Origin of the sequence: Nonomuraea glycinis, assembly GCF_014646515.1 — a bacterium.
In the GTDB taxonomy this organism is placed as follows: domain Bacteria; phylum Actinomycetota; class Actinomycetes; order Streptosporangiales; family Streptosporangiaceae; genus Nonomuraea; species Nonomuraea glycinis.
Window position 1 is genome coordinate 113,854 of record NZ_BMNK01000003.1, and the last position, 57,671, is coordinate 171,524.

Here is a 57,671-nt window from a genome sequence, read left to right on the forward strand (position 1 = left end):
TTGTAGTTGATGTTCTCCGCCGCCCAGCGGTGCACCTCGGGGTCGAGGATGTAGTTGATGAAGGCGTGTGCGGCTTCCTTGTTCTTGGAGGACTTCAGGATGACCATGGTGTCCACCCAGAGGTCGCTGCCCTCCTTCGGCACCGCGAACTTGATGTTCTGCTTGGCGTCGGTGGTCGGGCACCAGCCGTCCCACGCCTCCACCATGAGCGCCTCGCCCTTGATCAGCCGGTCGCCGAACGTCGTGTCGTCGAAGGCGAGCAGGTGCGGCTTGGCGGCCAGCAGCAGCTCCTTGGCCTTGGCGATCTCGTCGTCCTTGGCGGTGTTGACCGAGTAGCCGAGGGACTTGAGCGCGGGCAGGGCCAGCCAGCGCTCGGTGGTCATCAGCGTGACCTTCTTCTCGGCCCAGGCCGGCGGCTTCAAAAGATCGTTCCAGCTCGTCGGCGGGGTCTTCACCAGGTCGCTGCGGTAGCAAATGCCGGTGGTGCCCCACGTGTAGGGCACGGAGTACTTGTTGCCCTTGTCGTAGGAGAGCTGGGTGGCCTCGGGGTAGAGGTTCGACAGGTTGGGGATCAGCTCGGCGTGGATGGGCTCCAGCAGATTCTGCTCGTTGAGCGCCTGGGCGTACTGACCGGACACGAACGCCACGTCGATGCCGCTGTCACCACCGGTGGTGAGCTTGGTCATCGCGGTCTCGTTGGTGTCGTGGATGGTGATGTCGAGCTTGGAGATCTTCAGCTCTTTCTTCACCATGTCCTGGAGCTCTTTGGGCGTGTAGCCGTCCCAGACCGTCACCATGAGTGACTGCTTCGCCAGATCGGCGTTGGGGTTCAGCTGAGCGGCTGTCGCCTGCGGTGCTGTCTCTGCGCTGTTGGTCGACCCACCGCCGCACGCCGCGACGGCGAGCGCGAGGCCGGCCGCCGCTGCAGCGGCCGGAAGACGACGGGTGACCCGGGTACGGAACACAGCCGCTACTCCTTATGGATTTCAGGGTACGAGAGGGGGTCGCGCGACCAACCGGACACGGGAGACCAGAGCAGGAGTGTTGCAGCAGAAATCAACATGAGCAAGACTTTGCTGGACATTGCTAGCTGGAAGTTTGGTCTAAGTGTTGAATACGGATTCAATTTGGAACCGGCTGATCTCTCTCGGTGAGGATCATGCCTCGTGCCGAGATCGCGGTCTCACAACCGCTCTGCTCACCGTGTTGGATAAACCCGTGCCGGCCGCGTTCGCCGTCCGCCGATTCCTCCCGCTTCCCACCATCTCGCACAGCGTGGGGGCCCCGGACACCGGGGGCCCGGCCGAGCGCGATTTCGGGCCACACGTAGATCAGACAAACTACTCTGTGGTGGTGAATGATCGGGTCGTCGTGAAATGGCTCACACCTCCCGTTCCGCTCCCGCGCACGCCTGAGGTGCTCGCTCACCTCGTTGATGTCGGCTTCAAAGACACCGCGCCGCCCTATGCCGCGCTCACCCGGGTGGACGGGCCGCAGGAGGTCCTGCTCGCGCTGGTGACGGGCTATCTTCCGGAGGCCACGGACGGCTGGGAATGGTGCGCCGACGAGGCCGAGGCGGGCCGCACCGACTTCGCCCCCACCCTCGGCCGCCTCGCCGCCGACCTGCACCTGGCCCTGTCGACCTTCCCCACGTCGACCTTCCCCGCATCGGCCTCCCCCGCACCGGCCTCCCCCACGTCAGCCTCCCCCACGTCAGCCTCCCCCGCGTCGGCCTCCCCCGCCGAGCCGACGCCGCCCGGCCCCGAACGGAACGCGGTCAGGGCCGAGGCCGCCCTGCGCGAAGCCCTGGAGCTCACCGACGGCGACGACGGCGACTGGCTGGCCGGCCACGCTGGGCAACTGCGCCAGGAGCTGGGCCCGCTGGCCGAACCCGTCACCTCGCCCAGGATCCTCATCCACGGCGACCTGCACGTGGGCCAGATCCTGCGCTGGCGCGACGGCTACGCGGTGATCGACTTCGACGGCAACCCCACCGTCACCGGCGCCGACCCGCTGCAGCCCGCCGCCCGGGACGTCGCCCAGCTGACCACGAGCCTCCAGCACGTGGCCCAGGTGGCGATCAAGCGCCGCGGCACCTCGCCGGACGACGCCGCCCGCTGGGCCGCCGAGGCCAGGACGCGCATGCTCGCCGCCTACCGCGACCGCCTGGCCGGGCGCGGCGCGGCCGACCTGCTGGACGAGTCCCTGATCCGCCCGTTCGAAATCGAGCAGGAGTGCCGTGAGCTGATTTACTCGGCCCGTCACCTGCCCCGATGGCGCTACGCGCCGATGGGCGTGCTGCGCGACCGGTATCCCGAGGAGAGTCGATGAACCCCGAGCTGTATCTGTCCGACCTGGAGGCCAAGCCCGCCGCCCTGGCCACCCTGGCCGGGACGCTGGAGGCCGCCGACCCCTTCGCGGCGCTGCCCGCCGGGGTCGAGCGCGTGCTGTTCCTGGGGATGGGCAGCTCCCGCTACGCCGCCGGCGTCGCCGCCCTGCGCCTGCGGGCGGCGGGAGTGGACGCCTACGCCGAGTACGCCTCCGCCGCCGCGTCCTTCCCGCGCGATGCCCGTACGCTGGTCGTACCGATCTCCGCGACCGGGAGCAGCCGCGAGACGCTGGACGCGGTGGCCCGCCACGGCGGTGGCGCCTCCCCCGTGGCGGCGCTCACCAACACCGCGGACTCCGCGCTCGCGCGGGCGGCGGACCTGGTGATCCCCATGCACGCGGGCGTGGAGCGGGGCGGCGTGTCGTGCCGCACCTTCCAGCACACCCTGGCCCTGCTGCTCGCCCTGGAGTCCCGTCTCACCGGGTCGGGCCGGGACGTGGCGGCTCTGGTGCGGCGCGCCGCCGAGGCCACGGCCGACCTGCTGGAGCGCAGGGACGAGTGGCTGCCGCTGGTGCTGGAGCTGCTCGACGGCCCGCACGGGGTCTACACGATCGGCCCGGTGGAGCGCCTGTCGTCGGCCGAGCAGTCGGCGCTGATGCTCAGGGAGGGCCCGCGCCGCCCGGCGGACGCCTGCGAGACGGGCGACTGGGCGCACGTGGACGTCTACCTGACCAAGACCCTCGACTACCGCGCGCTGCTGTTCCCGGGCTCGCGCTACGACGAGCAGGCCATGGACTGGGTACGGCAGCGCGGCTCCACGGTCGTCACCGTCGGCGGTGAGGTCAAGGACGCCACCGCGGCCGTCCGGTACGTCCACGACGACGACGCGGACGTGGCGCTGCTGACCGAGACGCTGGTCGCCGAGCTGGTGGCCGCCTACTGGTGGGCGGCCCAGTGATCAGCGGAGCGAGCGCGCGGTCAGCGCGTGCTCCACGAGGGTGATCAGCGTGGACTTGACCGCCTCCCGGCTGCGGGCGTCGGTGCGCACGAGGGGGATGTGCGGGGAGAGCGTGAGCGCCTCGCGGACCTCGTTCTCCACGTGCGGGAAAGCCCCGTTCCAGCCGTTGACGCCCACCACGAAGGGCAGCTTGGCCTCTTCGAAGTAGTCGATGGCGGGGAAGCTGTCGGCCAGCCGGCGGGTGTCGACCAGCACCACGGCACCGATGGCGCCCCGTACGAGGTCGTCCCACATGAACCAGAACCGGTGCTGACCCGGCGTCCCGAACAGATACAGGATCAGGTCATGGTCCAGCGACACCCGGCCGAAGTCCATCGCCACCGTGGTCGTCGACTTGTTCGGGGTGAGCGAGACGTCGTCGACCCCGGCCGAGGCGTCGGTCATCACCGCTTCCGTGGTCAGCGGCGTGATCTCCGACACCGCCTTCACGAACGTCGTCTTGCCCACGCCGAAGCCCCCGGCCACCACGATCTTCGTCGAGGTGAGCCCGGGACTAGAGCCTGCGTAGTCCACTGAGCACCCTTTCGAGCAGGCTCGCGTCAGGCTTGCCCGCGTCCAGCTGCGGCTGATACACCCTGACCAGGCCTTCCGCCTCCATGTCAGCGACCAGCACTCTGGCCACGCCGAGCGGGATGGCCAGCAGCGCGGAGATCTCCGCCACGGACCTGATCTGCCGGCACAGCTCGCTGATCTGCCGGAACTCCCGGGCGTACACCGGTCCCAGCTGCATCGACGTCGCCGAGGAGACGAGCGCCTCCATGGCGAGCGCCGTGCGCGGCGCGGTCCGTCCGCCGGTTACGGCGTACATCCTCACCAGCGAGCTGCGCTCGGGCTCCGGCTCCCCGCCATGCCACGATGCCACCGTCTACTCCCATCACCAGGGGCGTGCGCTTGAGAGTTCCGCGCGCACGTCAGGCGTGAGCACCTGCCCCGCACGTTCGACCAGGATCGTCATTTGGTAGGCCACCAGGCCCATGTCACAGTCCGGTGCCGCCAGCACCGCCAGGCACGACCCGTCGCTGATCGACATCACCAGCATCAGGCCGAGCTCCATCTCGACGAGGGTCTGCACGACCTCGCCGCCCTCGAACACCCGCGCCGATCCCGCGGTGAGGCTGACCAGCCCGGCCGCGATGGCGGCGAGCTGGTCGGCGCGGTCCTTGGGGAACCCGCGGGAGAAGGCCATCGGCAGCCCGTCAGCGGAGACCACCACCGCGTGCGCCACGCCGGGCACCTCTTCGACGAAGCCGCTGACGAGCCAGTTCACATCCTTGGCCGCCTGGCTCAAATTACTCATCAGTCCTCCTCAAGCTCGGTACGACCCTTGCGGACGCCCTGCTGATAACTGGAGAGCCTGCTGCGGAGCCGATCGGGGGACACCGGGGGCGCGGGCATGGGCGACGGCGCGGGCGCCGCGGACCCGGGCACCAGATTCGCCTTCGGCGTCCGCTTCGGCAGTCCGGCGCTCGTCGTGCCGCCGCGCGCCGGCTCGCGTACCGCCCCGGCCGCCTGCCAGCCGCTGTCGCCCGACGACGACCAGGCGGGGTCGGGCTCGGACTCCCGCCGGTCCGGCGTGAACGACGGCTTGGTGAACCAGCTCGACTCGACGGAGGCGAAGATCGGCAGGAAGTCGCCCTGCGTGGACTCCCGTACGGGTTCCTGCGCGGGGAACGGCGCCGGCGGCAGCTCCACGGAGTTCGTGAACTGCGAGCTGAACCACGAGGAAGGCTCCGGCGTGGGGGTCATGTCCAGAGACGGATGACCGGGGCCGGGCATGGAGGGCGTCGGCGGCAGCGGCGGCATGGAGGGCATGCTCGGCATCGGGCCCTGCTGGTACGGCATCATCTCCGGCGCGGACACCGCCGTGCGGGAGAACGACGCGTCGGGCACCGCGCCGGGCACCACGGTGAGCAGCGTCTCCGGCAGCAGGACCATGGCGGTCAGCCCGCCGACGTCCTGACGCCGGAGCTGCACCCTGATGTTGTGCCGCAGGGCCAGCCGGCCGACCACGAACAGGCCCATCCGGCGCGACACCGACACGTCCACCACCGGCGGGTTCGCCAGCCGCCAGTTGGCCTCGGCCAGCTCTTCCGCGGTCATCGAGATGCCGTTGTCGGTGACCGAGAGCATCAGCCCGCCGCCGTCGATGCGGCTGCTGGAGATGATCACCTTGGTGTCGCGGGCGGAGAACGAGACGGCGTTCTCGATCAGCTCGGCCAGCAGGTGGACCACGTCGTTGACGGCCTGACCCGCGATGGCCGACTCCGACTGGACCTGGATGCTGACCCGGTCGTAGCTCTCCACCTCGCCGAGCGCGGCCCGTACCACGTCCATGAGCTCGACCGGCTGGCTCCACTTGCGCACGGCCTCCTGACCCGCCAGGACCAGCAGGTTCTCGCTGTTGCGGCGCATGCGGGTGGCCAGGTGGTCCAGCTTGAACAGGTCGCCGAGCCTGGCGTCGTCGCGTTCGCCGCGCTCCAGCCGCTCGATCAGGGAGAGCTGCCGCTCCACCAGCGTCTGGCTGCGCCGCGACAGGTTGACGAACATCGCGTTGACGTTGGCGCGCAGCCTGGCCTCGTCACCGGCCAGGCGCACGGCCTCGCGGTGCACCTCGTCGAAGGCCCGCGCGACCTCACCGACCTCGTCCCTGGAGAAGACGTTGATGGGCGGCACCTCGGCGTCGACCACGCCGTCGCGGGACTCGCGCAGGTGCTGCACGAAGTCGGGCAGCCGCTTGCCGGCGATCTCCAGGGCCTCGGCGCGCAGCCGGCGCAGCGGGCGTACCAGGGACCTGGCGACGCCGGTCGTGATCAGCAGGATGGCCACGAGCAGCGCGATCACCGCGCCCGCGATCACGTACGCGCGCTGCCGCTCGTCGGCGCTGAGCGCCTCGCTCCGGGCCACGATGCCCGCGGCCTGGCGCTGCTCGACCATGCGCATGGAGTCGACGACCACGTTGGACGCCGCGAACCACTGCCCGGCGTCGTCGCGGTTGCCCTGGTCGAGGCCGCGTACGGTCTGCCCGGCGGTCGCCCTGATGAGCACCAGCTCGCGCAGGAACAGCATGGTGTCGGCGGAGCGGCCGTTGACGTTCTCGTCGAAGATCCGGCGTTCCGCGGCCGTGGCCTCGTCGGCGAAGGCCTTGCGCTCGTTCTCCTCGCGCGACAGCTCGCCGAGGAAGCGCTTGAGCTGGTCCTGGCTGAACGCGCCCTCGCTCAGGACGGTGGTCAGCAGGGCCTGCTGGTGCGAGACGCTCTCCTTGGCGCGGGCGAGTGAGTCGAGCATGCGGGACTGGCGGAACAGCTCGTCGTCCTGGCTGCCCTTGATGAGCTCGTTGTGGACCGAGAGCAGGTCGTTGATCACGGTGGAGTACAGCTCGACGGAGGCGGCGGGCAGCAGGTCGGCGTCGAGCGCCTGCTCACGCAGTCCGACGAGGTCGTCCAGGCGGTTGAGCATGTTCTGGATCTGGTCGGCCGTCCGGCCGGTGACGCTGAGCAGGAGATCGTCGGCGCTGATCCGGACCTGGCCGATGACGCCGTCCACCTGGTCCATCTGCTCGCGCACCGACGGCAGGCCGCTGGCCGGGCGGTTCCTGGCGATGAACCAGGACATCCTCGCGCGCTCTCCGGAGACCACATGGGTGAGCTCGCCGATCTGCGCGGAGAGCTGGGCGAGCTGATTCGTGCGCGCGAAGTCGGCCGCCGCGCCTGTCGAGGCGAACACCTGAAAGCCACCGAGCAGCACGGCCGCGGCCGTCGGAACGAGAATGAGCGCGACAAGTCGCGCCCGCACACGCCAGTTACGCAACCGCCAGTTGCCTTCCTCTGGCGGCCGCTGTCCTAACTCAGTACTCACCGAACGCAACCTCTCGCCCGAATCGGCGCAATATGAAGATCCCCGTGACGGATGTGAAAATCCAGCAAGCCTGGGCAATTGGAACACATATCTACCAGCTCGGCCAAGCGCAACATAACGCTACATAAGTTGAGTAGTGTGACGCACGAGCAAGAACCTGGAGCTCCATCTACCCACCTTCCGGGATGTGGAATGCTCCCTTAAATAGGTAAATGTCCCTATATGGGGTATTTGTGGGGTCCCTGACCGTAACACCCCAGGACCTTCGAGGTCTCCAGAAGGTCACAGCGTTGAGATTCCCGTTATTCACCACATATGTTTGCTCCCTCAACTGAGGAGGCGAGTGGTGCGGGAATCTCCCGACAGTGGGGCCATCGGTGTTGAAGGGCTGTGGAAGATCTTCGGTCCCCGGGCCGAAAGGGTGCTGGACAGCGACGACAGGTTTCTGGAACCTGGGGCGCTAAGAGAGAAGACCGGCTGCACCCCCGCTGTGAGGGACGTGAGTTTCGAAGTAAGCCCCGGCGAAGTCTTCGTGGTGATGGGTCTGTCGGGCAGCGGCAAATCCACTCTCGTCCGTTGTTTGACCCGGCTCATCGAGCCGACCGCCGGCCGGATCACGATCGGCGGCGAGGACGTCCGGGCCGCTTCTCCCGCCCGCCTGCGCGAACTGCGCCGCCATCACGTCAGCATGGTCTTCCAGCACTTCGGCCTGCTGCCGCACCGCCGGGTGATCGACAACGTCGCCTACGGGCTGGAGATCCAGGGCACCGGCAAGGCCGCCAGGCACGCGCGGGCGGCGGACATCCTGTCGCTGGTCGGCCTCGACGGCCACGCCGACTCCTATCCCGACCAGCTCTCCGGCGGCATGCAGCAGCGCGTCGGGCTGGCCCGCGCGCTCGCGGTCGAGCCCCAGGTGATGCTGTTCGACGAGCCGTTCAGCGCGCTCGACCCGCTGATCCGCCGGGACATGCAGGCCGAGGTGGTCCGCCTGCACCGGGAAGTCGGCAAGACCATGGTGTTCATCACGCACGACCTGTCGGAGGCGCTCAAGCTGGGCGAGCGCATCGCGATCATGCGAGCCGGCGCGATCGTGCAGATCGGCACGCCGGAGGAGCTCGTGGGCGCGCCCGCCGACGACTACGTGGCGGACTTCGTCCGCGACGTCCCCAGGAGCCACGTCCTCACCCTGCGCTGGATCGCCCGGCCGCCCGAGGAGGGCGAGCCGCTGGACGGCCCCGCGCTCCCGGCCGTCACGCTGATCAAGGACGCCATCGGCGCCGCCTCGTCCTCCTCCCGCCCGATCAGGGTGGTCGACGGTGACGAGCTGGTCGGTGTGGTGGACCGGGTCGATCTGCTGAGCTTCCTCGCGGGCCAGGACGTCTCGGGATTGGACGTCTCAGGATCGGATGCCTCAGGATCGGATGCGGTGGCGACCGCATGAGCAGTACGGCCGTCAGCACACCCTCCAGGTTCCGGGTGCCCGGCTGGGTCGCGCCCACGGGGATCGCGCTGCTGTTCGTGGTGGCGTACCTGATCTTCCAGGGCACCGGCACGCTGCCGCACAACAGCGAGGCGCCGCAGTTCGCGGCGGTCACCGAGCTGCGCGAGTGGATCGATGACCACCGCAACGACAACCCGGTCTTCCTCTACTTCCTGAACTACATCCGGATCTTCGTCGAGGCGCTCTTCAGCCTCTTACAGACCACCCTGTACGCGCTGGGCTGGCCCGGCTTGATCGGGGTCATGGGCGCGCTGGCCTGGCTGGCGGGCGGCTGGCGGGTCGCGCTGGGCGCCGTCGCCGGGTTCTGCTCCTTCGGCGTCTTCGGGCTCTGGCAGGCCAGCGTCGACACCCTCGCCCTGGTCGCGTCGGCGGTGCTGCTGTCGCTGGTGATCGGCATCCCGCTGGGCGTCTGGGCGGGGCTGTCCGTACGGGTGCGCAAGCTGTTCACGCCGGTCCTGGACGTCATGCAGATCATGCCGCACTTCGCCTATCTGGCGCCGCTGGCGCTGTTCTTCCACATCGGCGCGCCGGCGGGCGTCATCGCGACCATGATCTACTCGATCCCGCCGGCCATCCGGATCACCGCGCTGGCCATCCAGCGGGTCTCCCCCACCGCGGTCGAGGCCTCGGCCTCCCTCGGCGCCACCCGGGCGCAGACCCTGCTCAAGGTGCACCTGCCGCTGGCCAGGTCCACGATGGCGCTGGCCATCAACCAGACCATCATGATGGCGCTGTCCATGGTGGTCATCGCGAACCTGATCTCCGCGCCCGGCCTCGGCTCCGACATCATCCGCGGCCTGTCGCGCGCGCAGGTCGGCATCATGCTCCCGGCCGGCCTCGCGATCGTGGTCATGGCGGTGGTGCTGGACCGGATGATGGTCTCGGTGGCCAAGCGCGACCCGCGTAACAAGATCGGCAGGAGCAGCCTGGTCGTCGCGGCGGTCCTGGCGGGCGCGGGCCTGATCGCGGCCCCGTTGCTGCCGCGCGAGTGGCCCGCGAACCTGACGATCAACCTCGTCTCCGAGATCAACGACGTCGTCCTCTGGGCGGAGACGAGCTGGTTCGGCGTCACCTCCTTCATCAAGGACACGTTCTCGAACCTGGTGCTGAACCCGCTGGAGCACCTGTTCACCTCGGCGCCGTGGTGGCTGGTCGCCGCCGCGGTGCTGGTCGTGGCGTGGCGGATCAGCGGGGTACGACCGGCGCTCACGGCCCTGGCCTGTCTGCTGGCGATCGCCCTGCTCGGCACCTGGGAGCACTCGATGCGGACGCTGACCACGGTCGCCGTCGCGGTCGTCGTCACCCTCGTCATCGGCCTGCTGCTGGGCGTGGCCGCCGCCCGGTGGGACACCTACTCCGCCTTCCAGCGGCCGCTGCTCGACGCGGCGCAGACGATGCCCTCGTTCGTCTACCTGTTGCCGGCGCTCGCCCTGTTCGGCACCACCCGGTTCACCGCGATCTTCGCCTCGATCATCTTCGCCGTGCCGCCGGTCGTGCGGCTCGTCGAGGACGGCATCAGGACCGTGCCCGCCACCGTGGTCGAGGCGGCCACCTCCGCCGGATCGACCTCGGGACAGCTCCTGTGGAAGGTGCAACTCCCGATGGCCAGGCGAGCCATCCTGCTCGCCGCCAACCAGGGCATCGTCATGACGCTCGCCATGGTGGTCGTCGGCGCGCTGGTCGGAGCCGGAGCCCTCGGCTACGACGTGGTCCTCGGCTTCTCCCAGCGGACGGACTTCGGGATGGGATTCGTGGCCGGTGTCGCGATGGTCCTGCTCGGAGTCATGCTCGACCGCATCACGCAAGGTGCCGACAGGCGCCCATCCCCCACAAAAGGAATGTAAAGACAATGAAGATTCGCCTGCTCGCAGGCCTACTGGCCCTGGGGCTCGCCGCGGGGTGCGGCGGGGCCACGGTGGATACCGCGCCCAGTTCCACCGCTTCGGCGGGCACCGCCACCACGTCCGGCGCGGCCGGGACCGTGAAGATCGCGATCAACCCCTGGGTGGGCTACGAGGCCAGCGCCAACGTCGTGGCGTACCTGCTCAAGAACGAGCTGGGCTACCAGGTGGAGCTGCCCGAGATCAAGGAGCAGCTGGCCTGGGAGGGCTTCGAGACGGGTGACGTCGACGTCATCATCGAGAACTGGGGGCACCCGGACCTCAAGAAGCAGTTCATCGAGGAGAAGAAGACGGCCGTCGAGGCGGGCTCGACCGGCAACAAGGGCGTCATCGGCTGGTACATCCCCAAGTGGATGGCGGACGAGCACCCCGACATCACCGACTACAAGAACCTGAACAAGTACGCCAAGCTCTTCAAGACCTCCGAGTCGGGCGACAAGGGCCAGCTGCTGTTCGGTGACCCGTCGTACGTCAGCAACGAGGCCGCGCTGATCAAGAACCTCAAGCTGGACTTCAAGATCGTCACGGGTGGCAGCGAGGCCGCGCTGATCAAGGGCGCCCAGCAGGCTCAGGCGCAGAAGAAGCCGCTGCTGTTCTACTTCTGGGACCCGCACTGGCTGTTCAGCAAGACCGAGCTCGTCCGAGTCAACCTGCCCCCGTACGCCGAGGGCTGCGACGCCGACCCGAAGAAGGTCGCCTGCGACTATGCCGAGATGGACCTCGACAAGATCGTGAGCAAGAAGTTCGCCGACACCGGCGGCAAGGCGTACGACCTGGTCAAGAACTTCAGCTGGACCAACGAGGACCAGAACGCCGTCGCCGACGACATGACCAACAACGGCATGTCCGGCGAAGAGGCGGCCAAGAAGTGGGTCGAGGCCAACAAGGCCAAGTGGCAGGCCTGGATCCCCGCGTAACACCCCCTGATCCCCTTCACCCGTGACCCCGCCGCAGGGCGGGGTCACGGTCGCGGAGACTCTCATGCGAACCAAGACACTCGCCGGGCCGCTGCTGCTGGCCCTGCTCCTGACCGCCTGCACCGATGCGGCCCCCACCTCGGCCGGTCGGGCGAACCGTACCGTCAATATGGACATTCACGCGTGGGCCGGATATGAGGCCCAGGCCGCCGTGCTGGCGTACCTGCTCGAACGGGAGCTCGGTTACAAGGTCGTGAAGCGGGAGATCAAGGAGGACGAATCCTGGCGCGACTTCGAAAGCGGCGAGGTCGACGTCATCGTGGAGAACTGGGGCCACAACGATCTCAAAGAGGAGTACATCGAGCAGAAGAAGGTCGCACTCTCCGCCGGGCTCACCGGTAACAAAGGGGTGATCGGCTGGTACGTCCCCGAGTGGATGGCCAAGAAATATCCGGATATCACCAACTGGCGGAACCTGAACAAGTACGCGAGTCTTTTCCGGACCACGAGATCCGGCGACCTCGGCCAAGTGCTGGACGGCGATCCCACCTTCGTCACCAACGACGAAGCGATCGTCAAGAACCTCGGCCTCAATTACAAGGTCGTCTACTCCGGCAGCGAAGCCGCGCTCATCAAGGCGGCCCAGGCGGCGACCAAGAACAACACACCGCTGCTGATGTACTTCTACGAACCGCAATGGCTGTTCACCAAGGTGAAACTGGTGAAGATCAACCTTCCGGCGTACGCGATAGGCTGCGACAAGGCCGCCGCCAAGGTGGCCTGCGACTATCCCCCCTACCTGCTCGACAAGATCGTCAGCAAGAAGTTCGCCGAGACCGGCGGCAAGGCCTACGAGTTGGTCCGTAACTTCAGCTGGAGCAACGACGACCAGAACGCCGTCGCCAGCGACATGATCAACCGCAAGCTCAACGCCGACCAGGCCGCCAAGCGGTGGGTCGAGGAGAACGAGATCGTGTGGAAGGACTGGATCCCCCGTTGATCTACGACTACGTCATCGTGGGAGGCGGCTCCGCGGGCTGCGCCCTGGCCAACCGGCTCAGCGCCGACCCGTCGGTGTCGGTCCTGGTCCTTGAGGCGGGCCGGCCCGACTACCGGTGGGACGTGTTCGTGCACATGCCCGCCGCGCTGATGTTCCCCATCGGCAACCGCTTCTACGACTGGAAGTACGAGTCGGAGCCCGAGCCGCACATGAACGACCGTCGTGTCTACCACGCGCGCGGCAAGGTCCTCGGCGGCTCCAGCAGCATCAACGGCATGATCTTTCAGCGCGGCAACCCGCTCGACTACGAGCGCTGGGCGGCCGATCCCGGCATGAAGAGCTGGGACTACGCGCACTGCCTGCCTTACTTCAAGAAGATGGAGAACTGCCTGGCCGACCCCGGCACCGAGTTCCGGGGCGGCGAAGGCCCGCTCAAGCTGGAGCGCGGCCCCGCGAAGGGCCCCCTGTTCGACGCGTTCTTCGAGGCCGTCCAGCAGGCCGGTCACCCGCTCACCGACGATGTGAACGGCTACCGGCAGGAAGGCTTCGCCGCCTTCGACCGCAACCTGCACCGCGGCCGCCGGCTGAGCGCCGCCCGCGCCTACCTCCATCCGGTACGGCACCGCCGCAACCTCACGGTGAAGACCCGCGCCTTCGTCGAGAAGATCGTCTTCGAGGGCACCCGAGCGGTCGGCGTGATCTGCGACGGCGAGCGCATCGGCGCGGGCGAGGTCATCGTCAGCGGCGGCGCCATCAACTCCCCCCAGCTCCTGCAACTGTCCGGCGTCGGCCCCGCCGACCTGCTGGAGCCCCTCGGCATCGAGATGGTGCACGACCTGCCCGGCGTGGGCGCCAACCTGCAGGACCACCTTGAGGTGTACGTCCAGCACGCCTGCACGCAGCCGGTGTCGCAGCAGCCGTCGCTGGCGATGTGGCGAAGGCCGTTCATCGGCGCGCAGTGGCTCTTCCTGCGCGGCGGGCCCGGCGCCACCAACCACTTCGAGGCGGGCGGCTTCATCCGCTCCAACGACGATGTCCCGTACCCGAACCTGATGTTCCACTTCCTGCCGATCGCCGTCCGCTACGACGGCAGCGCCCCGGCGGGCGGGCACGGCTACCAGGTGCACATCGGCCCGATGTACTCAGACGCCCGCGGCTCGGTGCGCATCACCTCGGCGGACCCCCGCGTCAAGCCCGCGCTGCGCTTCAACTACCTGTCCACCGAGCAGGACCGCCGCGAGTGGGTGGAGGCCATCAGGCGCACCCGCGAGATCCTCTCCCAGCCGGCCTGGGCCGCCCTCGACGGCGGCGAGATCTCCCCCGGCCCCTCGGTGGAGACCGACGAGGAGATCCTCGCCTGGGTGGCCAAGGACGGCGAGACCGCCCTGCACCCGTCGTGCACCTGCAAGATGGGCGTGGACGAGATGTCCGTGGTGCACCCGGACACGTTACGCGTGCACGGCCTGGAGGGTCTGCGCGTGGTGGACGCCTCGGCCATGCCGTACGTCACCAACGGCAACATCTACGCCCCGGTCATGATGCTGGCGGAGAAGTCCGCCGACCTCATCCTCGGCAACACCCCGCTCCCTCCGGAGCCCGCCGAGTTCTACCGCCACTGAACGCCGATCCCCATGGCATTTTTGGTGCAAATCCGAATAAATCGGACTTTGTATGCATCTGGCTGCACTGAGGACCTTACACACGGTTGACTATCGTGACTAAACGGGAATACTGGTTTCCCTGTTGGCCGTCGTTCGAGTGAGACTGAGGATGCCCATGTCGCTTGGCCCCGCCCTGTCTCAGGCAGAGCCGCACCAGGCACACAGCCGTGCCGACGGCGCGCAGGGGCGCGGTCCACGCCGGACGCCGTGCGAGACCGCCACGCGCTGCTAGCAGGCTCTTCGGCGGTCGGCATCTTCCCGCCGGCTTCCTCGACCCCAGGACTTGTCATGCCGTCAGACTCCTCCAGCGTTCCCATACTGATCATCGCGATCGTTCTCGCCCTCGTCCTCGTGGGCGTTCTGCTCCTCCACACACGCGTACGCCGCAAGCTCGCCCACGCCCAGGGGCAGCTCGTTCAGGCCCGTCAGGCACAGGAGCATCGGACGCGCGAGACCAGCGTCGGCCACCAGCGCCTGGCCCAGGCGGAGCGCCAGGCCCAGGAGAGCGCGGAGCTGCTGCGCGAGGCCCGCGCCCAGCACGACCTCGTCCGCGCCGAGACCGAGCACCTGATCGCGAAGCGCATCCCCGCCCTGCTGGCCCACCTGCGCACCCCGCACGTGATCGTGCCCGGCGTGCAGAACCCGGCACTCGCCGGCACGGACGTCGACAAGCAGCACCGCACCATCCTCGACGCGGTCACCCGCGGCCTCAGGGAGGAGGGCGAGCGCATCGACGAAGCGGCCCAGGCGGTCATCAGAGGCGCGATGTCCCGCGTGCAGACCCAGGCACTGCGCGCCCAGGACCTGCTCGCCGGGGTGCAGCAGCGCTACAGCGGTGACGAGCACACGGCGCTGCTGCGCGAGGTGCTGGGGCTCGACATGTTCAACGAGCTGATCATCCGCCGCGTGCAGGTGACCGGCATCGCGTGCGGCGCCACGCCCGGCCTGTCGCGTGACGACACCTATCTGGTGGACCTGATGGTGGGCGCCATCTCCCGGGTGGAGAACTTCGAGCAGCGCATCGAGGGCCCGGCCAACCACCTGCGCCGCCGGATCGGGGTCGCCGCCCGCGCCGCCGAGTCGATCCTGTTCATCACCGCCGAGCTGCTGGCCAACGCCGTCCACCACTCCTACGGCACGCTCAAGGTGACCATCGCCGTACACGAGACCAACAACGGCGCCGCCATCGTCATCGACGACGCCGGTGTCGGCCTCAACGAGGACCAGTACGCCCGCGCCACCCGCCTGCTGAGCGGCATTCAGCCGACCCGCCTGGTCGACCTGGGCAACCCGCCGCACACCGGCTGGGCCGCGATCGGCCGCCAGGTGGCGCACTACGGCGTGCAGGTCACCGTCAAGAAGAGCGCCTTCGGCGGCGTACAGGCCGTGCTGACCATCCCCACCGCGCTGCTGGTGGAGATGCCGGAGGACAGCCGGCCGTCGGTGCTGGCGCCCGAGCCGGTCCGCGCCACGGTCCCGGCCGCCCGCCTGGAACCCGCCACCGCGCCTTCACGGCCGGAGCCCGTGACCGCCCGGCCGGAACCCATCGCCGCGCCTTCGCGGCCGGAACCCGTGACGGCGGCCGCGCGGATGGAACCCGCCGCCTCCTCCGAGCGAACCGATACCGCGGCGGCGGCGGATCTGGTGCCGCTGCCGCAGCGTCGTCGCCAGTCGCCGCCGCGTGCCGCATCCGGCTCCAGGCCCGCCGGCGGATTGCGCACCACGCCGGAGGAGGCTCAGAAGCGGTGGGGAGATTTCCAGGTCGGCGCCGAAGCGGGCCGCCGCGAAGCGCTCCCGACCGAGCAACACGACATCACCGAAGGGAAGTGACCGTTCCATGGACACTCACAGAGCTTCAGGCCGTGTTCAGACCAAGGGTCGCGCGTTGTCCCTCGACGTGTCCTGGGTCCTGTCGCCTCTCCTGGCACTGCCCGGGGTCGCGCGAGGCGTGGTGCTGAGCCGTGACGGGCTGATCCTCGGCGGCTCCGCCGATGTGACGACCGAGAGCGGCGAGCGCGCCGCCGCCATGACGAGCTCCGTCCTGGGGGCCGCCCGCGCCCTGTGCGACGGCCTCAGCGGCGGCTCCGACGGCGGGGTGGTGGACATCGTCATCTCCGCCGAGAGCGGCTATTACTACATCGCCCCGGCCGGCGACCGCGCCGCCATCGTCGTCGCCGCCACCGGCGCGGTCAACATCGGCGCGCTGGCCTACGAAGTCCAACTACAGGTTCAGAAGCTGATCAAGGCTCTCGACGAGGCCAGCGCGGCCAGGGTGCCGGGCGTAAGGGCATGACCTCCGGCCGGCAACGGCGGCGGGTCGTCCCGGACTACATGGCCGCCGCGAGGTTGACCGTGCCCGAGCACATCAGCGTCGAGCGCACCACCCTGGTCTACGTCGCCCCCGACGCGGCCGCCCACGGGCTGGACCCGCCGGGGTCGCACCTGCTGGTCCTGCTCGGGCACGGGCCGTTGTCGGTGTACGAGTGCGCCGCGCACCTGGGCCTGCCGTACTACGTGGTGCGGTTGCTGGTCGCCGGGCTGGTCGGTGGCGGAACGCTGCTGACCCGCGATCCGCCGGCCACCGACCTGCCCGACATCGAGATCTTGGAGTTGGTACTCAATGGCCTCCGCGCTCTCTGACAGCCGCGTCAGCGCCGAGCACATCCCGGTCAAGCTGGTCATCGCAGGGCCGTTCGGCGTGGGCAAGACGACCATCGTGGGTGCGCTCTCGGAGATCAGGCCCCTCAACACCGAAGAGGTGCTCACCGAGGCGGGCACGCTGGTCGACGACCTCACCGGCGTGAACGAGAAGACCACCACGACCACCGCGATCGACTTCGGCCGCCTCACCCTGCCCGGGGTCGTGCTCTACCTGTTCGGGGCGCCGGGCCAGACCCGCTTCCAGGTCCTGTGGGACGAGCTGGTGCGCGGCGCGCTGGGGGTTCTGGTGCTGGCCGACACCCGGCGCATCGACGAGAGCTTCGCCGTCCTCGACCTGGTGGAGAACGCCGGCATCCGCTACGCGGTGGCCGTCAACCACTTCCCCGACTCGCCCGACTACCCCTTGGAGTCCGTGCGCGAGGCGCTCGACCTGGACCCAGGCACGCCGCTGATGGTGTGCGACGCCCGCGACCCCGCCTCCGCCCGCGCCTCGCTGATCGCGCTGGTGGAGCACATCAGAGAGCTGGTGCTGTCATGACCCTGCGCTACCTGCCCGATGCCGGGCGCCTGTACGGGCCGGAGTACGCCCGAGACCCGCAGGCGCTGTACGCGGAGTTGCGCGGGCGGCACGGCGCGGTCGCGCCCGTGGAGATCGCCCCGGGCATCGAGGCCCACCTGGTGCTCGGCTACCGGGCCGCCTTGGACGTGCTCACCAACGTGGGCGGCGTCTGGAGCAAGCACCCCAGCGCCTGGCAGGCGCGGCTCCCCGACACCCCGGAGGCCGCGGGGGCGATCGCCATGCTCGGCCGCCGGCCGAGCGCGCTGTACTCCGACGGGGCCGAGCACGCCCGCTTCCGCAAAGTGATCGCCGACTGCTTCCAGCAGATCCAGCCGCACAAGCTGCGCCAGATGGTGATCGAGGTGTCGGACTCACTCATCAGCCAGTTCGCCGCCAAGGGCGAGGCCGACCTGGTCGCCGAATTCACCCGGCTCATCCCGACCCGCATCTTCAACCTGCTCTTCGGGCGCCCCGACTCCGACAGCGCCGGCCTGACCCAGGCTCTGTCGGACCTGATGGAGGCCGACGGCGAGCGTGGCGCTCGGGGCAGCGACGCGTTCAGCCGCTACATCGGCGAGCTGATCCAGGCCAAGCACGCCGAGCGGGGCGACGACCTGACCTCCTGGTTCATCGACCATCCGGCCGCGCTGCGGACCGACGAGCTGGCGGAGACCCTCGTGCTGGTGACGGCCGCCAGCTACGAGCCCATGGCCAATCTGATCTCCAACACGATCTCCCGGATGGTCAGCGACGACCGCTACTACAGCTCGCTCACCAACGGCGCGCTCAGCACGTACGACGCCCTCATGGAGGCGCTGCGCGCCGAGCCCGCCATGTCGAACTACGGCCCGTACTTCGTGCTCCAGCCGGTGCACTTCCACGGCACCTGGATCCAGCCGGCCGAGCTGGTTCTCGTCTCCTACGCGGCGGCCAACACCGAGCCGGCCAACGTTCCCGAGGAGCTGCGCTCCGACGGCGGCGCGTACCTGGGCTTCGGCGCCGGGCCGCACCGCTGCCCGGCCAGCGACCCGGCCGTGCTCATCGCCATGACCGCGATCGAACGCCTGACCTCTCACCTGTGCGACCTCGAACTGACCGTGCCCCGCGACGAGCTGCCGTGGCGGCCCGGCCCGTTCCATCGCGCGCTGGCGCAGCTGCCGGTGCGTTTCACCCCTATCCGCCCCGATCAGCCAGGAGAATCCCCTTGGGCAGTGCAGCCCCCGTCGTCCTCGACCCCTTCGGCGCCGACCTCCCCGGCGAGGTCCGCCGGTTACGTGACCTCGGCCCCCTGGTCCTCGTAGAGCTCACCGGAGGCGTCCCGGCCTGGGCGGTCACCCGGCACGACCTGCTCAAGCAGCTGATCCTCGATCCGCTGGTGAGCAAGGACAAGCGGCACTGGCGGCTGCTGCCGCAGGCGCTCGCCGAGCCCGGCTGGACCTGGATCATGACCTGGATCGGCGTGTCCAACATGCTCAGCGCCTATGGCGAGGAGCACCGGCGGCTGCGCAAACTGGTCGCCCCGAGCTTCACCGCGCGCCGTACCAAGGCCATGCAGCCGATCGTCGAGGGCATCGTGGCGGAGCTGCTGGACGCCATGGCCGCGCAGCCGCCGGGCCAGGCCGTCGACCTCCGCACCGCCTACGCCCACCCTCTGCCGATGCGGGTGATCTGCGAGCTGTTCGGCGTCCCCGAGCACATGTGGGTGGAGATGGCCCTGGTGATGGAGGCCATCATGGACACCACGGGCACCCCCGAGCAGATGGCGGCCACAGCGGTCCAGATCGGCACCGTGCTGCCCGCCCTGGTCGCCTACAAGCGCGAGCACCCGGGCGACGACCTGACCACCGAGCTGATCAACGTGCGCGACAGCGGCGACGCGCTCAGCGACGACGAGTTGCGCGACACGCTGCTGCTGCTCATCGCGGCCGGGCACGAGACCACGGTCAACCTGATCGGCAACGCGGTGCACGCCCTGCTCACCCATCCGGACCACCTCGCGCGGGTCCTGTCCGGAGAGATCTCCTGGGACGCGGTGATCGAGGAGACGCTGCGCTGGACACCGTCGATCGCCAACCTGCCGCTGCGGTTCGCCATCGAGCCGATCGAGATCGGCGGGGTACGGATCGAGGCGGGCGACGCGATCATCACCAGCTACCTGGCGGCCGGGCACGACCCCGACCAGCACGGCCCGGACGCCGACCGGTTCGACCCGACCCAGGAACGCGAGGAGCACCTGGCCTTCGGCGTCGGCGTGCACCGCTGCATCGGCGCCCCACTCGCCCGCCAGGAGGCACTGGCCGCCCTGCCGGCCCTCTTCGCCCGCTTCCCGGACCTCCGACTGGCGGTCCCCGAAAGCGACCTCCCCCACGTCCCATCCTTCATCGCCCACGGCTGGGCCAGCCTGCCCCTCCACCTGCACCCCTGACCTCCACCGGCGACGCCCGGCCGGGGCTCGATCCCCGGCCGGGCGTCGCCGATCAGCGCGTGCCCACCGCCTCTGATCACCGGTCCCACATGGCGCTGATCGGCAACGCCGTCAACCGATCGCCGAAGGACAGCGACCTCCTCCCTGAATGAAGGACGTATCCGTGCACGAACTGGTCACCCAGGGAGTCACGAAGCTCGATCAACCCCTTGAAGTCCTTGAGGTCGACCGCATCGGTGGCCTTGGCCTCGATGCCCACCACCCGGCCGTTGGTGCGTTCGACGACGACGTCGACCTCCGGCCCCTGGCTGACCCGCCAGTGATAGAGGTTGAGCCGGAACGGCGACCACGTCGCCTGCTTGGCCAGCTCGTTGGCGATGAAGGTCTCGACGAGCGGGCCGCGCGCCGGGCTGACCCGGGCGCCGAGCCCTTCGGCGTCCACGGCCAGCAGATGAGCCGCCAAACCGGTGTCGGTGACGTGCACCTTGGGGCGTCGAACGGCACGGTGGTGTGGGTTGCGTGACCAGGCAGGCAGAGAACGCACCAGGAACACCGTTTCGAGAAGGCCGAGATAACGGTTGACCGTGGTGCGGTGCAGGCCCAGGTCGCTGGCGGTCTTGACCAGATTCAGCTCCTGCGCGGTGGACGCGGCGGCCAGCCTCAGCAGGCTGTGCAGGTTGCTGGGCTCTTCGATCTTCGCCATCTCACGGATATCGGTGTCGATGATGGCCTGCACATACGAGCTGTACCACTCGCCGCGCGCCAGCTCCGATCTCATCGTCAGCAGCTCGGGATAGAACCCTCTGGCGATGAGCTGGAAGTAGTCGCTCCTGCCGTACTCGCTCTGCTCCGTCGTCCTGAAGGACTCCGGCTCCTCGAACGCCCTGGTGAGGAAGGACGTACTGCTTCCCGAGAGCTCCTGTTGCGCGAACGGCCACACCTCCAGCACGCCCGCCCGCCCGGCCAGGGACTCACTCAGCGAGGGAGTCCCCAGAAATCTGGTCGAACCAGCCAGGACGAACTGCCCCCTGCTCGACGAGCGATCAACCGCCGCCTTGATGGCCAGCACCAGATCGTCACCACCCCGTTGAATCTCATCGATCAACATCGGCTTCGCGTCGTTGGCGACGAAGACCTCCGGATCCGCGTGCGCCGCGGCGCGCAGCGTGACATCGTCCAGAGTCAGGTAGGTGCCACCTCGGCAGGCCTGCAACTGCTGGAGCAGAGTCGTCTTCCCGGACTGACGCGGACCGTTGACGATCACGACTCTGAACGAGTCGAGGAACTCCACCGCATGCTCGGCGATCCGACGAGCAACAAGATCAGCCATGCCGCCTCCTACCTGTGGAAACGACATTCTACAGACCTTCAAACCGACATTCTACGGCCAACCGACCGACATTTGGCGGACCTCAGAACCGACATTCCACGGAACCTGTAGCGACATTTCACGAGAGCGACACCGCTTCTGCTGTGGCAGGGGAGGGTTAAGACTGTGCTTCATATTCGCTATGTATAGCTGTGTTTCGGCCATGATCTGTTCGTATCGGAGCAGTCACGTTGAGCTACTGTTGGCCGGTGGGCTGGGGTCATGAGGCGGGCGCGGGGCGGGTGGGTGCTGATGGGTGAGGTGGTGTCCACCGCGACGTGCCGAGCGTTTCGGGCGGTGCTGGAGTCCTCGGGTGAGGTGGTCGGGGAGCGGGTGCTGGCCGAGCGGGTGGGCTGGCTGGTGGCCGTGGTCCGGCAGGTGGCGGCGGGGGTGGTGGCCGAGCGCTGGAATCGGGCGGATCTGGACCTGCTGAAGGCGGGTGCTGGGCTGGATGGCCGGGCCTTGCCCGCGAAGGGGTGGATGGCGGTGCGCCGCCTGGGATGGGGCGCGGATGTTCCTGTCGGGGTGTATGTCTCTGATCGGGTGCGCCGGTGCGCGGAGGAGGAGGCGGCTCGGGCGTTGCGGCTGGCGTTGCATCGCGGGGCGGTGCTGGCGGCGATCACCGCGTCCTGGCCCGCCGATCCGCGCCGGCGCACCGACGCCGAGTGGACGGCGCTGCGCGCGGCGCTGGAGGCGGAGGGTGTGGCCGGTGGGGTGTCGGCCGCGGTGATCCGTAACCGGACCCGGCAACTGCGCGCCTACCTTGACGAGCGCGGCCTCTCACTCGCCGGCCTGACCGGTCGGGCCGGTGTGGTGGAGGTGGAGGGGCCACCGGGGGTGGCCGCGCAGGTGCTGCTGGCCGCCGCCGACCGGCAACTCATCATCCTGGAACGCATCGGCGCCTCCGAGGCGCGGTTGCGGGTGCAGCTTCCGTTGTGCGCGCGGCCGGCCACCCGCCGGGACTGGGCGTGGCATGTGCTGGCGGTCCCGCTACCCGCCCAGGTGCCGGCCGACGCGCGGCTGCGCACCCCGACCCTGCGGGTGATGGATGGCCGGGTGCGGGTGGATCTGCCGTTCACGACGGCGGTGCCGTATGCCCCGGTCGGCGGGCACACGGTCGCGGTCGGGTTCGACTGGGGAGTCAACACCCTGCTCACCGGCGCGGTCGGACGGCTGCACGCCGCAGACCCGCAGGACGGGCGGATGCGGGACGGGCGGGTGGAGGGTGATGGCCGGCCGCTGATCTACGACGCCACCCCCATCAGTGCCAAGCTGCATCGGCTGCGCGGGCATCGTGAAGCGCTGGCCGCCAGACGCGACCACTACGCCGCCCTCCAGGCCGGGCTCACCACCCGCGCCGCCTCCCGCAACACCGCTCCTCAGTATGCCCCTCACGCCGCCCGTGATACCGCCCGCTACGAGCAGGTGGCCGCGCTACATGAGCGGGCCGATCGGGAGCACGCGCGGGTGTGCGCGCGGATCCGGCGCCTGAACAACGCCCTGTCCTGGAGCGCCGCCCGCTGGGCCGTCGACCAAGCCGTGGCGCTGGGCGCGTCGGTCATCTACCTCGAAGACCTCACCACCCTGGAAGCGCGCGGACACCGGAAAGGCAACGCCACCCTGTCCGGCCAAGTCCGCGGCCGCGTAGCCGACGCCATCCGGCATCTGGCCGCCAAGACCGGGCTCGCGGTCGTCACCGTGCCCGCGCGCGGCACCAGCAGATACTGCCCCCGTTGCGGCACCGGCACCGCACCCCTACGCCACACGCCCGCGCCGGACCGGCTCAATGAGCGCGGCTGGAAATGGGCGCACTGCACCAGGTGCGGCCTGTCCCGCGACCGCGACCAAGCCGCCGCCGAACGGATCGTCACCCGCGGCCTGCTCGCCCAAACCCACACCATCACCGACCGCGCCACCGGCGCCCGCACCATCCGCACCGTGATGGAGGGCAACCTGAGCCGCGTCCGCCGCCCGCGTAAGCCGACCCGGGCCGCCAGACGCGCCCGCCGCACCGGCACCGACCTCCACCCACGCCCCCAAAGCCGACACGACCGGACTCGACAGAACCGGACCCGGCGAGACCGGGCCAAGACCGGACCCACCGGCAAACAACCCACCACGAAGACTTTCAGCCAGATGCCCGACCGGCGTCCGGTGCCCGCCCCCACCTTGACGGTGGGACAGCGTCCGGCGGGCCAAGCACCCCAGGCGAACAGCCCAACGGCCGTCCGCACAGGACTTGTACGCGATCCTCACCACCGGACCGGCTTCCACAAAGTGAAAGCCACCCCCGTACTCGCACTAGCCGAGTACGGGAGCGGCAGACACCACGCCACGCCCGCCCGAAAAGCCTGAACCCCTCAGGCAACCACAGAGAATCGCAGACGCTTGGCTCTAGCGTGTGATCAGCAAGCGCACGCATCGATCGGAGAGCCCGTGACCACCAGCCTCGCCCCAGAGCCGCAGAGCTCCGCCGGCGCTCCCCCGGAGAGCCTGCCCGCCTACGTCTACGACCTGACCGAGCTCGACGGCCACATGCGCCGGGTCCGTGCCGCGCTCGGGGACGTCGAGGTCTACTACGCGGTCAAGGCCAACCCCGACCCCCGGCTCCTGCGTACCCTCGCTCCTTATGTGGACGGGTTCGAGGTGGCCTCGGGCGGCGAGCTCGCGCACGTACGGGAGCACTTCCCCGGCGCGCCCGTGGCCTTGGGCGGTCCCGGTAAGACGGACGCCGAGCTCTTCGCGGACGTCACCCGGCTGCATGTGGAGAGTCCCAGCGAGATCCACCGGCTGCTCGCCGCCGGCCGTGCCGCCGACGTGCTGCTGCGGGTCAATCTGGACATTCCCATCGAGGGCGCCTCACTCGCCATGGGTGGGGGTGCGACGCCGTTCGGCATGGATCCTGCCGGGATCGCCGAGTGCCTGGCCCTCCTCGAAGGGCAGGAGACCGTACGGGCGCGCGGCATCCATGCTCATCTGGCGAGCGGGCTCGACGCCTCCAGGATGCTGGAGGTCGCCGCGACCGTGCTGGACTACGCGCGCGGGCTCGGCATGTCGGAGATCAACCTCGGTGGCGGGATGGCCGTCTCCTACGCCGAGCCGGACCGTACGTTCGACTGGGAGACCTACGGCAGCGGGCTGGCCGGGTTGCGCCGCCCCGGTGAGGTGCTGCGGATAGAGCCGGGCCGTTCGCTGACCGTCTACTGCGGGCGCTACGTCACCCGGGTGATAGACGTCAAGCGGGTGCACGGTGAGCTGTTCGCGGTGGTGGCCGGTGGGACGCATCACCTCCGCACGCCCGCCACCAAGGGCCACGACCAGCCGCTGATCATCGGCGAGCCGGGCGAGCCCACGACCATCGTCGGCCAGTTGTGCACCCCGAAGGACGTCCTGGCCCGCCGCGTGCCCATCAGCCTGAAGCCGGGCGACGTGCTGGAGTTCACCATGGCGGGGGCGTACGCGTGGAACATCTCCCACCATGACTTCCTGATGCATCCGAAGCCTGGCTTTCACTACGTGACCCGGTAGGCGCCCACCGTGCGGTGAACGACATCGGCAGTACGGCTTGCACCGGCAGGCCCGACCTGAAGGTGGGCCGCGTCGTGAGGCGTTCCGGTGGTCCTATCCGAAGTCGCGATGGCGAAGGGCCGGCAGGGCTGCGACGAGGAGCCCCGCCGTGACGGTGACCAAGGCCAGGGCGGGACCGGCGGTCAGGGGCGGCCCGGCGAAGGCGTTGGGGATGTAGTGGAACGGCTCCAGGGGGCTGCCGCCCCACAGCCCGTACAGGGGGCCGGCGATCTGACCGAGCGCGACGGTCAGGGTCCAGACCGCCAAGGAGATCGCCGCGCTCGCCCTCGGCAGCAGCGCGTACGCGAGCACGCACACCGCCCCCACGCACCAGGCGGCCGGTACGGCGCCCAGCGCCCCGGCCAGGAAGCGGGGCAGGTCGGTGGCGAGGTCGCCCACCAGCACCGAGTACAGCGTGCCGAACACGAGCCCGGCGACGGCCAGCAACGTCACGGTGCCGAGCCCGGTCACGACCAGGTGCCCGGCCGCCCACCGGAGCCGGGTCACAGGGGTGGCCTGTACGGCCTCCGCGCGGCCCGACGTCTCCTCCGCGCGCAGCCGCAGAACCATGAGCAACGGGTAGACGGCGATGGCGTACGCAAGGATCAGGATCATGTACCACGAGTAGGCGCCGAGCGTCGCGTCGGCGGGCACGCCGAGGCTCTTGGTGATGTTGTCGACCACGATGCTCGGCCGCGAGAGCAGGTCCCGGCCCAGCGGGCTCAAGGCGGCGGCCGCCGCGGCGAAGAACGCGACCCCGGCAGCCCATTTCACCAGCAGGCCCCGGTGCAGCCGCCAGGCCAGGCTGATCGGGCCGCGTAGGTTCGGGGCCGTCGCGCGCCCAAGGCGTTCGGGCAACGACCCGGCACCCAGGTCGCGGCGGCCGAGCAGGCGGTAGGCGACGGCGAGCAGGACGGCGGCCGCCAGAAGCGAGACGCCGAGCAGCCACCACTGCTCGTCCTGGTAGGCCCGCACCAGATGGCTCCAGCCGAGCGGGGACAGGTTCTTCAGCCAGTACTGCGCGCTCGCGTCACCGGCGTAGCGCATCACGTACGACAGGGCGAGCACGGTCAGGCCGATCGTGGTGGCCGTACGGGCGTCGCGTGCCAGTTGGGCGGCGACGGCGGCGACGCCGGCGAAGACCCAGCCCGCCACCGTGACGGCGGCCCCGTAGGCGAGCGTCCCGATCGGTTCGAGCCCGATCCCGATCAGCACGACGGCCGTTGAAAGGCCGCAGACCAGGCTGATCCCGGCCGCCACCAGCACCGCGGCGGTCAGCTGGGCCTGGCGGCTCACCACGGCCGAGCGGACCAGCTCGCTACGGCCGGTGTCCTCTTCCGCACGGGTGTGCCGGATGATGGACATGACGGCCGCGAACGCGCTCGCGAGGTAGAGGAAACCGCCGCTGCGCCACGTGGCGAGCACCTCCAGCCGCGGTTCGGCGAATCCGCCGCCGAGCCCCTGGAAGAAGGCGTTGCCTCGGATGAGGTCGACGTAGGCGACTTTCAGCTCGTAGGTGCCCATGTTCCTGTTGACGTACGCGACCATGACCAGGCCCAGGCTCACGTTCAGCAGGATCCACCAGGGGGCGATGGCCCGTTCGCGGCGCAGCGCCAGGCGGACCAGGTGGCCGGTGCCGGTGAGCGCGGTCATCGGGCCGCTCCCGCGTGCGGCGCGTCGCTCGCGCCGGTGCGGTCGTAGTGGCGCAGGAACAGTTCCTCAAGGGTGGCGGGCCGGCTGACGAGGCCGCGTACACCGGCGTCGGTGAGGTGCCTCAGCACCGTGTCCAGGGCTGCGGTGTCGACGTCGAACCGCACCTGGCTGCCCTCGGCGCGCAGGTCGTGCACGCCGGGCAGTGCGGCCAGTCCGTCCGCCGGCGCCGCCAGGTCGGCCTGGATGGAGGTACGGGTGAGATGACGCAGGTCGGCCAGGGTGCCGCTCTCCACCGTACGGCCGTCCTTGATGATGGTCACCCGGTCGCACAGGGCTTCCACCTCGGACAGGATGTGGCTGGACAGCAGCACGGTCCGGTCTCCGCGGCGCTGCTCCTGACTCACCGTCTCGCGGAAGACCTCCTCCATCAGGGGGTCCAGGCCGGATGTGGGCTCGTCGAGGATGAGCAGCTCGGCGTCGGAGGCCAGCGCGGCGATCAGGGCGACCTTCTGCCGGTTGCCCTTGGAGTAGGTACGGCTCTTCTTGCGGGGGTCCAGGTCGAAGCGCTCCAGCAGCTCGGCGCGGCGCCGCTGGTCGAGCCCGCCGCGCAGCCGTCCGAGCAGGTCGATCACCTCGCCGCCGGACAGCTGGGGCCACAGGGTGACGTCGCCGGGCACGTAGGCCAGCCTGCGGTGCAGCTCGGTCGCGTCGGCCCACGGATCGCCGCCGAGCAGCCGGGCGGTGCCGGCGTCCGCGCGCAGCATGCCGAGCAGGATCCGGATCGTGGTGCTCTTGCCGGCGCCGTTGGGCCCCAGGAAGCCGTGCACCTCTCCGGTGCCCACGACGAGGTCGAGGCCGTCCAGCGCGCGGGTGGCGCCGAACGATTTGACCAGGCCGGTTACCGATATCGCGTCACTCATCAGCGTGCTCCTCGGTTGAACGCCGGGCGTTTTCCAGGGCGTCGCGATACGCGGCGGCCTCGTCCGGGCTGAGCCAGGGGTGGGAGTAGAGATCGAGCAGGGCCAGTGCGAGCCGGTCGGCGCCTTCCTCGGTGGACACGTCGACGCCCAGCCCTCGGGACACGTGCTCGTGAAGAATCCCGACGGCCAGGGCCATCGCCGTGCCCACCGTCGCCCTGGCCTTGCGGTCGACGAAGGGCGGATCGGGACGGCGCTCGTCGAGCTCGGCGAGCCACTGCTCGCTCATCTGGACCATCGCGTCGAACACCGGCTCGGCCCATCCCTCGGTCAGGGCGCGCGACAGGTATCGCTGGTAGGGCCCGAGGGCCGCCAGAGAGGCCCCGACGTAGTTCACCCCGCCGGCGGTCGTGTCGGTGGCGACCTGCTCGTTGATCCTGGTGATCAGCTTGATCAGGTGGGCGTCGCACGCCTGGCGCAACGCCTGCTTGGATCCGAAGTGGTGGCGCACCAACCCCGGGGACACTCCCGCGGTGTCGGCGATCCGCCGGGTCGTCGCCGCCTCGAATCCGTGCTCCCCGAAGAGCCGCAGGGCCGCGTCTCGGATCCGGGCGCGAGCGGTGAGGTCCTCAGGATCGGGTGTTGGCGTCGTCACGTTCCCGTTGTCCAATCGTACAGATAATTACTCAACTGAATTACATGCTATCCAACCGTATAGTCTGTAGGCAATGCAGGATCCCGCCGTACGATCGGTGACCGGTGAGCGCAGTGACAAAGGCGGCCCGGCGCGGTCCCGCACTGCTCTCGACCTCGTCCTCGGCAACACCCTCACACCGGAGCCCGTCGACCTCCACCGGGCCTGGCGTCAGCGCAGGATGCCTTCGTGCAAGGCGCGCAGCACGGCGTTGGTGCGGTCTCGTGCGTCGAGCTTGAGCAGAATCGTCGACACGTGGTTCTTCACCGTGCCCTCGGCCAGGAACAACGCCCCGGCGATCTCGCGGTTGCTGTATCCCTCGGCGACGAGCCGCATCACTTCCAGCTCACGCTCGGTGAGCTCTTGCGCAGTCGCGGCGGCGGCCGGCGACGGGCCGGAGCGGATCGCGCGCAGCAGCCGGTCGGTGATCGACGGCGCGATGAGCGTGCCGCCGTCGGCCAAGGTGCGCACCGCCCCGGTCAGCTGCTCCACGGTCACGTCCTTGAGCAGATAGCCGCGTGCGCCCGCCCGGAGCGCCTTCAGCACGAGGTCGTCGTCGTTGAAGGTCGTGAGCACGAGGACCGGCGTCTCGATGCCGCGCTCCTGGAGGCGTTCGAGCGTCCAGATCCCGTCGTAGCGGGGCATCCGCAGATCCAGCAGGATCACGTCCGGCATTGCCACCATGATGATGTCGAGCGCCGCCAGCCCGTCGTCGGCCTCGCCGACCACCTCGACCTCAGCGACCTCCAGCAGGCTGCGGATCCCCTGACGCACGAGCGTCTGATCGTCGACCACCACCACCCGGGTCACGACGCGGGCACCCGGGCGGTGACCCGGAACCCTCTCCGGCCGTCAACGCGCACGTCGCCGCCGAGCGCCTCGAACCGTTCGGCCAGTCCGCGCAGCCCGTTGCCGAGCACCGGATCGGCGTCGCCGTGCCCGTCGTCGGCGGCGCTCAGGCAGACGGCGTCGCCGTCGGAGGTGACGTCGATCCACAGCTCGCGCGCGCCGGCGTGCCTGATCGTGTTGGTGACGACCTCCTGCACGGCCCGGACCAGCGCGGCGGTCTGCTCCTCGCCGGCCCGCACGCCGGGCGCGATCTCGATCGACACCTCCAGGTCGGGCAGATCGCGCACGATCTGCCGCAGGATCGTCGAAAGGTCCGCGAACTCGGTCCGCATCTCACCGACGGTCGCGCGTACGTCGCCCAGCAGGTCGCGCGCCACCCGATCGGCCCGCTCGACGTGCTCCCGGGCCCGCTCCCCGTCACGGTGGCGCGCCGCCTCCAGCTCCAGGGTCAGCACGGTGAGCTGATGGCCGATGAGATCGTGCAGCTCGCGGGAGATCCGGAGCCGTTCGGCGGTACGCGCCGACTCCGACAGCAGCACGCCGGCCGCCTGCAGCTCGACGTGCGCCTCGGTCAACTCCCGGCGCATCCGCTGCTCCCGTATGACGGACAGCGCGCTGAAGAGCGTCGCCACCTGGATGAGCGCGTAGAAGCCCGCCGCGAGCACCACGTCCGTGACGTCGGCTTCCGTCCGCACCATGACAGCGGCGAGCACCACGGTGTTGAGCCCCACCACGGTGAGGCCGGCCCACGTGGGCACGGCGTGGACGCTCACCGCGGCGACGACCACCAGCAAAATCGGCAGGAGGCCCAGCTGCGCCGCGGACGCCACCAACGCCCAGGCGGCTCCGACCGCGACCGCGAACGCCGCATACCGGACCCGTCGCGGATGGCCCCCGTCGACCACGACGATGACGGCGACGACGAGCGCCGCGAACAGCCCGATCCACCACGCTCGTGGAATGGCCGCCTCGACCGCGCCGATCAGGACCGGGCCACCGACCAGGACCGACACGGCGAACATCGCCAGCCCTGACCATTCCTCAGCTCCGAGTCGACGCACGGCAGTACCGTAACCCAGGCTTTGCCCCGGCTTCGGGTGCCGAAAGTCATGGGTGCGGTCCATGACCTCCGGCACAGGCGAGCGCCTGCCTGGTCCGCCTAGCTTCGTCGCATGGATGATACGGATGCTCCGGCGGTCGTCGCCGAGAATCTCAGCAAACGTTACGGCGGCGCGGTCGCGGTCGAGGATGTGAGCCTGCGCGTCGCCACGGGCGACATTCTCGGCGTCCTCGGTGTCAACGGGGCGGGCAAGACCACCACGGTGGAGATGATCGCGGGGCTGCGCGCGCCCGACAGCGGGCACGTCCGTGTGCTCGGCCTCGATCCGCGGCACGACCGCGCGAAGGTCCGCCAGGTGCTGGGGGTCCAGCTCCAGCAGGCCTATCTCCACCACGCGCTGACGGTCGCCGAGCTCGTCGGGCTGTACCGCGGCTTCTACCCGGATCCGAGATCCGCCGAGGAGCTCCTGGACCTCGTCGGGCTGACCGATCGACGCACGACCCGGTTCGAGAGGCTCTCCGGCGGCCAGCAGCAACGGCTGTCCATCGCGCTGGCCCTCGCCGGGCGGCCGCGGGTGGTGATCCTCGACGAGCTGACGACCGGGCTCGACCCACGGGCGCGCCGGCAGATGTGGGCCACGGTCGAGCAGCTCCGCGACGAGCGGGTCACGGTCCTGCTGGTGACGCACGCGATGGAGGAGGTGGAGCGGCTCTGCGATCGCGTGGCCCTGCTCGACGGCGGTCGTCTCCTGGCGCTGGAGACGCCCGCCGGGCTGGTCGCCAGGGCCGGGGCCGCGAACCTGGACGAGGCGTTCGTCACCCTCTCCGGAAAGGAGCTCTCGTGAGCACCGCGATCGAGGTCCGCCGTCCAGGGCCGGGCTCATGGCTGACCCTGATCCGATGCGAGGCCAAGATGGTCATCCGCGACACGGCCGGTCTCGTCATCCCCATCGGACTGCCGATGCTGATCCTCGTGATGAGCGCCTCGACGGCCGGCGACGAGGTCGTGGCCAACGGCCGCACGGTCCTGGACGTCCACGTCCTTCCCCTCGTGTTCACCGTCGTCATGGCCACCGTCGGCATCGTCAACATGCCGAGCTTCCTGGCGTACTACCGACGTACCGGGATCCTGCGCCGGCTCTCGGTCACCCCGGCGTCGCCGGCCATGGTGCTGGTCGCTCAGGCGGTGGTGAGCGTGCTCCAGGCGGTCATCGGCATCGGAGCGGCGCTCGCCGTGGCCGTGCTCGTCTTCGACGCCAACCTCCCGGTGCGTCCCGTGGCGGCGCTCGGTCTCGTGCTGCTCGCGATGGCGGCGCTGTACGCCGTCGGCATGGTCGTCGCCGCTGTCGCGCCGACCCCGAACTCGGCCGTGGCGATGGGGCTCATCGTCTTCTTCGCCTTCGGCGCCCTCGGCGGCCTGTTCGGTGGCCGTGGGGGCCTGCCGGACCCTCTGGCGAGGGTGGGCGAACTGCTGCCGTTCGGTGCCACTGTCGAGGTCCTGTCGGCCGCCTGGGCAGGCGCCGCGATCGACCCTGTCCACCTGATGGGTCTCACCGCGACGATCGTCCTCGGGGGCGTCGTCTCCGCGGTGTTCTTCCGCTGGGACTGATCGCAAGGCGCTGATACTCCGCCGCCGCCGCCCGTCCTGAGCGTCGGAGGGGTCATGACCCCTCCGCTGCCCGGTACACCGTACGATCAACGATATCGACCGTACGGTGTACCGTTCGAACTGTGACTATTGAGTACAGCGGCAAGGGTGATCCGGCGCGCAGTCTCGCGCTGCTCTGGCGGACCAGCGAGCGCACCAGCCGCAAGGGCAAGCCCGACCTCAACGTGGACCGCATCGTACGGGCGGCCATCGAGGTGGCCGACGCCGAAGGGCTGCAGGCGCTGTCCATGCGGCGGGTGGCCGAGCGGCTGGGGGTGGGGACGATGTCGCTCTACACCTACGTGCCCGGCAAACCGGAACTGCTCGACGTCATGCTCGACACCGTGTACGGCGAGACGGCCAGGCCCGAGGAGGTGCCCGGTGGGTGGCGGGGGCGGCTGGAGGTCATCGCCAGGGAGAACTGGCAGCTCTACCTGCGCCACCCGTGGCTGCTGCAGGTGGCGGCGAGCCGCCCGGTGCTCGGCCCGAACGTCACCGCCAAGTACGACTACGAGCTGCGGGCCGTCGACGGGATCGGCCTGACCGACGTGGAGATGGACTCGGTGATCACGCTGGTCGCCGGGTTCGTGCACGGCACGGCGCGGGGGGCCGTCGAGGCCGCGCAGGCGGAGAGCCGGACCGGGCTGTCGGACGAGCAGTGGTGGGCGGCGCACGCGCCCTTCTTCAGCCGGATCGCCGACGTCGAGCGCTTCCCCACGGCCGCGCGGGTCGGCCAGGCCACGGGCGAGGCGCTGGGCGCCGCCTACAGTGCCGAGCACGCCTTCGAGTTCGGCCTCCAGCGCGTCCTGGACGGCATCGAGGCACTGGTGAGCGGCCGCGCGAGCTAGCCGCCGGCGGCGAGGATGGCCGTACGGTGCCGCTCGGTGGGAGGTCGGGTCCAGGCCAGCCCCGGCCCCGCCTCGCTGATCAGCTCGAACACCACGGCACGCAGCAGCGCCCCGGCGGGCATCGTCGGCCGTTCGGCGCGCGTCTTCTCGTAGCGTTCGACGACCCGCCCCAGGTCGAGCAGCGCCGTGTTGGCGTGCTCCCCCGCAGCGGCCGGCAGCGCGACCTCCAGGCAGCCGGCGCTCTCGTCCCCCGACCACGACGCGCCCTCCGGGCAGACGATCTCGCCTACGGCGGCCATGAGGCCGGCCCGGCCCATCCCGTCGACCTCGCCGCTCAGCCAGTCCGCGCGCAGGTGCAGCACGCCGGGCCGCTCGGTGGCGACGCACTGGGTCACCAGCTCGCGTACGACGCCCTGCGGGTCGTGCAGCCCGTCCTGGCCGCGCGCGGTGAACCGGTCGGCGAGCAGGTAGAGGGAGATGAGCCTGGGCGGATCCACGATCCGGAGCAGGCCCCGCTCCTCGTTGACGGCGAGCGGGCCCGCCTGGTCCTGGCAGGCCCGCACGCCCTCCATGAACGCCACCCGGGCGTCCTCGCCCAGCCGGGACTCCCAGTCCCAGCCGGACCGTCCGCCCGGCTCGTCGGCGCCGCGCTTGTCACGCCGGAACGACCACACGATCACGCCGATGACGGCTACGACTCCCGCCACTGCGATCCACACCATGCACGCCTTTCTGTCAAGGAAAGCGTAGTGTGATCACGCCGGATTTACGGCTTTTCTGCTATCTGACCGGCGCAGCACGCAGTCGGACGACGTGCTCGACGAGCGAGATCAGCGTCGACTTGACCGAGTCCCGGCTGCGCGCGTCCGTCCGTACGATCGGCACGTGCCCACCGAGGGCCAGCGCCTCCCGTACCTCGTCGTCGGTGTGCGCGAACTGCCCGTCCCAGCCGTTGATGCCCACCACGAACGGCAGCTTCGCCTCTTCGAAGTAGTCGATCGCCGGGAAACTGTCGGCCAGCCGCCTGGTGTCGAGCAGCACCACGGCCCCGATGGCGCCGCGTACCAGGTCATCCCACATGAACCAGAACCGGTGCTGACCGGGCGTCCCGAACAGGTAGAGGATCAGGTCGCGATCCAGTGACAGCCGGCCGAAGTCCATGGCCACGGTGGTCGTCTGCTTGTTCGGAGTCAAACCGAGGTCGTCGATGCCCGCGGACGCGTCGGTCATCACCGCTTCCGTGGTGAGCGGCAAGATTTCGGACACCGCTCCCACGAACGTCGTCTTGCCGACGCCGAACCCGCCGGCCACGACGATCTTCGTCGAGGTCAGGCCGGCGCTAGAGCCTGCGTAGTCCACTGAGCACCCTTTCGAGCATATTGAGGTCTGGCTGTCCCTGGTCGAGGCGTGGCGCGTGCAGGCGAACGAGCCCTTCGTCCGACATATCCGCCACCAGCACGCGAGCCACGCCCAGGGGGACACGGAGCAGGGCCGAGATCTCGGCGACCGACCGGATCGAGCGGCAGAGTTGCATGATCGCATCCTGCTCGGGAGTGAGCAGGGCCATCTCGTCGTCCGGAATGGACATGGACGAGATCAGCGTCTCCATCGCCAGGTGGTAGCGCGGCTCTGAACGGCCGCCGGTCACCGCGTAAGGACGGAACAGGGGCTCGTCGTCGTCCCCGGCCCCGCTAGTGCCGTACACGGCCCTGTCCCATCATCTGCATGGCGTCACCGCGTCCTGGCCGCCTGCAACTCCGCACGCAGCGACGGCGTCAGGGCTTGGCCTGCCCGGTCGACGAGCAGCGTCATCTGGTACGCCACCAGGCCCATGTCACAGTCTGGCCCGGCCAGCACAGTCAGCACCGAGCCGTCGCTGATCGCCATGACGATGAGCAGCCCGCGCTGCATCTCCACCACGGTCTGCGACACAGCGCCGCCCTCGAACACCCGGGAAGCGCCCACCGTGAGGCTCAGCAGCCCCGCGGAAACCGCGGCGAGCTGGTCGGCCCTGTCCGGTGGGAAGCCCTCGGAGGTGGCCAGGCACAGCCCGTCCGCTGAGACGACGACCGCGTGTGCGACTCCGGGCGTGTTCCGCACGAAGTCGGTGATCAGCCAGTCAAACCGATGTGCCTCATGGCTGAGGGTCGTCACTCGCCCTCCCTAGGACGCTTACTCACTCTCGTTCCTCCTGTTCACGTACTTCAGCACGACCGCGCCGCACTCCCTGCTGATAACTCGCCATCCGGCTGCGCACTCGGGTCGCGGAGACCGGCGGCATCGGAGCCTGCCGCTGCTGCGGCTGCTCCGCCTTACCGGCCGTCCCCGGTACGAGGTTGGCCTTGGGCGTTCGCTTCGGGAGTCCGGCAGCGGTGACGCCGCCGAGGCTCGGATCGCTAGCGGCAGCTGCCGCACGCCATCCGGCGTCCGCAGCGGTTCGCCACGTTTCCTCCACAGAGGGTACGGGTTGCGCGGGGGTTTGCTCATTCCGGTTCGGTTCCGGTGCTATATCTTCCGGAGGCTTGCGGAACCAGGCGGACTCCACCGAGGCGAAGATCGGCAGGAACTCCTCCTGCTCGGCCTCCATCGGCGAGACCTCGACCGAGGGCGGTGGCTGCGCCGGCTTGCGCACGTCGTTGGTGTCGTACCTCGGCGGCGTGGGATAGGAGTTGTCCGCGCTCGGATACGACGGGGAGGAGCCGATCCGCTCGGGACCCGGCGTCCGGGTGGGACCGGACGGGAAGGGATCCGACGGGAACGGGTCCGAGGGGAACGCGTCCGAGGGGAACGCGTCCGACGACGGGTAGGACGGCGACGGCGTGCGCTGCGGCGGACCGCCACGCGAGGGCAGTCCCGGTGCCGGCGGCTGCTGCGGCGGGCTCTGCGGTGAGAAGGCCTGCGGCGGGGGGCTCGGGTAGGACGGGTAGGTGCCGGAGTCGCTGGAGTGCGACTTGAAGGCGCCTCCGTCGGTGTCGGCGGTGAAGGGGCGGGCGGTGCCGGCGCCGTGGTCGAGGGAGTCGAGGGTGCCGAAGGAGCGGTAGCCGTTCTGCACCGGCGCGGCGGACCGCTGCGGGGCCGGTGCGCCGGCTTCGGCGAACCCGGCGGGACGCTGCGGCAGCGGCGGCTGGTTGGCGTCCTGGATCAGGGTCGGCGGCAGCAGCACCATGGCGATCAGCCCGTCGCCGTCACCCTTGCGGAGCTGGACCCGGATGCCGTGGCGCAGCGCCAGCCGGCCCACCACGAACAGGCCCATGCGGCGCGACACCGACACGTCCACGACGGGCGGCTCGGCCAGGCGACGGTTGGCCGCGGCCAGTTCGTCCGGGGTCATGCTGATGCCGGCGTCAGTCACCGAGAGCAGGGCGCCGCCGCCTTCGATGAGGCTGCTGGAGACCACGACCTGGGAGTTCTTCGGCGAGAACTGGATGGCGTTCTCGACCAGCTCGGCCACGAGGTGCACCAGGTCGTTGGCGGCGCTGCCGAGCACGGAGGTGGCCCGGTGCACCTTGACCTGGACGCGCTCGTACCCCTCGACCTCGGAGAGCGCGGCGCGCACCACGTCGACCAGTTTGGCCGGCTGGCTGCGCCTGCGGGTGGGCTCGTGCCCGGCGAGGACCAGGAGGTTCTCGGAGTTGCGCCGCATACGGGTGGCCAGGTGGTCGAGCTTGAACAGGTCGGACAGCCTGCCGCCGTCCTGCTCGCCCTTCTCCAGGCCGTCGATCAGCGAGATCTGGCGCTCGACCAGGGTCTGGGTGCGGCGCGAGAGGTTGACGAACATGGCGCTGATGTTGCCCCGGAGCTCGGCCTCCTCGCCCGCGAGGCGTACCGCCTGGCGGTGGACCTGGTCGAAGGCCTTGGCCACCTCGCCGATCTCGTCGTCGCCGTCGATCGCGATCGGCCGGATCTCGGGCGCGGCGTCACCGGAGACGCGCAGTTTGCGCACCACGTCCGGCAGCCGGAACCCGGCGATCTCCAGCGCCTCGGTGCGCAAGCGGCGCAGCGGCGTGACCATCGACCGGGCGATGGCGACGGTGAGCAGCAGCACGAGCAGCAGCAGGCCGAGGATCAGGCCGGCGGTGACGAACGCGTTGCGGGTCTCCGCGTCACGCAGCTCCTGGCTGCGCAGGGCCACCTGCTCGCTGAGCTTCTTCTCGATGCTGCCCAGGGCGTCGATGGTGGTGGAGTTCTCGTCGAACCACTGGTCGGGGGCGGACTTGTCGCGCGTGGTCTGGGCGAGCAGGTTCGACCGGATGCGGACACCGGGAGCCTTGCCGCTGGCCAGCGTGATCGCGCGGGACTTGGTCAGCTCGGTGTTGTAGTACTCGGGGATGGTCAGGGCCTTCTGCAGGGCCATGCCGACCTCGGCGCCCGCCTCCTGGGCGATGGTGGCGATCTCGCTGCGCTGGGCCGCGTTGGAGGCGATGAACCGCTCGATCTCCTTGGCGTCCACGCTGGCGGAGTTGTAGTGGCCGCGCAGCAGCTGGACGCGCTGGCGGGAGACCTGCTCCTCGGCGCGCGTCAGCGCGTTCAGCGCGCGGAACTGGCCGACGATCTGCGAGTCGTCGCTGAGCAGGCTCAGCTCCTCGTGCAGCCGCAGCAGGGTGTCGAGCAGGGTGTCGTAACGGGTGGTGTCGCGCTGTCCCTCGGCTCTGGTCCTGGTCAGGGAGTTGAGGTCGGTGTGCGCCCGCTGGACGACGCGCAGCACGCGTTCGCCGTAGGACTCGTCCATCGACGACAGGTCGGCGCGCACCGTCCTGACCAGGCGGTCGACGTTGGCCTTGCGCTCGGCGTAGGGCTCGGCGAGCTTCTTGCGCAGGCTCCTGGCGGCGTTGGACCAGCCGCCGGTGTCGCGCTCCAAACCCAGCGCCTGTACGAGATCCCGGATATGGCCTGCCTGCTCGGCGGCGACGGCGGTATGATCGTATTCGTTGATGCTCTGGACGGAAGCCACCACGCGCGCTCCCCCGAGCACGACTCCTGCGATGGTGGGCACCAGGACGAGCGCCGTGAGGCGCCATCGCACGCGCCAGTTGCGCAGCGCCAGCCGTGGCAGTAACCGCCTTCCGCGGTCCTTCGCGGCGCTGAGGCCGCTGTCGGAACTCCCCGTAGTCACAACCGCCGCTACCCCTCAATCATCCCGTCCACGACGGGTCGTCAGGCCGTCCACAAGCTATCCGCAGCATCCGACTAAACAGTCCAAATCGGACGCAATCGTTACAAATGTGGACGTCAGACGTGTGCTCTTGGTTATCGCAATGCTGCGAGCACGGCGTCGCGGACCTGATTGCGCTGTGCCTCGTCGCTGAGGGGGCGTCCGGCGCGGTCAAGCACGTAGAACACGTCCACCGCCTCCGCGCCGAGAGTCTCTACGCGAGCGGCTCTCACGTCAAGACCACACTCTCCGAAAGCCCGACCGATACGCCACAACAGGCCTGGCTTGTCATGGGCTCTGACTTCCACCACGGTGGCCGTGGCGGAGGCATCATCGACCAAGGTCACACGGGGTGGAGCGACCGGCACGCGGGCGGGTCTCATCGATCGTGTACGACGTGCCAACCGCTGCTCGATGTCAAGACGCCCAGCAAGGACGAGACGGAGATCCGCCTCCAACGTGGCGGGATCCGGCGGCGAGCCGTACTCGGGGGTCACCGAGAACTCGATCATGGCAGTGGAGCCCGCCGACGCGGCCGAGGCCGAGCGGACCACCATGCGATGCGCGGCCAGCACCCCGGCGGCGCTCCACAGCAACCCCGCCCGGTCAGGGGCCACCACCGTGACGGCGCCCCCGTTGACGCGGATGGCGCCGCCGCCGTGGCGGGCCAGCGCGGCCTGCTCCGCCGACAGGACGGGCGCCTTGGGCGGCGGCGAGCCGGACAGCACCGAGCGCACGCGGCGCACCAGGTCGGCGACGAGCCCGGCCTTCCACGAGTTCCAGGCGGCGGACCCGGTGGCGGTGCCGTCGGCGACGGCCAGCGCGGCCAGCAGCTCCAGCACCTCGCGGGAGCCGACCGTGGCGGCGACCTTCTCGATCGTGACGGGGTCGTCCAGGTCCCTGCGGGTGGCGGTCTCGGGCAGCAGCAGGTGGTGCCGGACGACGGTGGCGAGGGTCTCCACGTCCGCCGCAGGCAGGCCGAGGCGGACGCCGATGTCGCGGACCACGACCTCGCCCGTGACCGAGTGGTCGCCCGGCCAGCCCTTGCCGATGTCGTGGAAGAGCGCCGAGATCAGCAGCAGGTCGGGGCGCGATACGTCGCGGGTGTGGCTGGCGGCGTTCGCGGCGGCCTCGATCAGGTGCCTGTCGACGGTGAAACGATGGATCGGGTGGCGCTGCGGACGATGCCGTACGCGCTCCCAGTCAGGAAGGAGTTTGACAAGGATGCCCGCCTGGTCGAGCTCCTCCCACACGGGCACGGCCGCGCGGCCGGCGCCGAGGATCGACACCAGCGCGTCGCGGGCCTCCTCGGGCCACGGAACCGGCATCGGCGCGGACTGAGCTGCGAGAACGGACACGGTCGCGGGGGCCAGCGGCAGCCCGGACTCCGCCGCCGCGGCGGCGGCGCGCAGCACCAGGACCGGGTCCTTGCGCGGCGTGACCCCCCTGGCGAGCACCACCTCGCCGCCGTGCTCGACCACGCCGTCGGCCAGCGGGCGGCGCCCGCGCGGGGCCGGTCCTGACACCAGCCTGTCAACCGAGCGCCAGGTGGCGTCGAAAGCGTGCGAGATGGTCCGGCCCGCCTCGGCGAGCCTGCGCATGAGCGCCTCGGCGTCGAGCAGGCCGAGCAGGCCCGCCACGGCGTCCTGCTCCTGAAGCACCAGTTTGTCCGCGCCGCGCGCGGTGACGACGTGCAGGGCGTGCCTGACGTCGAGAATGAATTCGTAGGCCTCGCGGGGCCGGGGACCGGGCGCAGAGGCCACCCAGGCCGCTGCCACGGCCTGCATCGCCTGGACGTCGCGCAGCCCACCGCGGCCGTCCTTGAGGTCGGGCTCGAGGAGGAAGGCCAGCTCGCCGCTGGCCTGCGCCCGCTGGTCAGCGGCGTCGCGCAGCTCACTCAGCCTGCGCCTGGAATCGGCCCGCCACTCGGCGAGCACCGACTCCCTGGCCTTCCTCGTCAGCTCGGGATCTCCGGCCACGTGCCGGGCCTGGATCAGCCCCAGCACCGCCTTGAGATCCTTCCTGGCCACCGTCACGGCCTCGTCCACGGTGCGTACCGAGTGGTCGAGGCCGACGGCGGAGTCCCAGATGGGATACCAGATCCGGTCAGCGATCCTGGCGACGTCGTCCCTGCCGTTGTGCAGCAGGACCAGGTCGAGGTCGCTGCCCGGAGCCAGCTCACCCCGGCCCAGACTGCCCACCGCCACCAGGGAGACGTGCTCCCCGTCGCTGGCCGTACGGAACAGGTCCTTCAGCCACCGATCGGTGTCCGCGGTCCGCTCCTTGCGAGCCGCGGAGAACGAGCGTGCCTCGCCTCTCACCAGAACCCCCCGAGGTCTGCCTGGACGCCGTCGTCACAGGGCTTCTGGTCCGCGCTCCCCTGTGCGTACCCGGATGACGCTCTCAACCGGGACCGACCACACCTTGCCGTCGCCGATCTTGCCTGTCTGGGCCGCCTTGACGATGACGTCGATCACGTCTTCGGCGTCGTCCTCCTCGATGAGGACCTCCAGCCGGACCTTGGGGACCAGGTCCACCTGGTACTCAGCGCCGCGGTAGACCTCGGTGTGACCGCGCTGACGGCCGTAGCCGCTCGCCTCGCTGACCGTCATGCCCTTGACGCCGAACTGCTCAAGGGCGGCCTTGACGTCATCGAGCTTGAAGGGCTTGATGACGGCTGTGATGAGCCTCATGCTTCCACCTTCTTCGGTGCCGGAACCGAGGTGACAGGGCCGTTGGGGGAGGAGACACCCGAAGCGTGAACCGAGCCGAGGTCGTAGCCGGTCTCCGCGTGGGTGGTGATGTCGATGCCGGTGACCTCGTCCTCTTCCTTGATCCGGAAGCCCATCGTCTTGTCGATGATCTTACCGATCACGTAGGTGACGATGAAGGAGTAGCCACCGACCGCGACCGGGCCGAGGATCTGCAGCCCGAGCTGGCCGAAGCCGCCGCCGTAGAACAGGCCCTCGCTCTGCTGGTCCAGGAAGGGGTAGGCGGCGAGAAAGCCGAGGGACACGGCGCCGACGACGCCGCCGACCAGGTGCACGCCGACCACGTCGAGCGAGTCGTCGTAGTTGAGCTTGTACTTCAGCCCGACGGCCCAGGCGCAGATCGCGCCGGCCAGGAGGCCGATGACCATGGCCGCCCAGGGGTCGACGAAGCCACAAGCCGGGGTGATGGCCACCAGACCGGCGACCGCGCCGGAGGCGACGCCGAGACTGCTGGCGTGGCCGTCACGCAGCTTCTCGACCACGAGCCAGGCGCCGGCCGCGACGGCGGTGGCGATCTGGGTGTTCATGAAGGCCAGGCCGGTCGTGCCGTCCACGGCGAGCTCGGAGCCCGCGTTGAAACCGAACCAGCCGAACCACAGCAGGCCGGCGCCGAGCAGGACCAGCGGCAGGTTGTGCGGCCGCATCGGCTCCTTGCGCCAGCCCTTGCGCTTGCCGATGACCAGGGCCAGGGCCAGGGCCGCGGCTCCGGCGTTGATGTGCACGACCGTGCCACCGGCGAAGTCCTCGATGCCCATGGTGTTGAGCCAGCCGGTGCCCCACACCCAGTGCGCGACCGGGAAGTAGACGATCGTCACCCAGACGGCGCTGAAGACCATCCAGGCGCCGAACTTGGCACGGTCCGCGATCGCGCCGCTGATCAGGGCGACGGTGATGATAGCGAAGGTCAGCTGGAACGCGGAGAAGACGAGGCTGGGCATGCCCGTGCCGTCGTCCTTGGTGGGAAGGTCGACCAGGCTCTGCAGCCCGAGCGCGTCGAAGCCGCCGACGAAGTTGTTGATGGCCGAGCTGGGGTTGTCGGTGAACGCGAGGGAGTGCCCGAAGAGCACCCAGGCGACGGTGACCACGATGATGGCGCCGAACGACATCATCATCATGTTCAGGACGCTTTTGGCCCTGGTCATACCGCCGTAGAAAAGCGCGAGGCCCGGAGTCATCAACAGCACCAGCGCTGTGGCCGCGAGCATCCAGGCCGTGGTGCCGCTATCGATCTTCACGACGCGACCCTCCTTAACTGTGACGTGTCGCCACAGCGTGTTCGCCCTCCGTTTCGGGGCTCGACCTTGCGTGTTTCACGTACGTGAATCTCGCCGCGCCGGTGTTTCGCTCAAGTTTCGGTCGGCTCACTTACCGAATTAGGAGCGTTTGATGCTCTACGACAGCTATGTCGGGTCGACGTGCTGGACCACGGCCGTACCGGGTGGCTCAGAGCCGGCTCCAGAAGCGGCGCAGATGAGGGACCAGCTCGGCGGCCCGCTCGTCGGGGAAGAACAGCCGCCCGTCCTCGATCTCGACGATCTCCCTGACACCCGGGAGCGTGTCCCGCAGCCAGCGCGCCCAGCTCAGGTCGAAGAACGCGTCGCCGGTGCCCCACACCACCAGGGCCGGCACGGGCAGCACCGTGAGCCGCGCCTCGATGGCGACCAGGTCCTTGGCGTCGAGCAAGGTCAGCAGGCGTTCGAAGTCGCGGCCGCCGTCCGGCTTGGCGAGGATGGGCCGCAGGAAGGCGTCGACCAGCGCGACCGGGTCCTCGATGTGCGCGTAGCCCTGGCCGTACGCGCTCGCCGCCAGAAGCTCGGGCTCCCCCATCAGGGCCGCCATCATCGGCGCCAGCTCACCGCGGGCGGCCAGCTCGACGGTGGGCTTGAAGTCCTCGGGCGGCAGGTTGGTGTGCACGTCGCAGTTGGTGAGGGTGAGGCTGCGCAGCCGCTCGGGATGGGTGACGGCGAAGATCTGCGCGATGGCGCCGCCCGTGTCGTTGCCGACCAGATCCACCTGGTCCAGGCCGAGGCCGTCGCAGAGCTCGGCCACCGCCTCGGCCATCGCGGGCAGCGACAGATCCGCCCGCGACGCGCTGCCGCCGTGCAGCGGCAGGTCGATGGCCACGCAGCGGCGCTCGTCGCGGAGCTCGGCGATGACGTTGCGCCACAGGTGGGAGCTGGTGCCGACGCCGTGCACGAACAGCGCGACGTCGCCCTCGCCGACGCCGACGTAGTGGATGTCCTTCATGGGTCCTCCAGGATTACAAACCGACTGTCGGTTTAGGAAATTACCGACTGACTGTCGGTTTGTCTACAGTGGTCCCATGAACCTCAAGGCGGAGCGCGGCGCGGCGACCCGCGACAAGGTCCTGGCCATCGCCACGCGGCTGTTCGCCGAGCACGGCTACGAAGGCACCTCGATCGAGGCCGTGCTGCACGAGTCGGGCCTCAGCCGGGGCGCGCTCTACCACCACTACGCGGGCAAGGACGCGCTGTTCGAGGCGGTGCTGGAGGCGACGGAGTCGGCCATCGGCGTCCAGCTCATGGACGCGGTACGCGACATCGCCGACCCGGCCGAGTCCCTCAAGACCGGCATTCGCGCCTGGATCCGCCTCGCCGGCGACCCGGTGATCCAGCGCATCGTCCTCATCGACGCCCCCTCGGTCATGGGGTGGGAGCGTTGGCGCGCCCTGGAGGAGCGCTACTCGTTCGGCATGCTCAAGACGGCCCTACGACGCACGGGCACCGTCCCCGACGCCTACCTCGACCTGCACGCCCACATGCTGCTCGCCGCCGTCAACGAGAGCGCCCTGCTCGTGGCCAGAGGCGGCGACCACACCACCGCCGAAGCAGCCGTCGAAGACTTCCTGATCCGCCTCCTCCGCCGCGCCTGACACGCCGTACGACCTTCCACACCGGCACATCACCATCAGCCTTAGCAAATCGGCGGCGGCCATCCGTGTCCCGCGATCGGAGCATCGTGACAAGTCGCAACAAATTAGACCAGTGGTCGTATTTCGAGGAGCGAGGTCTGGCGGAGAGGTTCGAGTGCTCGTGGATCGAGGCGCCCGACTACCGCACGGTGGTCACCGCACTGCGGGCGGAGGAGGAGACACTCGCCTGCGACCTGAACCAGGCGCGGCGGTGGTATCTCACCTACTCAGAAGAGGACCTCCTCTGGGTGGCCGAGCAGAGCACCGGCTGGGTCAAGATGTTCGCCGTGTCCGGGCTATCCCCGTGGCGCGCCCTCGAATCGCTCCCGCAGCCGGGCGGGCGGTCCTACCATCTGTCCTACTACGCGGGCGAAATCACCGAACCGATCTATTTCAACGGGAACGAGTGGGAAGACACCATCCCCGACGATCACTGGGACCGTCCCAGACAGGAGGGAGCAGATCTCGTCGGCTCCCCTGTCATCGGTCGGGAGATGAACTTCTACCTCGCCGCGCTGGCATACACGACCGGCCGATTCATCGACGACACCTGGTTCACCACGCCGGGCCTGCTCTGCCGTATCCCGAATGGAACGTGGGCCCATGAATGACCAGTGGCAGTGCCTGCTCAGCGCGGGACTGGGCAGCGGATTCACCGGCACCTGGGTCGAGTCAGGCGATGCCGAAGCCGTGGCCACCCTGCTCGGCGCGGACCTCGCCTCCCGCCAGGACTGCGGCCTGGCCACCGCCATGACCCACTACCGGCCGATGGCCTTCACCGAACGCGTCTGGACCGGCCCCCACGCCGACGGCTGGACCCACGCCCTGACCATCAGCGGCCCACCCCCGGTGACCACGGGCCTGACGGAAGCGGGCCTGCGTTTCCTCCAGATCCGCACCATGGACGACTACGTCCACGATCTCCTCTACGGCGACGGCGTCACGACCGCCTGGGCGCCCCAGCGGTGGTACGGCGAGATCATCACCGAACCCGGCTCCATGATCGAGCCCTACCTCCACGAAGCCGCCCGACCTAAGATGCCGGAGGCCGTACATTCCGGATCCGGAATCACCGAACCCGAGGACCACAACCGGGCCTGCCTGGACATCTATCTCTTCCTCACCGGGCGCATGAGCGGCCGGTTCATCGACCGTGCATGGCTGGACGAGAAGAGAGCCCTCTACACCATCCCGCCGCCATCGATGAGATAGCAGAGCCCTCGGCGGCTCTTTGCAGATCTCGATCATCACTGACCGGGCTGGGCGACCCTGCGTACGCCTACGAGGAGGGCGTGGCATAGGTGCCGCGACCCGGCACGGTGAACACCGCGCCTCGCTCACGCAGCAGCGCCAGTGCCCGTCGCACCGTGCCCTTGGCAACGTCGTACTCCTGGGCGAGCTGCGATTCGGATGGCAACGGCATGTCCTGGGCGAACCGGCCGGCCCGCACCTTCGCGGCGAGATCGTCAGCGATCGCCTGGAACATCCACCCCGAACGCGGCTCACGCGGCGCGTCCTCGGGACCGACGTAAGAACCCTCACCCCGCAGGGTGTAGATGACGCCTTCTTCACGCAGCAGGGCAATGGCTCGCCGCGCGGTGATGCGAGCCACGCCATGCTTGGTCACCAGTGCGTCTTCGCTGGGCACGAGAGCGCCGGGCGCGAGATCGCCCGATTCAATCCGCTCGCGGATCAGCGCAGCGACCTGCCGGTAGAGCGGGATGGGCCCGCGCGGGTTGAGCACGCCTACACATTAGATGTCCCAATACATGCCACCATCGGCCACTACATGCCTGAGAGCGGTATATCCTTGTCTTAGAAGTTCTAAGACAAGTGCTATATCGATAAGAACATGTCAAGGTACGGTTAACGAAGCCCTGGTCCGTAGCGCGGACGCCGGGTGCGGGTGGTTCCCGCTCCTCCGACTGGAGGGACGGGGGCAGCGGGGCCACCTACAGCGAACAGCCGTTCAACCTGTGGAGCCTGATCATGGAGAAGGTGCCCGACTTTCACGGCCCGCATGTCCGCTCTCGGCGGTTTGACGCCGAGTCGGTCGAGTGGCGTGAGCCGATTCCCCGCTTCCAGCGGGTACGGGTGCGGCGGCACACCTGTGAGTGCAAGCCGCGCGTCTACGAACTCCGCACCGCTGGAGGACTGGCGTGGATACGCAGGACCGACCGGCTCAAGTCCGTGATCAAGGTCAGCGAGAGTCCCCCGCGCTTGTTCGGCGAGGTTGAAGAGCTGTGGGAGAAGCTCCTCGCAGGACAGGCTGAATAGACATGCGGCCATGCCCGTTCTGGACCTGCCCGGCTTCCTCAAGTCCGGCCATTCGGGCTGTGGCGAGGCCCGTGACCTGGGGCGAGGTGAGAGATGGAGCCGGGCTGAGCATCGACACCATCGGGTCTCTGCCTGACGGCTAGGCCTTCGGCTAGTCTCGGAGACAGCGGGACCTGACTGTGGCTACCAGCCAGGTCCCTTGCCCCCCAAGGTAAGGGAAGTTTCACAATGATGAAGGTCAAAAACATGGAAGATCGGGTCAACGACCTGGAATCCTGGGCGTTCCGGACCGGTCGGGATATCGCCGAGATGAAGGCGGTTCAGGCTGAGATGCAGGCGGTCCAGGCTGACCACACGGAGCGTCTGGACGGGATTGAGCGAGGCGTGCGAGCCCTGCTCGACCACTACGGCATTGACCCCCAGCCGGCCGACGCCTAGTACTCCAGTGACACTTCGCGATCATGGCTCGGATCTGCGCTGGTAGTGACAACGTCGGGCGGTGGCTTGGTGTCGGCGGCGCCAATCTGACCAGCGCAGGACATCGGTGAACGAGCGATGGCAGGTCAGCAGGAGGGTGGCCAGCAGGCGGCGGATCTCGGGCACTGTCAGCGGGATGCGGTCCGTGGCGGTGCTGGACGGCTGGGCGGCGGCGATGGCCGCCAGTATGGCCAGGGCGAGCATGGCCAGGGCGATGTGCCGGTGCCAGGCCGTCCAGCCGCGTGCTTGGTAGTGGTCCAGGCCGACTTGGCCTTTGGCGGCCTGGAAGGACTCCTCGATCGCCCAGCGGACTCCTGCGATCTTGACCAGGGTCATCAGCGGCTGCCGGGGGGGCGCGTAGCAGCGGTAGAAGGCCAGCTCGCCGGTGGTCAGGTTGCGTCGGATCAGCAGCCACCGATACCCGTCCGTCTCGTTTTCGTCGATCCGCGCCCAGGCCCAGGCGTACCAGCGCGGGCCTTTGGCGCCCTGCCCGGCGCGGTAGCGGTGCCAGTGCCGGTCGGCCACCCGGGCGGCGACCTGGGCCGCGCTGAGCTGGACGCCGTCGAGGTTGATGCGCCGGTTGCCCGCGATGGCCAGCACGTATCCCATCCGGCGTTCCTCCAGGGCGGTGCGCAGGCGCGGGTCTTGGCCGTAGACCTCATCGCCGGTTACCCAGTGGGCGGGCACGCCGGCCTCCAGCGCGGCCAGTACCATCGCCGTGGCCAGGGCGGGCTTGGTGGCGAAGTCGATCTCGTCCGGGATGCCGGCCGCCTGGCAACGCTCGGCGTCGGCCAGCCAGGTGTGGGCGGGCAGGTAGAGCCGCCGGTCCAGCAGCGCCCGCCCGGCTGGGGTTGCGTAGGCGAGGAACACGCCGATCTGGCAGTTCTCGATCCGGCCCGCGGTGCCGCTGTATTGGCGCTGCACCCCGGCTGAGCCGGTGCCCTTCTTGACGAAGCCGGTCTCATCGACGATCAGCACGCCGCCGGGTCCGAGCCGGTCGACCACGAAGGACCGGAGGTCATCGCGCACCTTATCGGCGTCCCAGCGGGCGGTGCGCAGCAGCCGCTGCAGGGTCTGAGGGCCGACCAGCCCAGTGCCATCGCCAGGGCGTCGGTCACCAGTTCGGTGCGCATGTGTTCGGCCATCGCCCAGCCGACGATCCGGCGGGAGAACACATCCAGCACCACTGCCAGGTAGACGAAGCCCTGCCACGTTGGCACGTACGTGATATCGGCGGTCCAGAGCCGGTTCGGCTCGGCTGCGATGAACTGGCGTCTGACCAGATCGGAGGCGGCCGCAGCGCGCCCGTCGGCGATCGTGGTGCGACAGCCTCTACGCCTGCTCACCCCAGCCAGCCCAGCCCTGCGCATAAGCCGGGCCACCCGCTTGCGACCCACCCGGACCCCGTCGAGTTCACGCAGGTCGGCATGGATACGCGGCGCACCATAGATCTCATCCGAGGCCCGGTGATGCTCGCGGATCCGCTCCGTCAACTCGGCGTCGCGGCGGGCTCGAGCCGATGGTCCGCGCAGCTGGCGAGCCGCCCAGGCGTAGTAGCCCTGGCGCGACACACCCAGCACCCGAGCCAGTAGGGAGACCTCGTGGTGGTCCTTCTCCGCATGAATCAGCCGGAACTTCATCTCGGCAGATCCGTCTCCCGCGCGAAGAAAACCGCGGCCTTGCGCAAGATCTCTTTCTCCTCGCGCAGGATCTTGTTCTCGCGCCGCAGCCGGGCCAGCTCGTCCTTCTCGGCGCTGGTCAGACCGTCTTGGCGGCGGCCGTCATCGAGGTCGGCCTGGCGCACCCAGGTACGGATCGACTGCGCGGACGGCTGGAATTCTTTGGCCAGCTCCTCCGGCGTCCTTCCCGCGCGCACCAGCTCCACCATCTGCCGGCGAAACTCCGGCGGATAGTTGTTCGGCACAGCAGACTCCTTCTTCCGGGGACCAGGGTTCCCCAGAGATCAGGTGTCCACCAAACCGGGCCAACTCCAAAACCGCTACGCATCCGCCCTACAGCAGACGGATGCGTAGCGGTCCCGACGTGACTCTTCAGGTGTCATCAGTCGGCGAGCAAGAGGCTACAAAGGCATCCTGCCCTGTACAGAATTCGACTGCGTCTTCTCTGGCTGCTGCCAAATATTCGTCGGCACCAGGTGCCACCTGAAGAGATCCGTTCGATCTGCCGGAAAGTCATCGAGCGGGGCGATGAGGCGGGGCGGGCCGAAATTCCAGTCCCACGGCCAGTGACGGCGGGCGCCCTCGGTCACGTTGTACTCGTAGACCTTGTAACCCACGTCGAGTCCGACGTGGCTCCAGGTCAGGTCCACCCATCCCCACGCCCCGTCGCGGACCGTCGCTGCTAGATCGGTGGGTGCAGCGATATAGGGGCACCCGACGTGGTTGTTTGCCTTGTCAGCGTCGCTTTGATAGGCCCAAGAATTGTAGTATCCTTTATCTTCCTGAAGAGCATTCCTTTGCGCGATAACGGCAGCGGACTGGCCTGGAGGTATGCCGTCTTGAGCGAACTTCGAGGGAAAGGGCGTATATCTGGCTCCGCGCATCTCTCGGTCATCGCTCCGGTAGGCGGCTGTCGTTGGCACGACGCCTGAGGCTTCGAGAGGAGCCACGGCGGTTGTCGCTGCGCTCGGATCAAAACCTCTCTTTGGGATGTTCACAAACCTGGCCCTGTAGATCGACGGCTCGTAATCATTTTCGGCACGACAGCCCAGGGTCACTCCGGTGGAGTTCACGTTGTACGAGACAACGACGGTGTCGCTTTCTGAAGAAAGACCTTCATGCAAGTGAAGATCGTAGACTATCTTGAAATCTGGCGCCTTCTGGATCTGATCGGGTAGGCTGTACAGCTTTACCCTTGCCGTCGTGAAACCGTAGCGAGAGGTAGATGGGTAGGCCACTACCTCGTGAGAAGTCGGATCCAGTGTTACGATCCAGTGTCTGCCGTTGAGGGTCACGACGCTGTACATAGCATCTGTGTAGCCGGTGCCCAGGGGAACTGCTTTAGTCTGGCCGGTAGCTCCTCCATCCGCGGACCATTTGCCGCCGCCGACATAGAAGCGCCAGGAATTGAAGTCGACAAGGTTGGCCTGCAGCACTCGTGCTAGGAATGGCTTCTTGCGGAAGTTGGCATCAACCACGCCCCAGCCGTAGATGTAGGTGAATCCGTCCGGAGCGTCGATCACGGCATCGCCCCACACCAGAGGGTTGTCGGTGCCGTAATAGCTGAATGCTGGGAGATCCTGCGGGGTTACGTTGACGTTGCTGGAGTTCTCCAGGCTTGATAGAGGGATCGTCGCAATGCTGGTGTTCCTGAAGGCTTGGCCTGACCCCTTAAGGTAGAACCATACGACGTTGTTGCCGGACACCTTGCCGGTCGCGCTCCAGTAAAACTCATCGCTCCTGTCGGGCCCGGTGGTGTTACTCCGTATCGGAGTCCACGCATATCGCTGCTCGATGGGAATAGAAGTGTCTCTCTCTTTACAGGTATTTCCTCCAGTGACGGTCTTGAGACTGGCGGTCGCCGGGTTCGTGCCCTGCTGCACGACGATGGAATTATGAAGCATGCTGCGGTCGAAAGTGGGGCGGAACACTGAATCGCCGAGGAAGGTGTCGGAGAAGAACCATGCACGATTCCCGCTGGGTAGTACGACCGACTGTGTGCCGTCCCCGCCACCCCAGTTCGCGCACATGTTCGCGTAGCCCTTGCGATCGGCGTGTCTCGCCCACATAGTGTTGAGCGCGACGTTCGGACCGGCGGGAGGCGTAACAGTACTGCTGGTAAGAGAGGCTTGCCAGGTGACTGGCTGAGCCACGCCGATCGGCTGCGTCGCGTTGACGTCAACATCAGTCCGAGCCACGATCAGCGTCGCAACTTCGCCGGCTGTGACAGAGACTGAAAGGTCTTTGACACGGTCATTCCCGACAGCATCTGCTCTTGCCCAGCGGAGTGGTTGACGGCCGGAGAGGGAATTCCAAACCACCAGGAGATAACGGAACTCTACACCGGTTGATTGATCGGGAGCCTCCACATGAATTTTGAGCTGACCTTGCCCACTAGCGGGCGGCGTGAATTCGAAATAAGAAGATCCGCCCGGGAATATCCACTGTCCGATATCGTTTGGCGCCCAGCTGAACGAGCCGCCCCACGGAAGGTTCTGCGGTGATACTTCTTTGGCACGAGCCGGCCGAGAACCCATTCCTGCAACGATGCTTCGCCATCGGCTGACGGTGTCCGGATCAGCATAACCGTCACCGGCCCCGAGGAAGTCACTGAGTGTGCCAGAGTCGACCGTCAGGCGGTAGTTCGCCACAGCGAAACCGAAGAGCTCATTCGATAAATTCTTCCCGTACCCCTCCAGCACTTGTGCAATGGCTTCGATGGGCCACTGATCATCCATTTCCTGCCATGTCCGCAGCACAAAATTCTGATCGGTGCGTTCGGTCAGGTATGACGCAACTATGAAGGCGCCGTACTGCCGCTCGCCCCCGAGGCCATCTGAGGCGTTGACTGCATGCTGTGGATGCCTTAAAAACGCGTCCAACGACCGCGCATATGCCTCGGCGCCCAAGGCCGTCGGTGCTGTGTTCAGGTACACCTTATGCACTGCCCACTCTGCGGTGGCTTCCATCCACCAGTTGATGGCGCTTATGGCGGTGGTGAAGTGGAGGAACGACATATAGTGATACTGGAATGCATGAAATAGCTCATGCCGCGGAAGGTAGGTGTACCATCCGTTGCCGCCGATATCCCCGGGATCCGGAGGAAGGAGTATTACCGGCCCTCCATCAACCACATCTCCCGTAGGGAAGGTGATTCCAGGGTTATTATTCGTAGAAACTCCGATATATATCGATATGTCATCTCCGGTCACGTTGAATCCCCATGACCGGTACTGGGTGAATGCCGTCGTGGTGGATGTCGACATTCGGTCTATGGCGTCAGGGATCTGGTTACCGTCTAGATCGGTCGCCGGGACGCCGTCGTCATATACCCGGCAGCCGGTATGGCATTCCTCGTGGTAGCTGACGCCATCAATGTTGTAGTAGATATTTATCGGCGGCGTGGTCTGTATCGTTTGCCTGCAGTCGAAGTAGTACAGTAAGAATGCGTAGGAGTCGGCACACTCCGACCATGCGGCGACAGAGGTGCTCCCCGAGGATGGGGGCTGTTTTCTAGGGCTAAGGGCTTGTTTCAGCCAGGCGCGAGTTTCGGGACTAGCTTGGTCGGCGAGTGATAGAGCATAACCCAGCGCCAAGCCCGTACTCTCCGACATGCCGCCGGTCGAACGGAGCTTTGCCGGCAAGCTGTCGGGCTTGGAGATCCGTTCCACTGAAAGCCGCACGTAGTCGTCGAGCGATATTTCTTTACGCTCCCATGCTTGGGACAGCTTGTCGTCCTCACCGAAATCTGGACGGCTGTGCGCGTTCAGCCTTGGACCTTGGCTCATTTTTTTTCGGTCCGCTCGCTGGTAGGGAGCGGGCAAGCTTGCCGAGGTCGCGGAAGAGGAGCCCTGCTTTGCTGATGCGGTTCCTTCGAGAATAATGGTACCGGTAATCAGCCCGATAGTCACTGCCAGGTATGCGGCGATCCACCTTCGTAGCGCCGTGATGCTCATACGCCCAGGCCCTTTCTTACATAGTGAGATGATCTCTACAGGTAACGGAGGCAGCATTGATAGAATTTTGCGCTGGTGTTACAATCGTGGCATATGGTGACGCCCTATTGAGGGGGCTGGGTGAAGAATCGACGAGCCGGTACTATCGCCGCTTTAGCTGCTGGCTTGTGGTGCGTACTCGGGTGTCAGCCACAAGTCGACAGAGAACTCATCGTGTCCAACGCGACGGAGGAGCCTGTTGTTGTTGTATGGGCGAAGAACGGCGTTCCCAGGGCGACAATTCCACCACGGGATAGGGCTAACTTGGGTTCATTTCTGGAGTATTGCGACACGCCGGATAGGAATGTGGTCCTGGAAGCCAAGACTTCAGACGGAAAGGTCCACTCTCTGAAGCCGCCAATATGCGAAGGGACAGTGTGGACCATCCGTCCGTAAGGAATGCGGGCCGCGCCACGCGACCGGCCATTGGCGATATCTTCTGGGTGGTCGTGACATGCGCCATGGTGAGCGAACGGGAAATAGCTTCGACGAATGGTGCGATGAGATCGGCAAACACTGCGAAAACGACGTGACTCTTCCGCACGACGGGTCCTCTCCGTGGCTCGGTCGTGAGCAGCGGTCATGGGACCCAAGGGACTGTTTGGCGCAGACCCACCATGATCACTCTGAAGCGCCATCATCTTCACATGGATGACACGGAAGATCCAGAACCCATATAGGGAAACTTCGCTTTCCTGTTTCCATTTCAAGATCTTTACGAGCGGCGGCTTGCAAGTCACGCCCGTTCCAGGTGCCCTCAGGCGATGGTTGACGCCCGGTCGGGGCGGACAGCCTGCACAGATATACGCTTCGCATCCGAAAAGCTACAGTCCATCACCGGAATATCCCCCTTGCAAATTCTCTTGCCGTCACACAGAATGACGGTCGGCAGTCAAGATCACTAGCAAAGAGAGGCCATGGGTATCGTCTTATCTGGCCGAAAGTCCCCCACGTGACCGTGCCTTCACCGGTACGTGCGCCCGCTCTTGTCCGTGGCTACCCCAGGTCATCGATCTATCGTCGGCCGCTATCGCCGTGGCGATCTCTGCTGCCGTTGTCCTTGCCGCGAGGATGCAGTCCCCTGACCGACCGTCATCCCCTTGCCTTCAAGCTTTACTGGCATCAAGGCGGTGAAGGCGGACCAACCCAGTGAGAAATTAAGCGGCGATCGGGCCTAGCTTCTGCACACCAGCCAATAAGACTTCCCAAAGGCAGATATAAGTCGAACCTGGCCGCCACTTCCGACGAGTGGAATCCTTCGCAAACTCTTTGCACTTCTGGAGAAATTACCTCCAGAATGACGAATGGAGGGATGGACATGTTCACGGCAAGGACACCTATCATTCCAACGATACTTATATTGGCGTCCGCTGGCCTAACAGGGTGCTCGCCCGCACCAGGAAGCAACGAGTTCCTCCATGTATATAACGATACCTCTGAACCCGTCAGGCTTTACTGGCACTCTGGGAAACCCGACCCAACCGCCACCCCCTATCAAACTATAGAGCCAGGGAAGATGGCAGACACCGGCATTGACAAAAAATGCCCCGCAGGCGTTGCAATAGCTGCCATAACTGAAAGTGGCGTCAAATATAAATACGGGCCACCCGTATGCGCCGATGCCACCTGGCGGATCGGCAAGAAGGAGTGACCGGAAATCTGTAGCGCACACACTTGACTCGACTGAAGGGTCGCACGTGCATTCTAGTGATCAAACACAGCGTCTACGTCGACTCTTTATCTAGATATCCTATCGCGCGTAGCTGAAATCCGATAGCGTCAAGCCTAAAACGGACACTATGTATATTACCTGGCTTGCTATAGCGCCTATTGCTTTATAGATCACAACCCGTTGACAGGAGACTTTATGTCACACGAACCTCACGTTCACTGGATTCTCGCATTTGACGCATCATGCGGCCAATGCACTGAAATAGCAGAGCGCGTAAAGCGGCTCGGCGGGCACCGAATCGACGTACTGCCGTTATCTAGCGCAGCCGTCGTCGAGTGGCGAGCCCGTGCACTTGGGGAGTCTGCACCATGGGCACCGACCCTAATCAGGGTCGAGCACGAGAAGGTTAGGGCGTGGACAGGTACGCCAATGGCCATCAGGCTCGCGGCTCGGCTGGGGATTAAGGGAAGCTACCGTCTTCTCAATGTTCTCGTCGAATCTCGGAAGGGACAGGAAGATAGTCAGGACTCTCGAGGAAGGAGGCGTTTTCTTAAGCTCGCCGGCCTGAGTGCGGCTGCAGCCGTGATCGTCGGGAGGGCTTCTCCGGCGTTTGCTGATCCGAAGCCTTCCCCTGCCCAACAGTGGGTACAAGCTAATAGGGCTAATCTTCCGACCACCTACGAAGCATTCAGTAAGCACGATCTTGCTTATCGGCGAGCAATCTTCGCCGAGCTACCCGCAAAGACTCGAAGTAATCTTTGGGTGGCTCATGTTAAGAGATATCGTGCAGCACACCCTCACCTTAATGAGGAACAGCGTGCGATTGTCGAAGATACTCTGGCTCTCTTCAGCGACCACTCGATCTTTGAAGGAAAGCCCACCCCTGAGACGAGTGCTAGGATGGTGCCACTGATTGAACGGGCTGTGAACGCGCTTGGAGCTGTCGAGGCATACTCACTGACTGCGGACCTGGGCCCCTCATCAAGCCTTACTCCGAAACCGCAGGAAGAGTCTGCCACGGCAGCGCTGGCCAACTGCTATTGCCATGCCCAATCTTCCGACAACTATTGTTCGCGCTACGGAGGCGGATACTCGTGCTGGTACGGGGGGTGCGCGACCAGCTCGCCGGGGTGTGGAGGCGGATGGATCTGGGAGTGTAATGGGATGTGCTGCGTTAACACAACGCAAGGTCCACTCTGTGCCTAGCCTCGATCTTTCGTGATCAAGGTGTGGTCGGCTGAGCGGTTCGGCTGAAGGTTGAATTGCGTGCTGTGGTCAGCATGCTGGCCCGGCTGTCGCGTCGGGTGGGCGGGGTTCCACGGGCCCGCGGGTGTTCCCTTTCTTGGTCGCAGGGGCAGCTTGTGGCTGGTCAGGTCGGGGCCGGCAGGGCTTGCAGGCGGGTCAGGGCGGTGAGGATGTCGCGGGCCCAGGGCCATCGGGCGGCGATGCGCAGGCGCAGGCGGCGACCACCGCGCACCAGCCGTCCGGCCACCGCGAACAGTCGCAGGCGCAGGCGTTTGGGCTCGTAGGTGCGGGCGGCGGTGCCGGCCAGGGCGAGCAGTTGCATCCAGGCCAGGAGTTCGCAGGCCAGCGCGACGAGTTCGCACCAGATCTGGTTGCGGGTGAAGTGGTGCAGCGGCAGATTCCGCAGGCCGGTGTCCTTGGCGCAGCGGATGCGGTCTTCGGCGCGGGCGCGGCGGCGGTGGCGTAGTTCCAGGTCGGCGAGCTGGCCTTGCTTGGTGTTGGTGACGAAGCAGGTGACGCGGTTGCCATCGACGTCGGTGAAGCGCAGTTGGGCGCCGGGGTGCGGGCGTTCCTTGCGGGCGATGACCCGCATCCCTTTCGGCCAGCCGGTCAGGTCCAGCAGCCCGGTCAGTTCGGCGACCCAGGCGCCGGGCCGGACCTGCCGGTCGGCGTCGTAGGCGGGGGTCCACGCGCTCTTGGGCAGGCGCAAGACGGCCTGCTGCACCTGCTCAGTCAGGGTGAACCCGATGGAGTACGACAATCGGCGGCCTGGCTTGGCCAGCCAGGTGAGGAACTCGTGGGTGCCGCCGCCGGAGTCGGTGCGGATCAGCACCTGCCGGCGGCGGTGTTTGGGGAGCTGGGCCAGGGCCAGGCGGGTGGCTTCGATGTGGTCGGCGGCGGTGTTGGAGCCGGCGTTGCCCGCCCTGAGCACGATGGCCAGCGGTTCACCGGAGCCTTGCGGGCCGTGGTCGGCGAAGACCGTCATCGGGTGGAAGCCGAAGGTGTGCTTCCAGGTCGGTGCGGCGTGTTCTTTGTCGGAGTGGGCGATGACGATGGTGGCGTCGAGGTCGAGGGGGATCAGCTCGCCGTCACTGCCCGGTGCCCTCGTTCCGGCTAGGTCCCAGGCACGTTCGCGGGCCAGGGCTCGCGCCGTGCGCAGGGCGTTGAGCGCCTTGGCCTCATCGCGGGCGAGCCGGTCGATCAGCCGGGAGACGGTCGGGTCGGAGGCGACGGGACCGAACAGGTCGGGCTGGGCTCGCAGCACGGCGATATCGGCCAGGCAGTCCCCGCCCAGGGCGAGGCTGACGGCCAGGTCGGCCACGATCTTGCCGGGGTCGTGCACCGCGCGCTCAGGCCGCCAGCGCTCCAGCTGCGCGGACAGAACCCGGTCCAGGCCGGTGACACGCAGCGTATGCAGGAGCAGCAGGGCACCCGCGTGGGAGAGGAGCCCGGCAGCGTCAGCCGATGCGGTGATCTTGCCGCGCGAAGCGATACTCTTCACTTGGAAAGTGCCTTCTGATCTGGTGTGGACAGGACTCTCGACAAGCCCCATCCTCCCAGCTCAAAGGCACTTTTCTTATGTGAACGATCAGACCTCACGAAAATTCACGGTGAAAGCCCGAGGCTAGTACTACAGTCATACTTTGTGATTTAAGCTGAAGTCATGGTTGATGAAGTGACGTCGAGCGACTTACAGGCCTGGGTTGCGGGGCTGGATGCGCTGTTCGGACGGGTGGCGGCCCGGTTCGGTCGGGTGGAACCGCGCAGGCAGGCTCGTGCCTATGTGATGGGGTTGTTGGCTCCGGTGGAGCGGAAGACCGGCTGGCAGTTGGCCGAGGCTGCCGGGGATGTCACCCCGGATCGGATGCAGCGGCTGTTGAACCATGCCCGGTGGGATGCCCGCCAGGTGCGGGCGGATCTGCGGGCCTATGTGGTGGAGAACCTCGGTCACCGCGATGCGGTGCTGATCGTGGATGAGACCGGGTTCCTCAAGAAGGGCACCAAGTCCGCCGGGGTGCAGCGCCAGTACTCCGGGACAGCGGGCCGGACGGAGAACTGCCAGCTCGGAGTGTTTCTCGCCTACGCCTCTCCGCTGGGCCGGACGTTGATCGACGCGGAGCTGTACCTACCGAAGTCCTGGATGGAGGATCGGCCTCGCCGTCGGGAGGCCGGCATCCCGGATGAGGTGGACTTCGCTACCAAACCGGCGCTGGCCCGGCAGATGCTCGCCCAGGCGTTGGACGCGGGTGTGCCGGTGTCGTGGGCGACCGCTGATGAGGCATATGGCATGGACTCCAAATTCCGGCGTTTCCTGGAACAACGCGGAGTGGGCTACGTGGTGGCCGTTCCGAAGAACCAGATCGTGGCGATGAGTCTTCGCGAGGGGGACAAGCGGGCCGACACCTTGGTCGCCGGCGCGCCGCCCGAGGCGTGGAAGCGCCTGTCGTGCGGGCCGGGCGCCAAAGGACCCCGGCTGTACGACTGGGCGCTGGCCACCGTGCATTTCGAGACCGAGCCCGGCTATCAACGCTGGCTGTTGGCCCGGCGCTCGTTGGTTCCCAATGCCAAGGGCGAACGGGAGATCGCCTACTACCTGTGCCACGGGCCGGCCGGAACACCGCTGGAGGAGCTGATCCGCGTGGCCGGGGCCCGCTGGGCGATCGAGGAATGCTTCCAAGCGGCCAAGAACGAGACCGGCCTGGATCACTACCAGGTCCGGCGCTTCGATGCCTGGCACCGCCACATCACCCTCGCCATGCTCGCCCACGCCTACCTGGCCGTCACCGCAGCTCACGCCCCAAAAGCCCAAGCGGCCTGGTCCGCCTCACACCCGCGGAGATCCGGCGTCTCCTGGCACACCTGACCACGGCCACCACCCGCCCGATCGACTTCGCACTGGCTTGGTCAACCCGCCGCCGAGAACACCAAACCCGTGCCCGGAGCAGCAACTACTGGAGACGCTGGCTAAAACATCACGAAATCAGGCTGTAGTACTAGATCCTGACGCGAAGACCCCCTCCGCAACCGGAGGGGGTCTTCG

At 67.9% G+C, this 57,671-nt stretch carries 50 protein-coding genes and 2 pseudogenes (1 of these 52 running past the window's edge); 26 read left to right on the plus strand and 26 right to left on the minus strand.

Annotated features, from left to right (window positions below):
• Nucleotides 1–965 carry the 5' portion of a polyamine ABC transporter substrate-binding protein gene (locus tag IEY87_RS10070; RefSeq protein ID WP_189138286.1) on the minus strand. 157 nt of this gene lie to the left of the window's left edge, so only the first 965 of its 1,122 coding nucleotides appear in the window; its start codon is at nt 963–965; its stop codon lies beyond the left edge, outside the window.
• Nucleotides 966–1,353: 388 nt separating this feature from the next.
• Between IEY87_RS10070 and IEY87_RS10075 the strand changes: the two genes are divergently transcribed.
• Both IEY87_RS10075 and IEY87_RS10080 read left to right on the plus strand, forming a co-directional pair.
• Complete coding sequence (locus tag IEY87_RS10075) at nt 1,354–2,331, plus strand: phosphotransferase (RefSeq protein WP_189138287.1); 978 nt, start codon at nt 1,354–1,356, stop codon at nt 2,329–2,331.
• A complete protein-coding gene (locus IEY87_RS10080; RefSeq protein WP_189138288.1) occupies nt 2,328–3,287 on the plus strand; it encodes an SIS domain-containing protein in 960 nt (319 codons plus the stop codon). The genes IEY87_RS10075 and IEY87_RS10080 overlap by 4 nt, the downstream gene beginning before the upstream one ends.
• Here the strand turns inward: IEY87_RS10080 and IEY87_RS10085 are convergent, their stop codons facing one another.
• From IEY87_RS10085 to IEY87_RS10100, 4 genes are all read right to left on the minus strand, one after another.
• Nucleotides 3,288–3,860 carry a GTP-binding protein gene (locus IEY87_RS10085; protein ID WP_189138289.1) on the minus strand — a complete coding sequence of 191 codons (573 nt, stop codon included), beginning with the start codon at nt 3,858–3,860 and terminating at the stop codon, nt 3,288–3,290. It lies immediately after the preceding gene.
• Nucleotides 3,841–4,155, minus strand: coding sequence for a DUF742 domain-containing protein (locus IEY87_RS10090; RefSeq protein ID WP_263651382.1), 315 nt, complete (start codon nt 4,153–4,155; stop codon nt 3,841–3,843). Before IEY87_RS10090 ends, IEY87_RS10085 begins: the two co-directional genes overlap by 20 nt.
• Nucleotides 4,156–4,221: 66 nt before the next feature.
• Nucleotides 4,222–4,644 carry a roadblock/LC7 domain-containing protein gene (locus IEY87_RS10095; protein WP_189138291.1) on the minus strand — a complete coding sequence of 141 codons (423 nt, stop codon included), beginning with the start codon at nt 4,642–4,644 and terminating at the stop codon, nt 4,222–4,224.
• Nucleotides 4,644–7,202, minus strand: a complete 2,559-nt coding sequence (locus IEY87_RS10100) for a sensor histidine kinase (RefSeq protein WP_189138292.1) — start codon at nt 7,200–7,202, stop codon at nt 4,644–4,646. Before IEY87_RS10100 ends, IEY87_RS10095 begins: the two co-directional genes overlap by 1 nt.
• A gap of 331 nt (nt 7,203–7,533) precedes the next feature.
• On the opposite strand from IEY87_RS10100, the gene IEY87_RS10105 reads away from it, so the two are divergent.
• The 11 genes from IEY87_RS10105 to IEY87_RS10155 all read left to right on the plus strand — a co-directional run bounded on the left by IEY87_RS10105 (nt 7,534) and on the right by IEY87_RS10155 (nt 19,827).
• Nucleotides 7,534–8,643: a quaternary amine ABC transporter ATP-binding protein gene (locus IEY87_RS10105; RefSeq protein WP_225276989.1), complete on the plus strand. Its 1,110-nt coding sequence runs from the start codon at nt 7,534–7,536 to the stop codon at nt 8,641–8,643.
• Complete coding sequence (locus tag IEY87_RS10110) at nt 8,640–10,547, plus strand: ABC transporter permease (RefSeq protein ID WP_189138294.1); 1,908 nt, start codon at nt 8,640–8,642, stop codon at nt 10,545–10,547. The genes IEY87_RS10105 and IEY87_RS10110 overlap by 4 nt, the downstream gene beginning before the upstream one ends.
• A gap of 5 nt (nt 10,548–10,552) precedes the next feature.
• Nucleotides 10,553–11,521 (plus strand): ABC transporter substrate-binding protein, encoded by a 969-nt coding sequence (locus IEY87_RS10115; protein ID WP_189138295.1) that lies wholly within the window; start codon nt 10,553–10,555, stop codon nt 11,519–11,521.
• A 64-nt stretch (nt 11,522–11,585) separates the two neighbouring features.
• On the plus strand, nt 11,586–12,521 hold the full coding sequence (locus IEY87_RS10120; RefSeq protein WP_189138296.1) for an ABC transporter substrate-binding protein: 936 nt from the start codon (nt 11,586–11,588) through the stop codon (nt 12,519–12,521).
• Entirely contained in the window at nt 12,497–14,140 is a 1,644-nt protein-coding gene (gene betA, locus IEY87_RS10125) for a choline dehydrogenase (RefSeq protein ID WP_225276908.1), read from the plus strand. Before IEY87_RS10120 ends, betA begins: the two co-directional genes overlap by 25 nt.
• Before the next feature lie 330 nt (nt 14,141–14,470).
• On the plus strand, nt 14,471–16,012 hold the full coding sequence (locus tag IEY87_RS10130; RefSeq protein ID WP_189138297.1) for an ATP-binding protein: 1,542 nt from the start codon (nt 14,471–14,473) through the stop codon (nt 16,010–16,012).
• A 55-nt stretch (nt 16,013–16,067) separates the two neighbouring features.
• Nucleotides 16,068–16,475 (plus strand): roadblock/LC7 domain-containing protein, encoded by a 408-nt coding sequence (locus tag IEY87_RS10135; RefSeq protein WP_225276909.1) that lies wholly within the window; start codon nt 16,068–16,070, stop codon nt 16,473–16,475.
• Entirely contained in the window at nt 16,472–16,822 is a 351-nt protein-coding gene (locus IEY87_RS10140) for a DUF742 domain-containing protein (protein ID WP_189138299.1), read from the plus strand. Before IEY87_RS10135 ends, IEY87_RS10140 begins: the two co-directional genes overlap by 4 nt.
• On the plus strand, nt 16,803–17,381 hold the full coding sequence (locus IEY87_RS10145; RefSeq protein WP_189138300.1) for a GTP-binding protein: 579 nt from the start codon (nt 16,803–16,805) through the stop codon (nt 17,379–17,381). The genes IEY87_RS10140 and IEY87_RS10145 overlap by 20 nt, the downstream gene beginning before the upstream one ends.
• Nucleotides 17,378–18,703, plus strand: coding sequence for a cytochrome P450 family protein (locus IEY87_RS10150; RefSeq protein ID WP_189138301.1), 1,326 nt, complete (start codon nt 17,378–17,380; stop codon nt 18,701–18,703). The genes IEY87_RS10145 and IEY87_RS10150 overlap by 4 nt, the downstream gene beginning before the upstream one ends.
• A complete protein-coding gene (locus tag IEY87_RS10155; RefSeq protein ID WP_189138302.1) occupies nt 18,607–19,827 on the plus strand; it encodes a cytochrome P450 family protein in 1,221 nt (406 codons plus the stop codon). The genes IEY87_RS10150 and IEY87_RS10155 overlap by 97 nt, the downstream gene beginning before the upstream one ends.
• A gap of 76 nt (nt 19,828–19,903) precedes the next feature.
• Here IEY87_RS10155 and IEY87_RS10160 read toward each other — a convergent pair whose 3' ends face one another.
• Nucleotides 19,904–21,157 carry an ATP-binding protein gene (locus IEY87_RS10160; protein ID WP_189138303.1) on the minus strand — a complete coding sequence of 418 codons (1,254 nt, stop codon included), beginning with the start codon at nt 21,155–21,157 and terminating at the stop codon, nt 19,904–19,906.
• Nucleotides 21,158–21,418: 261 nt separating this feature from the next.
• Between IEY87_RS10160 and IEY87_RS10165 the strand changes: the two genes are divergently transcribed.
• Both IEY87_RS10165 and IEY87_RS10170 read left to right on the plus strand, forming a co-directional pair.
• Nucleotides 21,419–23,551, plus strand: coding sequence for a zinc ribbon domain-containing protein (locus IEY87_RS10165; RefSeq protein WP_225276910.1), 2,133 nt, complete (start codon nt 21,419–21,421; stop codon nt 23,549–23,551).
• Between the two features lie 81 nt (nt 23,552–23,632).
• Entirely contained in the window at nt 23,633–24,724 is a 1,092-nt protein-coding gene (locus IEY87_RS10170; protein WP_189138304.1) for an alanine racemase, read from the plus strand.
• A gap of 93 nt (nt 24,725–24,817) precedes the next feature.
• On the opposite strand, the gene IEY87_RS10175 is transcribed toward IEY87_RS10170, so the two are convergent.
• The 5 genes from IEY87_RS10175 to IEY87_RS10195 all read right to left on the minus strand — a co-directional run bounded on the left by IEY87_RS10175 (nt 24,818) and on the right by IEY87_RS10195 (nt 29,937).
• A complete protein-coding gene (locus tag IEY87_RS10175) occupies nt 24,818–26,416 on the minus strand; it encodes an ABC transporter permease (RefSeq protein ID WP_189138305.1) in 1,599 nt (532 codons plus the stop codon).
• A complete protein-coding gene (locus IEY87_RS10180) occupies nt 26,413–27,336 on the minus strand; it encodes an ABC transporter ATP-binding protein (protein WP_189138306.1) in 924 nt (307 codons plus the stop codon). The genes IEY87_RS10175 and IEY87_RS10180 overlap by 4 nt, the downstream gene beginning before the upstream one ends.
• Nucleotides 27,329–27,988 (minus strand): TetR/AcrR family transcriptional regulator, encoded by a 660-nt coding sequence (locus tag IEY87_RS10185; protein WP_189138307.1) that lies wholly within the window; start codon nt 27,986–27,988, stop codon nt 27,329–27,331. The genes IEY87_RS10180 and IEY87_RS10185 overlap by 8 nt, the downstream gene beginning before the upstream one ends.
• A 210-nt stretch (nt 27,989–28,198) precedes the next feature.
• On the minus strand, nt 28,199–28,837 hold the full coding sequence (locus tag IEY87_RS10190) for a response regulator (protein ID WP_189138308.1): 639 nt from the start codon (nt 28,835–28,837) through the stop codon (nt 28,199–28,201).
• Nucleotides 28,834–29,937 (minus strand): sensor histidine kinase, encoded by a 1,104-nt coding sequence (locus IEY87_RS10195; protein ID WP_225276911.1) that lies wholly within the window; start codon nt 29,935–29,937, stop codon nt 28,834–28,836. Before IEY87_RS10195 ends, IEY87_RS10190 begins: the two co-directional genes overlap by 4 nt.
• Nucleotides 29,938–30,048: 111 nt before the next feature.
• On the opposite strand from IEY87_RS10195, the gene IEY87_RS10200 reads away from it, so the two are divergent.
• The 3 genes from IEY87_RS10200 to IEY87_RS10210 all read left to right on the plus strand — a co-directional run bounded on the left by IEY87_RS10200 (nt 30,049) and on the right by IEY87_RS10210 (nt 32,431).
• A complete protein-coding gene (locus IEY87_RS10200; RefSeq protein WP_189138309.1) occupies nt 30,049–30,780 on the plus strand; it encodes an ABC transporter ATP-binding protein in 732 nt (243 codons plus the stop codon).
• Complete coding sequence (locus tag IEY87_RS10205) at nt 30,777–31,544, plus strand: ABC transporter permease (RefSeq protein ID WP_189138310.1); 768 nt, start codon at nt 30,777–30,779, stop codon at nt 31,542–31,544. The genes IEY87_RS10200 and IEY87_RS10205 overlap by 4 nt, the downstream gene beginning before the upstream one ends.
• A 122-nt stretch (nt 31,545–31,666) precedes the next feature.
• Complete coding sequence (locus IEY87_RS10210; RefSeq protein ID WP_189138311.1) at nt 31,667–32,431, plus strand: TetR/AcrR family transcriptional regulator; 765 nt, start codon at nt 31,667–31,669, stop codon at nt 32,429–32,431.
• Here the strand turns inward: IEY87_RS10210 and IEY87_RS10215 are convergent.
• The 9 genes from IEY87_RS10215 to IEY87_RS10255 form a co-directional block, all read right to left on the minus strand.
• Nucleotides 32,428–33,153, minus strand: coding sequence for a hypothetical protein (locus IEY87_RS10215; RefSeq protein WP_189138312.1), 726 nt, complete (start codon nt 33,151–33,153; stop codon nt 32,428–32,430). The two genes, IEY87_RS10210 and IEY87_RS10215, sit on opposite strands and share 4 nt — an antisense overlap.
• Nucleotides 33,154–33,211: 58 nt before the next feature.
• Entirely contained in the window at nt 33,212–33,763 is a 552-nt protein-coding gene (locus IEY87_RS10220) for a GTP-binding protein (protein WP_189138890.1), read from the minus strand.
• A gap of 7 nt (nt 33,764–33,770) precedes the next feature.
• Nucleotides 33,771–34,136 carry a DUF742 domain-containing protein gene (locus IEY87_RS10225; protein ID WP_189138313.1) on the minus strand — a complete coding sequence of 122 codons (366 nt, stop codon included), beginning with the start codon at nt 34,134–34,136 and terminating at the stop codon, nt 33,771–33,773.
• 26 nt (nt 34,137–34,162) lie between these two features.
• A complete protein-coding gene (locus IEY87_RS10230; protein WP_189138314.1) occupies nt 34,163–34,585 on the minus strand; it encodes a roadblock/LC7 domain-containing protein in 423 nt (140 codons plus the stop codon).
• 22 nt (nt 34,586–34,607) lie between these two features.
• On the minus strand, nt 34,608–37,544 hold the full coding sequence (locus IEY87_RS10235) for a sensor histidine kinase (RefSeq protein ID WP_194511315.1): 2,937 nt from the start codon (nt 37,542–37,544) through the stop codon (nt 34,608–34,610).
• A gap of 134 nt (nt 37,545–37,678) precedes the next feature.
• Nucleotides 37,679–39,904, minus strand: coding sequence for a [protein-PII] uridylyltransferase (locus IEY87_RS10240; protein ID WP_189138316.1), 2,226 nt, complete (start codon nt 39,902–39,904; stop codon nt 37,679–37,681).
• A 33-nt stretch (nt 39,905–39,937) separates the two neighbouring features.
• The gene (locus tag IEY87_RS10245) at nt 39,938–40,276 is read right to left on the minus strand and encodes a P-II family nitrogen regulator (protein ID WP_189138317.1); all 339 of its coding nucleotides are present in this window, start codon (nt 40,274–40,276) and stop codon (nt 39,938–39,940) included.
• On the minus strand, nt 40,273–41,589 hold the full coding sequence (locus tag IEY87_RS10250) for an ammonium transporter (protein ID WP_189138318.1): 1,317 nt from the start codon (nt 41,587–41,589) through the stop codon (nt 40,273–40,275). Before IEY87_RS10250 ends, IEY87_RS10245 begins: the two co-directional genes overlap by 4 nt.
• 208 nt (nt 41,590–41,797) lie before the next feature.
• Nucleotides 41,798–42,601, minus strand: a complete 804-nt coding sequence (locus IEY87_RS10255) for an alpha/beta fold hydrolase (RefSeq protein ID WP_189138319.1) — start codon at nt 42,599–42,601, stop codon at nt 41,798–41,800.
• A gap of 76 nt (nt 42,602–42,677) precedes the next feature.
• Here IEY87_RS10255 and IEY87_RS10260 point away from each other — a divergent pair, with 76 nt between their 5' ends.
• The 3 genes from IEY87_RS10260 to IEY87_RS10270 all read left to right on the plus strand — a co-directional run bounded on the left by IEY87_RS10260 (nt 42,678) and on the right by IEY87_RS10270 (nt 44,498).
• Nucleotides 42,678–43,247: a TetR/AcrR family transcriptional regulator gene (locus IEY87_RS10260; protein WP_189138320.1), complete on the plus strand. Its 570-nt coding sequence runs from the start codon at nt 42,678–42,680 to the stop codon at nt 43,245–43,247.
• A gap of 65 nt (nt 43,248–43,312) precedes the next feature.
• Nucleotides 43,313–43,897 carry a hypothetical protein gene (locus tag IEY87_RS10265; RefSeq protein ID WP_189138321.1) on the plus strand — a complete coding sequence of 195 codons (585 nt, stop codon included), beginning with the start codon at nt 43,313–43,315 and terminating at the stop codon, nt 43,895–43,897.
• Nucleotides 43,890–44,498 (plus strand): hypothetical protein, encoded by a 609-nt coding sequence (locus IEY87_RS10270; RefSeq protein ID WP_189138322.1) that lies wholly within the window; start codon nt 43,890–43,892, stop codon nt 44,496–44,498. The genes IEY87_RS10265 and IEY87_RS10270 overlap by 8 nt, the downstream gene beginning before the upstream one ends.
• A gap of 67 nt (nt 44,499–44,565) precedes the next feature.
• On the opposite strand, the gene IEY87_RS10275 is transcribed toward IEY87_RS10270, so the two are convergent.
• Nucleotides 44,566–45,030 (minus strand): GntR family transcriptional regulator, encoded by a 465-nt coding sequence (locus tag IEY87_RS10275; RefSeq protein ID WP_189138323.1) that lies wholly within the window; start codon nt 45,028–45,030, stop codon nt 44,566–44,568.
• Between the two features lie 245 nt (nt 45,031–45,275).
• Here IEY87_RS10275 and IEY87_RS10280 point away from each other — a divergent pair, with 245 nt between their 5' ends.
• A complete protein-coding gene (locus tag IEY87_RS10280) occupies nt 45,276–45,563 on the plus strand; it encodes a hypothetical protein (RefSeq protein ID WP_189138324.1) in 288 nt (95 codons plus the stop codon).
• Nucleotides 45,564–45,791: 228 nt separating this feature from the next.
• Nucleotides 45,792–46,001 carry a hypothetical protein gene (locus IEY87_RS10285; RefSeq protein WP_189138325.1) on the plus strand — a complete coding sequence of 70 codons (210 nt, stop codon included), beginning with the start codon at nt 45,792–45,794 and terminating at the stop codon, nt 45,999–46,001.
• Nucleotides 46,002–46,022: 21 nt separating this feature from the next.
• On the opposite strand, the pseudogene IEY87_RS10290 reads toward IEY87_RS10285, so the two are convergent.
• From IEY87_RS10290 to IEY87_RS10305, 4 genes and pseudogenes are all read right to left on the minus strand, one after another.
• Nucleotides 46,023–47,132: pseudogene (locus tag IEY87_RS10290) on the minus strand (IS701 family transposase); the annotation flags it as partial.
• Between the two features lie 38 nt (nt 47,133–47,170).
• A pseudogene (locus tag IEY87_RS10295) lies at nt 47,171–47,680 on the minus strand (IS3 family transposase); the annotation flags it as partial.
• Nucleotides 47,677–47,964: a transposase gene (locus tag IEY87_RS10300; RefSeq protein ID WP_170247524.1), complete on the minus strand. Its 288-nt coding sequence runs from the start codon at nt 47,962–47,964 to the stop codon at nt 47,677–47,679. The pseudogene IEY87_RS10295 and the gene IEY87_RS10300, both read right to left, overlap by 4 nt.
• 156 nt (nt 47,965–48,120) lie before the next feature.
• Nucleotides 48,121–51,675 carry a DUF5005 domain-containing protein gene (locus IEY87_RS10305; RefSeq protein WP_189138327.1) on the minus strand — a complete coding sequence of 1,185 codons (3,555 nt, stop codon included), beginning with the start codon at nt 51,673–51,675 and terminating at the stop codon, nt 48,121–48,123.
• A 1,351-nt stretch (nt 51,676–53,026) separates the two neighbouring features.
• Between IEY87_RS10305 and IEY87_RS10310 the strand changes: the two genes are divergently transcribed.
• Both IEY87_RS10310 and IEY87_RS47130 read left to right on the plus strand, forming a co-directional pair.
• A complete protein-coding gene (locus IEY87_RS10310) occupies nt 53,027–53,365 on the plus strand; it encodes a hypothetical protein (protein WP_189138328.1) in 339 nt (112 codons plus the stop codon).
• Between the two features lie 450 nt (nt 53,366–53,815).
• Complete coding sequence (locus tag IEY87_RS47130) at nt 53,816–54,592, plus strand: bacteriocin fulvocin C-related protein (RefSeq protein WP_189138329.1); 777 nt, start codon at nt 53,816–53,818, stop codon at nt 54,590–54,592.
• 163 nt (nt 54,593–54,755) lie between these two features.
• Here the strand turns inward: IEY87_RS47130 and IEY87_RS10320 are convergent, their stop codons facing one another.
• On the minus strand, nt 54,756–56,183 hold the full coding sequence (locus IEY87_RS10320) for an IS1380 family transposase (RefSeq protein ID WP_225276912.1): 1,428 nt from the start codon (nt 56,181–56,183) through the stop codon (nt 54,756–54,758).
• A gap of 111 nt (nt 56,184–56,294) precedes the next feature.
• On the opposite strand from IEY87_RS10320, the gene IEY87_RS10325 reads away from it, so the two are divergent.
• A complete protein-coding gene (locus tag IEY87_RS10325) occupies nt 56,295–57,494 on the plus strand; it encodes an IS701 family transposase (protein ID WP_189138331.1) in 1,200 nt (399 codons plus the stop codon).
• Nucleotides 57,495–57,671 lie beyond the last annotated feature (177 nt).

Excerpts from the sequence above, each read along its gene's own strand:
- IEY87_RS10080 (WP_189138288.1), top strand. The coding sequence starts at position 2,328 with ATGAACCCCGAGCTGTATCTGTCCGACCTGGAGGCCAAGCCCGCCGCC.
- IEY87_RS10090 (WP_263651382.1), bottom strand. The coding sequence starts at position 4,155 with ATGTACGCCGTAACCGGCGGACGGACCGCGCCGCGCACGGCGCTCGCC.
- IEY87_RS10095 (WP_189138291.1), bottom strand. The coding sequence starts at position 4,644 with ATGAGTAATTTGAGCCAGGCGGCCAAGGATGTGAACTGGCTCGTCAGC.
- IEY87_RS10110 (WP_189138294.1), top strand. The coding sequence starts at position 8,640 with ATGAGCAGTACGGCCGTCAGCACACCCTCCAGGTTCCGGGTGCCCGGC.
- IEY87_RS10115 (WP_189138295.1), top strand. The coding sequence starts at position 10,553 with ATGAAGATTCGCCTGCTCGCAGGCCTACTGGCCCTGGGGCTCGCCGCG.
- IEY87_RS10120 (WP_189138296.1), top strand. The coding sequence starts at position 11,586 with ATGCGAACCAAGACACTCGCCGGGCCGCTGCTGCTGGCCCTGCTCCTG.
- IEY87_RS10130 (WP_189138297.1), top strand. The coding sequence starts at position 14,471 with ATGCCGTCAGACTCCTCCAGCGTTCCCATACTGATCATCGCGATCGTT.
- IEY87_RS10140 (WP_189138299.1), top strand. The coding sequence starts at position 16,472 with ATGACCTCCGGCCGGCAACGGCGGCGGGTCGTCCCGGACTACATGGCC.
- IEY87_RS10145 (WP_189138300.1), top strand. The coding sequence starts at position 16,803 with ATGGCCTCCGCGCTCTCTGACAGCCGCGTCAGCGCCGAGCACATCCCG.
- IEY87_RS10150 (WP_189138301.1), top strand. The coding sequence starts at position 17,378 with ATGACCCTGCGCTACCTGCCCGATGCCGGGCGCCTGTACGGGCCGGAG.
- IEY87_RS10160 (WP_189138303.1), bottom strand. The coding sequence starts at position 21,157 with ATGGCTGATCTTGTTGCTCGTCGGATCGCCGAGCATGCGGTGGAGTTC.
- IEY87_RS10165 (WP_225276910.1), top strand. The coding sequence starts at position 21,419 with ATGAGGCGGGCGCGGGGCGGGTGGGTGCTGATGGGTGAGGTGGTGTCC.
- IEY87_RS10175 (WP_189138305.1), bottom strand. The coding sequence starts at position 26,416 with ATGACCGCGCTCACCGGCACCGGCCACCTGGTCCGCCTGGCGCTGCGC.
- IEY87_RS10180 (WP_189138306.1), bottom strand. The coding sequence starts at position 27,336 with ATGAGTGACGCGATATCGGTAACCGGCCTGGTCAAATCGTTCGGCGCC.
- IEY87_RS10200 (WP_189138309.1), top strand. The coding sequence starts at position 30,049 with ATGGATGATACGGATGCTCCGGCGGTCGTCGCCGAGAATCTCAGCAAA.
- IEY87_RS10215 (WP_189138312.1), bottom strand. The coding sequence starts at position 33,153 with ATGGTGTGGATCGCAGTGGCGGGAGTCGTAGCCGTCATCGGCGTGATC.
- IEY87_RS10245 (WP_189138317.1), bottom strand. The coding sequence starts at position 40,276 with ATGAGGCTCATCACAGCCGTCATCAAGCCCTTCAAGCTCGATGACGTC.
- IEY87_RS10255 (WP_189138319.1), bottom strand. The coding sequence starts at position 42,601 with ATGAAGGACATCCACTACGTCGGCGTCGGCGAGGGCGACGTCGCGCTG.
- IEY87_RS10260 (WP_189138320.1), top strand. The coding sequence starts at position 42,678 with ATGAACCTCAAGGCGGAGCGCGGCGCGGCGACCCGCGACAAGGTCCTG.
- IEY87_RS10270 (WP_189138322.1), top strand. The coding sequence starts at position 43,890 with ATGAATGACCAGTGGCAGTGCCTGCTCAGCGCGGGACTGGGCAGCGGA.
- IEY87_RS10280 (WP_189138324.1), top strand. The coding sequence starts at position 45,276 with ATGGAGAAGGTGCCCGACTTTCACGGCCCGCATGTCCGCTCTCGGCGG.
- IEY87_RS10285 (WP_189138325.1), top strand. The coding sequence starts at position 45,792 with ATGATGAAGGTCAAAAACATGGAAGATCGGGTCAACGACCTGGAATCC.
- IEY87_RS10305 (WP_189138327.1), bottom strand. The coding sequence starts at position 51,675 with ATGAGCATCACGGCGCTACGAAGGTGGATCGCCGCATACCTGGCAGTG.
- IEY87_RS10310 (WP_189138328.1), top strand. The coding sequence starts at position 53,027 with ATGGACATGTTCACGGCAAGGACACCTATCATTCCAACGATACTTATA.
- IEY87_RS47130 (WP_189138329.1), top strand. The coding sequence starts at position 53,816 with ATGGCCATCAGGCTCGCGGCTCGGCTGGGGATTAAGGGAAGCTACCGT.
- IEY87_RS10320 (WP_225276912.1), bottom strand. The coding sequence starts at position 56,183 with ATGGGGCTTGTCGAGAGTCCTGTCCACACCAGATCAGAAGGCACTTTC.
- IEY87_RS10325 (WP_189138331.1), top strand. The coding sequence starts at position 56,295 with ATGGTTGATGAAGTGACGTCGAGCGACTTACAGGCCTGGGTTGCGGGG.